Source organism: Phenylobacterium sp. 58.2.17 (assembly GCF_026411515.1).
In the GTDB taxonomy this organism is placed as follows: domain Bacteria; phylum Pseudomonadota; class Alphaproteobacteria; order Caulobacterales; family Caulobacteraceae; genus Phenylobacterium.
Map to the genome: position 1 here is coordinate 1 of NZ_JAPMTQ010000015.1, position 55,678 is coordinate 55,678.

Genomic DNA, 55,678 nt, shown 5'->3' on the forward strand with positions numbered 1-55,678 from the left:
TATAAGAGACAGGCCCTGGCCCACGCCAGCACCCTCGACGGCGGCGCGGCGCTGGCCGCCCGCGCCCAGCGCGAACGCGTCCGCCTGCGGCTGAACTGACAGCGCCGCCAGCGCTTCTGGCTGGCGCCGGCCGCGCGCGCGGCCTATCTCAGACACCTTCGCCGTTCAGGAGCTCGCCATGTCGTTGAAGGTCGCCGTCCAGATGGACCCGCTCGAGGCCATCAAGATCGAAGGCGATACGACCTTCCTGATGATGCTCACGGCCCAGGCCCGCGGTCACTCGTTGTTCGTCTACACCCCCGACCGGCTGGTGCTGGAGGAGGGCAAGGTGCTGGCCCGCGGCCGCGCGGTCACCGTCCAGGACGTCAAGGGCGACCACGCCAAGTTCGGCGACTGGGAGCTGGTCGACCTCTCCGAATTCGACGTCGTCCTGCTGCGCCAGGACCCGCCGTTCGACATGGCCTACATCACCTCGACCCACTTCCTCGACGTGATCCACCCCAAGACCCTGGTGGTGAACAACCCGGCCGAGGTCCGCAACGCCCCGGAGAAGCTGTTCGTCACCAGCTTCCCGGGCGTGCAGCCGCCGACCGTGATCACCTCCGACGTCGAGGCGATCTACGACTTCCGCGCCCGCCACGGCGATATCGTGCTCAAGCCGCTCTATGGCGGCGGCGGCTCTGGCGTGGCGCGGCTGCTGGCCGACGACCCCAACCTCGACGCCATGCTCGACCTGCACCGGATGATCGGCCGCGAGCCGGTGATCGCCCAGAAGTTCATTCCCGCGGTCAGCAAGGGCGACAAGCGCATCCTGCTGGTCGACGGCGCGCCGGTCGGGGCGATCAACCGCGTGCCGGACGCCGGCCAGATCCGCTCCAACCTCGCGGTCGGCGGCCGCGCCGAGGCGGTCGAGCTGACCGCCCGCGACCACGAGCTCTGCGAGATCATCGGCCCGGAGCTGAAGCGCCGCGGCCTGATGTTCGTCGGCATCGACGTGATCGGCGACTACCTGACCGAGATCAACGTGACCTCGCCGACCGGCGCGCGGGCGCTGGAGCGGTTCACCGGCGTCAATGCGGCGGCGATTCTCTGGAACGCTATTGAAGCCGCCCGCACAACGGCTTAGGTTGCAACTCAAAGAGACACGCATAAGTCGCGGAATCGTCTCGCCTTCCTGAAAAGTTCGACTTTTGTTCTTGATCCGGCCCGCGCGGCGTGCTGGGCTTGTGGATAAGTTGAGCCATTTCTAGGGGTTGGCATGGCTTCCCGCGTCGTCACCGTAGCCTTTCAGGGCGTCGAGGCCCGTCGCGTCGACGTCGAGGTCCAGCTGACCACCGGCGAGGTCAAGTTCATGCTGGTCGGCCTCGGCGACAAGGCCGTCGCCGAGAGCCGCGAGCGGGTCCGCGCCGCCTTCGCCGGTCTTGGCCTGGCCATGCCCAGCCGCCGGATCATCGTCAATCTGGCCCCCGCCGACCTGCCCAAGGAGGGCAGCCACTACGACCTGCCGATCGCGCTGGCGGTGATGGCCTCGATGGGAGTGCTGCCGCCCGACGCCCTGGCCGAATGGGCGGCGATCGGCGAGCTGTCGCTCGACGGCCGCATCGTCGCGGTCGCCGGCGCCCTGCCCGCGGCGGTGGCGGCCGGCGGCTTCGGGCTCGGCCTGATCTGCCCTGAGGCCTCGGGGCCGGAGGCGGCCTGGGCGGGTGAAACCCGCGTGCTGGCCGCGCCTTCGCTGGTTGCGGTCGTCAACCACTTCCGCGGGACCCAGGTGCTCGCCCCGCCCAGGCCCGGCGCCATGCTCGACGGCGAGCGGGTCCCCGACCTGCGCGACGTCAAGGGCCAGGAGAACGCCAAACGGGCCTTGGAGGTCGCCGCCGCCGGCGGTCATAACCTGCTGTTCTGCGGCCCGCCCGGCTCAGGCAAGTCGATGATGGCCGCGCGCCTGCCGGGCCTCTTGCCGCCGCTATCGCCGGCTGAGCTGCTGGAGACCTCGATGGTCCATTCGGTGGCCGGGCTGATCGCCAAGGGCGAGCTGACCCGCGCCCGCCCTTTCCGCACCCCGCACCACTCGGCCAGCATGGCCGCCCTGACCGGCGGGGGTGTGAAGGGGAGAAAGAAAATGTCTCTCGGAAGAAGTGGGCGTCCCCAAGAGGATCCGCGACCTCGGCCGGGCTGAGCAATCTCTAAGGCGACGCTGCCTTAGCCAAGAAGGTAGCCGATTCTGCCAAGCCGCGTGGGAAACGGGCGGAGATGGGCCCGCGTCAGACGATCAGGCACAAAAAAAGGCAATGTCGCCGTCGCCGGACACAAAGCCTCCGCCGTGAAAATGACTATCGCCAAGTACGGCGTCAACTGCTCGCGCTGGGTGAACTGTGAAGGCGAAGCCTGCTAGACGTACACTCCGCCCTGGATCTGCCTCAGTAGCTTGGCGACAAGGCCCTGACCTTCCATCGTGTCCAGGAGGTCGATAGGCAAGCCTCCACCGAGAGCAGGCAAGGGCTCCACCAGCCAACTCGACACCCAAGCGGAGGCGTCAAAGCCTGTCGGATTGCCTGACTCTTCGACCATTTGCTGCACCTGCCCAATCAGCTTGGCCACGCCCAACACCCGCTCCGCCTCAGGCAAAGCGAGCGCCACATTTTGTCGAGCCTTTCTCGTCAAGGAGGCGCGCGAGATGTTGATGGCCTTGCAGGCACGAGACGTGGGGATCGCGAGGTCGGCAACGATGCTCATTGCGTCCCGCGCGCTCAGGCCGGCCTTCAGCAATTCGACGCGCTGCATTGGGGTGGCGCGAAACACCTCCAATGGAGATGTTGCTCCAGGCACGTCGCTTTGCGTGCCTTGCGTGCCGCGGCTGTTCACTTGAGGACCCCCAGCAGATCGGCGACGAGGTTGCCCAGCGAGAGGGAGACATCAATGCGAGGGAAATTGATCGCCGTCCCGGCCCCGAGGATTTCGATCTCCTGAAGCTCATAGCGAGAGGCCGCGGAAAGATGGTGGCAGACCGCCGGGTCGAAGGCGATCGAACACTGGCGATCCAGCTCGATGACGATGCGCCCTGTTGTCGGATCGAAGTGCGCCGCCACAGCCAGCGGCCCAGTAGCGCGCTGTGCGCCGGCTTCTCGCGCCTGGGCGGCCTCCGCCGCCGTGGGAATCCGATACTGGCCCATGGCGCCAGCCTAGCACGGCGTCAGTCCTTGAGGGTTGGCTTGCGATAGAGGCGAGCCAGGAGATCGTGCAGCTGCACGAGTTGGTGGAGCACCAGATCGATCGTCTGCCCCGCGCTTTGCGCCGCCACCTCTCGCTCGCGCAGCGCCTCCAGACGGCGGGAAGGGGTGCCAGGTCCGGCCGCGTAGCGAAAGTACACCGTCCCAGTGCAGCTAGGTCGGCGGCAGGGGGCTTGCTTATCGACGAGAGAGAAATCTGCGCCGCGTCGCTTGACCACCTCCTCAAGGTCCACGTGGCCGGAGTGCCCTTGGCTGCAGTGCCAGGTGACGACGTAGCCGTCGGACAGCATCGCCCCCACCGAACGAACCGAGCGCGGCAGATATGCGGCGCGTTTTCCCATGCGCCTTTGTTCGGTTTTTGTTCTTTCCGGTCAAGTGGGCGCGAAGGGTTAGGAAAGCTTAGCCATATCGCGAGGGCTATCGGTTAAGCCTTTCCGCGAAGGGTCCTTGGCCATGTCAGTGCCTGCCGTCTCTCCCCTCGCCGTGTCCCCGCTAGAAGCTTCGCAGCTCGAGCTGCCTTGGATCCCAGCGGCCGAGAGGTTGGCGCTCTCGCACATCGGCGCGATCTGCCGCAGTCGGCACCGGACGGATGCGTATGAGGTCGAGTGCGCCTTCTTCCAAATTGATGATCCTGGACACTTTCCGCTGTTCGCCTTGGCGCCGCTGGAACAGCTCGGCCTGCTAAGGCCAGGCTCCATTTTTGAAAATCGGCGCTACAGCGGGCAGCTCGACGTCCTTAGGACCAGACAAGTCACCGGACTGACGTTGAAGGACATGAGTCAGTTCAATACGACCGGGCGGGGCGAATACATCCGTGAAAACCGCTTTACACCCGGCTCCCGGGTGATTGACCAAAGCATGCTTGCGCAAAGGTGGGTCAACAACTTCCGCCACCAGGGCCTGACCTACCATGTGCCGTCCGGCGAGATATTCCGCTTCTATTTCGGAGCCATCAGCCTCGGCGCAGCCTCCTTCATGTCGTTGGCAGTCAGCGATCAAGAAGGGGTTGGCCTAGTCGATCCCGAGCACACGCGCTTCCTGGAACCCGACGTGCTGCAGATCGCGCCGATCAGCGGCCTGGCTGACCGCTCAAGCGCCCTGCAACTGGCGATGCTGCTGCATTCACCGGAACTGATGGCGATGTGGCGAATGACGGTTGATCAGTTCATCGCCGACCAGGCGTGGGGCAGCCCCCAGTTCTACCCGCCGGTCGAGCTGCCGGCATCCCGGCATCCGTTCACCCTCCAAGGCCTAAGCACCGATGTGCGACAGACTCTCCTCGGCGGCTACGAGCGCGGCTTCATGACGTGGTCGATTGTTAGCGACTACCGGCCAGCGCCATTTCGCCGGCTCATCATCAAGTTGCCGTACGGGATGAGCGAGGTCGATCTCGACCAGCCGGACGAGGCCGACGACGAAGCCGTCGCCCGCTACACCAATGTGCTTCCCAACGAGCCGAAGTTGGAGAGCCGGCGGCGCCCTGGTGTCGCTGCTGGCCGCATGTCGCATCACATGGAGTCGCTTCAACGCGCCTTCCCGCGTCTCGCCGGCGTGCAGGTGGACTACGAAGCGCCGCCAGCGCTGAGATCGTCCAGGCGTGCGGCTCCAGCGGCGCCGCAGGAGCGGGTTGTAGAGGAACTCTCGGCGTTGCTCCCGGGACATGATCGAAAGGTCGGAGGGGTGGTTCTTCGGCCAGGCGCTATCTATCGGGCCGAGGCGCCGACGCAGACACCGACGCAGCGACTGTTCGATGCTGCGGAATTCGATCTCGGGGAGTTCGTGCCCGCCGTCGCCGAACAGACCCGCTATCCCTTCTCGACCTTCGTTAGCGCGTTCAATCTCCTGATGCGGCATCAGGCGGGCGGGCTTGTTGGGCAGAACCCCATCTCCGCATTTGGCGGCGATGTGATGGTGCTGAAACTTCCGGCCAGCTGGGGTTCCGCAGCGCGCGGCCGCGCGATCGCGGTTGGCCGCATCGATCTCGAAGCCGGCCATGTCTATGCGTTCGAAATCTCGCGGCGACGGGCGGATGAGCGGATCAGCCTGGGTTTGGTGGCGAAGACCGACGCCTCTGCCATGTCGTGGTCAGAGATTTCGGCGGTGGCCCGCCATGCAGTTGCGCAGCTCACACTCCGTGGTGCGGCTTCGACGGCCAAGAGCCGCGGCGTTTGGCCTAGCCCCTCTGAGTTTACCGACGTGCTCGGACGCAGTGTGAAGCACACTCGGCGGCGGCGGACGCCGGCCTGGCTTGCCGAGGATCTCGACGCCCTGAGTCGATCGCTATTTAGCTCTGCACGCGTCCGAGCAGCCGCCTAGACACGGCAAACGCGCCCCGCGGCTCCTAGAGGCGCTCACGGATCCAGGCCCACACCGACTTGCTGAGCCAACCCTGGTGGCCGCCTCGGTTCAAACGGGTGACGAACAGGCGATCATTGGAATCGAGCTTCTGGCGCAGGTAACCTTCAACTTGCGCTGCGGTGCTGGGCGTCGAAATAAAGCGCACAGAATCCAATCCGCCGTCGCGGATGTTTTCGAAGGCTTCCAGGTGCCGCAAGAAGGCGGCCCGAGCTTGGCGGTAGTTGGGCTTCTCGTGGTTGAGATCCCAAGTCACCACAAAAACAGACATTCCTCAGCGTCTCCTAGTTGAGCGTGTAGCGACGCCAGGGAATGGCCCCAAGCGGCGTATTGGCGAGAAATCGAGAGAGGTCCGGTCGGCCATAGTAGGTCGGCGTTCCGCGGCTATCTTGTGCCATCAGCACCACAGGCATCCCGGGGAACGCTCCGCTGAAGGTGCGGATCGCTCGATCAGCTTGTTGCCGAAAGTCGATGACGGCCTTTCGAACGATCACGACGGCGAACGTGATGCCTTGTTCGCGAATGACGGCGCCTTCGAATTGCATCGGATGGGTCTCCGCCTGAAATGAAGAAGGCCGCCCTTCGGCGGCCTCTGAGTCCTAACCCCGCGGCGGGAAGTCATCGTTCCCGTACGAGTCCTTGTCGCGGATCTGCCCGTTGGGGCGATGAATCACGACCTCACTGCGCTGATTGATGGCGATTTCTCGCGCGGCCGCCTGCGCTTGCGCCTGCGTCCCGTGCGTCGAGGTCACGCGGCTGTTGCCGGCGCCACGAACCGCCCAACCGTCACCGTGCGGCACCACGTGCTGGTTCTTACCCATGGATCGCTAGTCCCTCGGTCGCCAGCGGGACCATCCCCCGACGACTTCGTACAGATTAAGTCATACGTTTGCGAGTCGTGCAACTATTCTGGTACAAGTTCGTCGGGGGCCGCCGGCGGGGCTGCGGGCGGGGAAGTGAGGTGTGCGTGGCGCTAGCGGAGAAGCTGAAGCAACTGAGGACCGCGAGGCGGAAATCGCTGCAGGATGTCGCCAACGAGGTAGGAGCGTCGAAGGCTCACATCTGGGACTTGGAAACGGGTCGGGCGAAGAACCCTTCGATCGAACTGCTCACCGCGCTGTCCCGTTGCCTGGACGTCAGCGTCGCCGAACTGATCGGGGAGAACCCGGACGGGTCCTCAGATTCGCAGCTTGTGGCGATGTATCGCGATCTTCAGGAACTTTCGCCCGACGACCGCAAAGCGATCCAGTCCATGATGGATCACTTCCGAAAACGCGGATCCTGAAATGCTTACTGTGACCCGGATGGATCTTGATGGCGCCGGGTCACCAATGGCGCTCGCAACCAAAATCCTAAAGGCAGAGCCGTCTCTGCCCATCCCAGTTCCCATTGAGGACCTGGCTCAGCAGCTAGACATTGCCGACATCCGCTTGTTGTCGACGGATGGATTTGAAGGCGGCCTGATCACAGACGCGGGCCGCAGCGAAGGGTTCATCCTGGTCAACGCCAACGCTGCTCGGGAGCGCCAACGCTTCACAATCGGACATGAACTGGGTCACTTCTTGATGACCCATCATGCGCCAGCGGGTGCGACAGGCTTCAACTGCACACGCGGGGACATGGGCCGATCGCGAATGACCACAATGAGCCCCGCGGTGCGCATGGAAGTGGAAGCGAACGAGTTCTCCGCTCTCATGCTAATGCCACCGCCGCTCTGGCGAGGCGCGATGGCGGCCTATCGTGATCCTGACCTGAAGCAGGTGACGGCGCTTGCCAAGCAGTTCGGCGTAAGCAAGGAAGCGGCCGCTCGCTCATATGCACAGTATCACGAAGCGCCGGTAGCTATCGTGATCGTGAAGGACGGACGACTGCTAAGGGCGTATCGCAATATTTCCCATTTCCCGAAGCTCTGCGTCGGAAAGGGCGCGACGGTGCCGTCTGCTTCGCTGTTTCATCGACTGCCGCACTCTCCAGGTCGTGTCTCGGACATCGTTGAAGCGCGAGCGCAGTATTGGCTGGAGTCCGACTGGGGAAAGCCGCTGCCTGAGCTCTACGAGCAAGTCGCCTTCCAGCGCGAGGGGTTCGCCATGATCCTCCTATGGGCCGAAGTGGCAGAGGAGGAGGATGACGTTGAAGATCGGCTCACGTCGAAAGAGCGCTGGCAAAGGCGTCAGGGCGATTGGCGTGAGCGGCGGTAGACCTGCAAGATCGCGGCGGGGGCGGCGGTGACACGGGCACCGCCCAGATAGCGCTTGAACTCGGGTACGCGTCGTCCTCAGCCTTCACCGCCAATGGCCCATTGTGACCCTCGTGACGTCGGTTTGCGGAGAGGGCAAGTTGGTGTTGGAGGATGGCATCCCATGACAACCCAGCAACGCCGCCAAGCTTTTGAACGCGAGGCCGCAGCCGCGAGCCGCGCCTTGGCAAGCGGCGATCTCGACGAGGCGTTCCGGCTGCTTGAGAGGGCGCACATCCTGGGCCAGCCCTGGGCGGGACCGCACAGCTGGGCGCATTGGCAGATGCTCAAGATCGGCTGGCGGAGGAAGGACGGCCGCGAAGTGCGTGGCCAGCTCATCAGATTGGCCGCAGGGGGCCTGTTGTCCTGGATGGGGCGTCTGCCTTCCGGCAACACCGGAGGCGCCAATGTGCCGGCGGAACAGCCGATGCCGCTGCCCGACGATCTAGCGGATCTCTGTCGATGAGGGCGGCCGCGTAGCAGCACGCCGTCGAAGGGCTGATTGCTCGATTTCGGCCCTTGATCCTCGAGTGGCTGGAGGAAGTAGACTGCTTCGCGACATGGAGGATCTGCGTATGAGCGAAGCCCTGGAAGCCACCACCTTCACCGTGACGGGCATGACCTGCTCGGGATGCGCCCGCAAGATCGACACCGCGCTGCGCGGCCTTGAGGGCGTGAGCGACATCTCGCTTCACTATCCGGAGACGACGCTGGGCGTCCTGCATAGCGGCGCGGTCTCACCTGCCGCGATCCGCGAGACGGTGACGGCGCTCGGTTTCGAAATCGCGGCCGCCTAAGGCCGGCTTCGATGAGCGAAGGCGTGACTCAGGCGCGGTATCGCGTCACCGGGATGGATTGCGGCGCGTGCGCCTCGAAGATCGACACCGCGCTGCGGCGCGTGCCGGGCGTCTCCGAGGTGGCGGTCTCGTTTCAGTCCGGCGTCCTGTCGCTCGCCCATGACGAGCGGGTCGATGAAGCCGCCGTCACCAAGACGCTGAGCAAACTCGGCTTCGGCGCGACCCCGCTCGCGGCGGACAGCGTTGCTGAGCGACCCGCCGATACCGCGTGGTGGAAGTCAGCCAAGGCGAGGGCGACGCTCCTTTGCGGACTCGCAGTGGCCGTCGCCTACGGCGTCGGACAGCTGTTTCCGCCCATCGAGCGGTACGCTTTCATCGCCGCGCTGTTGGTCGGCCTGATCCCCGTCGCCCGTCGAGCATTCGCCGCGGCCCGCATGGGCAGTCCGTTTTCGATCGAGATGCTGATGACGGTCGCCGCCGTCGGGGCGGTGATCATTGGCGCGACCGAAGAGGCCGCCGCGGTCGTGCTGTTCTTCCTGGTCGGTGAAATGCTGGAGGGCCTGGCGGCCAGCCGAGCCAGACGAAGCATCTCGGACCTGGCGAACCTCGTACCCAAGACCGCGCTGGTCGAAGAGGCCGGAGAGATCCGCACCGTCCAAGCCGAAGTCCTGCAAGTCGGCGAGATCATCCTGGTGCGGCCCGGCGAGCGGATCGCCGCCGACGGCGAGATCATCGAAGGCGCGGGCGACATCGACGAGGCGCCGGTCACTGGCGAGAGCGTGCCCAAGGCCAAGGTCGCGGGCGACACGGTGTTTGCCGGAACCATCAACACGACCGGCGTCCTTCGCATCCGGGTCACGGCCGCAGCGGCCGACAACACCATCGCCCGGGTCGTGCGCCTCGTGGAGGAGGCCCAGGAGAGCAAGGCGCCGACCGAGCGCTTCATCGACCGCTTCTCGCGAGTCTACACGCCGTTCGTCGTGCTCTTTGCGGTGCTCGTCGCCGTGGTTCCGCCATTGGCGGTCGGCGCGCCCTGGCAGACTTGGATTTATCGCGGCCTGGCCGTGCTGCTGATCGGCTGTCCCTGCGCTCTGGTCATTTCGACGCCAGCGGCCATCGCCGCGAGCCTTTCTGCCGGCGCTCGACGTGGCCTGTTGCTGAAAGGCGGCGCGGTCCTCGAGGGCTTGCGCCACGTGACGGCCGTTGCCTTCGACAAGACCGGAACGCTGACCCAGGGCCGGCCGATCGTCACCGACATCGTGGCGTTCGAGCGCAGCGAAGACGTCGTCCTGGCCATGACCGCGGCTTTGGAGCGCGGCTCGACCCATCCGCTGGCGGTGGCCATCCTCGACAAGGCGAAGGCGCAGGGGGTTTCGATCCCTCCGGCTTTTATGGCGAAGGCCCTCGCCGGCGAGGGGATCTCGGGGAACGTCGCTGGCGAAACCACCTTCTTCGGATCGCCGAAAGCCGCGGTGGAGCGCGCGCCGATCAACCCGGCCAAAGCCGCCAGGATCGAGGCCCTCAACGCCGAAGGAAAGACGGTTTCGGTGTTGGTGGTGAACGGTCAGGCTGTCGGCCTCGTCGCGCTGCGCGATGAGCCGCGTCCTGACGCTCGCAAGGGACTGAGCGCCCTGACCGCGAGGGGTGTCCGCACTGTGATGCTGACCGGCGACAATGCGCGAACAGCTGCAGCGGTCGGCGACCGCCTCGGCGTCGAGGTGCGCGCTGAACTGATGCCGCAAGACAAGCTCGCCATCGTGCGCGCGCTTCAGGCCGAGGGGCTGACGGTCGCCAAAGTCGGGGATGGGATCAACGATGCGCCGGCGCTCGCCGCCGCCGACATCGGCATCGCCATGGGCGGCGGCACGGACGTTGCCCTGGAGACGGCGGACGCAGCGGCGTTGCACGGCCGGGTGTCGGACGTCGCTGACATGATCGCGCTTTCGAAAGCGACCATGCGCAACATCTATCAGAACATCACTGTCGCGCTGGGCCTGAAGGTCGTCTTCCTGGTGACGACGGTCATTGGCGTGACGGGCCTCTGGCCGGCCATCCTGGCCGACACCGGCGCCACGGTCCTGGTCACCCTGAACGCGATCCGGCTGCTGCGCTGGCGCCCTGTCTGACGTCGGGGTCTCAGCGACAGAGCGGGCAGAGGCCGCTGGCCTCCAGAACCACCTGTTCGATGAGGTAGTCTTGAGGTGCGCCCGCGATGGCGGCGGGGCGAGCATCTGGCAGGTGCTCCACCGCATGGCAGCAGCTGCAGACCAGTAGCCCGGCGGCGCAGTCTGTCGCCTTCGGGCACGCCACGTAGGCGCCCAGAGTGACGACCTTCCTCACCAGGCCGATCCCCATCAGCAGATCCAGGCTTCGGTAGACCGTCGGCGGCTTTGTTGCGCGCACGCCCGCGCCGAACTGCTGGATCAGGTCATAGGCCTTCACCGGCTTCCCCGCGCTGACCAGCAGCGCGTAGGTCCGGCGCCGAGGCTCCGTCCAGTTCTCGCCCGCCGCTTCGCACCGTGCGCGCGCGGCATCAAGCGCGTGTTGGACGTGCGCCGCGTCTTGGGGCTCAGGATGACTGTGAGGGCAGGGACCGCTCACGCGACCGTGGCGGCTTCAGGTTCGGCGTGATCGCCTTCGCAAAGCTCGTGGTTGCTGAGCACCTCGATCACCCGGCAATCGGAGACGTGCCCGTGGCAGGCGGCCGACACGACCCGCTTGAGCTCGCCGCGTAACGCCTCAAGGCGGGCGATCTTGCTCTCGACCGCGGCCAGTTGCTCGGCCGCCAGGGCGTTGGCCTGGTCGCAGGGTTGGTCAGGGTCGTCGGCGAGCTGCAACAGCGTACGAATGGCGTCGACCGCGAAACCAAGCTGTCGGGCGTGCTTGATGAAGGCCAGCCGCTTCAGGGTCCGCTCATCATAGACCCGCCGGTCGTTCGGCGCGCGAAGCGGCTCGGGAAGCAGGCCAATCTGCTCGTAGAAACGGATGGTGGTTACCTTGACGTCCGTGGCCTTGGCCAGCGCGCCGATGGACAGTTGGGACATGGAAGCCTCTCGCGATCTTCGGAGAAGATAGTGAGCTACACCTCCAGCGGCTAGAGCTGCGACAGCGTCGCGCGTATTCCCGCTGGCGCCCAAGTGGGACGCGGGCCACCCACATGTGATGGCTCACCAAGCATGCAGGCGGTCCATTCCCATGGCTTTGTCATCGACGACCTGCACCCGCCACGGGCCGCGATCTGCTGGAAAATAGGGCTTGATCCTCCAGGGTCTGGAGGATGTAGACCAAGCCCATGACGTCGCCCACGACCAGCAATCTGTCGGGACACGCCGGTCGCAAGACCGGGCACGCGCGTAACTTTGTAACGCGTTCCCCTGACACGAGAGTCTGGCTATAGGGTCGCGCATGTCGGGGCTTTTTGCATCATGGCGCAGCTTCGGAGCGGTCCTCGCCGCTCTGCTGATCGCCGTGCTGGCCCTGGCGCCCAGCCTCGACAAGTTGATCTGTCGCGACGAGGCGCCCGTCGCTGTCGCCGAAGTCTCACTGGATGGCAAGGCCTCCCACTTGGACGCCGCTGGCCAGGACCAGGACGGCCACGCCGATCCGGACATCTGCATCCACGGTCATTGCCATCATGGCGCGCCATACCTCTCCGCGCCGATCGGCGAGCTAGCGATGCTGGACGCCCTGCCTGACCATCACGAGCTGACGCTTGGCCGTGTTTCGGCCAGCGACCGACAGTTCGGCCTGGACCGGCCCCCTCGCGCCTGACGACCGCCGCGCCTTGCGCGCGCCCTGTCGTCATTTGCGAGAAGGTCAATGCTCCCCTCAGAATTTAGGCGGCCGCTTGTTGCGGCCACCCTTGGGCTGTCCGCCCTGGGCTTCATGGCGCAACCGGTTTCGGCTGCGCCGGCCCCCTCCTATCCCGATCTGCTGGCCCGCGCGCAAAGCGCCGCGCCGCGGCTGGCTGAAGCCCAAGCCGGCGTCGCACGCGCCGAAGGCCTGGCGCGTCAGGCCGCCGTCATCCCAAACCCCGCCTTGACGGTCGATCTGGAGAACTTCTCCGGGTCGGGCCCCTTCGAGGGCACGAGCCAAGCTGAAGCGACCTACTCGCTGCAGCAGACGCTTGAACTTGGCGGCAAGCGCGGGGCCCGTGTCGCCGCCGGCCGCGCCGAGGTCACCGCCGCCCAGGCGCGCGCCGGCCGAACTCGGGTCGATTTCGCGTTCGACCTGGCCATGGCCTACGCGGAGGCCGAGGCGGCTCAACGACGCTTCAAGCTCGCGAGCGACGTCCTCGGCCTCACCGAAGAAGACGCCCGGATCTCGACCGAGCTCGTCGAGGCCGGCCGCGAAGCCGACCTGCGACGGATCCAAGCCCAGGCCGCTGTCGAAGCGGCGCGGGCGTCGCTGGCGGAAGCGCGTGCGGCGCAGGAAACGGCGCTGGCCAACCTGACCAGCCTTTCCGGATCGTCGGAGCCGATCGACTCGATCGACGTCAGCTTGCTTGACGCCGGAAGCGTGGTTGCCAGCAGCTCTGAAGCGGCCGCCACGCTCGGCGTCGTCGCGGCTCAGGCCGAGAAGGCCGCCGCCGAGCGCCTGCTGGTTCTCGAGCGCCGCAAGGCCATTCCCGATGTCGACGTGTCCGTCGGCGTGCGGCAGTTCAACGGAGACGACGCCACCGCGCTGGTCGCAGGCCTCTCGGTGCCTCTCCCGCTGTTCAACCGCAATCAAGGCGCCGTCGCTGCAGCGCGGGCTGACGTCTCGGCCGCTGAGGCGCGAGCCAACGCAGCCCTGCTCGAGGCGCAGGGGGCGATCAGGTCCAGCACGGCCCGTGTCGCAGCTTCCGAGGCCCGGCTCTCGGCGGCGAACCAGGGCGAGGAAGCTGCGCAGGAAGCCTACCGCCTCGCCCGTATCGGCTACGAGGCCGGCAAGTTGCCGCTCGTCGAACTCGTCAATGCGCGCAGGGCTTTGGCCGAAGCGCGTTCTCAATCCATCGCCGCCGCCGTCGAGCGCGCTGGCGCACGCGCCGCCCAGGCGCGGCTTGGCGGCTTCGCCGCCCCGGGAGTCCAACCATGAATTCGAGCAAGGTCCGCCTCTACGGGGCGGTTGCGGCGGCGGTGCTGTTGGCGGCGGCGGGCGGCTATGGCCTGTCGACGCTGCAAAATAGGGGCGCCGGGGCCGAGGCCCCGGGCCACGCCGCCGAGGCCGAACACGCGGAAGAAGGCGGCGAGGAAGCGGGCGGAGACGTCGTCGAGCTGACCCAGGCGCAGATCACGGCCTCCGGGATCAAGCTCGCCAATGTCGCCCGCGGCGGCGGCGGCGAGGTGCAGTTGGCGGGGCGCGTCGAGCCGATGGTCGATGCCCGCGCCAGCGTCGGCGCCACGGTCGGCGGGCGCGTCGAGCGGGTCCTGGTGGCGCCGGGGCAGTCGGTCAGCGCCGGCCAGCCATTGGCGGTTCTGGTTAGCGGCGAAGCGGCCAGCTTCAGCGCCGACGTGGAAGCCGCCGCTGCGGCGGCCGATGCGGCTCGCAAGTCCTATCAGCGCGACCAGCGCCTGGGGGAACAGGGCGTCGTCGCACGTCAGGAGGTCGAGGCCTCGAGGGCGCAGGCGGTCGGCGCTGAAGCCGCGGCCCGCGCTGCGCGTGCCAAAGCTGCGGCGGCAGGCTCGCCCAACGCCTCTGGGCGTCTCAGCGTCACCAGTCCGATCGCCGGCGTCGTGACCGCGGTCGCCGTGGGACCAGGCGGCTTCGTCGCCCCAGGGACCATCGTGGCCGATGTCACCAACCCGTCCCGGGTGGAACTGGTGTTCAACGCGCCGCCGACCCTGGCGGCGGCGGTGAAGCCCGATGCCCGCATGCACGTGCGTGGCCCGACCGGCGAGTTCGAGGCGGTGATCCTCGGCGTCGCGGCCGGGGCTGGCGCGGAGCGTGGCGCCACCATCATTCGGGCCCGGGCCACCGGCGATCTGTTGCCGCCGGCTGGTACAGCGGTGTCGGGTTCGGTCGTCGCAGGCGAAGACGCCGGCGGCACGACCGTACCCAGCGAGGCCGTGCAGACGGTCGAGGGCGGCTCCGTCGTCTTCGTCGCAGTCCGCAACGGCTTCCGAGCGACCCCTGTGCTCGTCGGCCGTCAGGCGGGCGGGCGCACCGAGATCCTCCGCGGGTTGACCGGCGATGAGCGCATCGCCGCGGCCAACGCCTTCCTCCTCAAAGCCGAGCTCGCCAAGGGCCAGGCCGAGCACGGGCACTAGGGGGCGAGATGTTCAAAGCAATCATTGACGCGTCTGTCCGCTTCCGCTGGTTTGTGGTCCTTGCGGTCGCAATCGTCTGCGGCTGGGGCCTGCTCGAACTGACTCGTCTGCCGATCGACGCGGTTCCCGACATCACCAACCGCCAGGTCCAGATCACGACGGTCGCTCCAGCGCTGGCGCCAGAGCAGATTGAGCGGCAGGTCACCTATCCGCTTGAGACCGCGTTGGCGGGCATTCCGGGTCTGACCAGCACGCGCTCACTCTCGCGCAACGGCTTTAGCCAGATCACCGCGATCTTCACGGACCAGACCGACATCTACTTCGCTCGCCAGCAGGTGGCCGAACGGATGCGGGCGGCCCAGGAAGGTTTGCCTGAAGGCGTCGAACCGACCCTTGCGCCGGTGACGACCGGTCTTGGCGAAGTCCTGATGTGGACGGTCGACTACGAGCCGTTCAACGCAAAGAAGACGGCCAAGGCGGGCGAGCCGGGCTGGCAGCCCGATGGGTCCTATCTGACGCCGGAGGGGGATCGTCTCACCACGCCCCAGCAGCGCGCCACCTACCTGCGAACGGTGCAGGATTGGATCATCGCCCCGCAGATGCGTTCGACCCCCGGCCTGGCCGGCGTCGATACGGTCGGCGGCTACGTGAAGGAGTACGCCGTTCGGCCCGACGCGGCCAAACTCTCGGCCTACAAGCTCAGCCTGAACGACCTGGTGACCGCGCTGGAACGCGCCAACACCCAGGCCGGAGCCGGCTTCATCCAGCGAGCAGGGGAATCCCTGGTCGTGCGCGCCGATGCGCTCGCGGGCTCTGTCCAGGATTTGGCTCAAGCCCCCGTGGTCAACCGCGATGGGCTGGTGGTTCGGGTCGCAGACGTCGCGAACGTGGAGATCGGCCAGGCGCCGCGACTCGGCGCCGCCAGCCGTGACGGCCACGAAGCGGTCCTCGGCACGGCTCTGATGATCGCCGGCGGCAATAGCCGCACCGTCGCTCAGGCGGCGGCAGAACGCCTGTCGGTCGTTGATGACTCGCTTCCGCCGAATGTGGTCGCGATACCGGTGCTCGATCGCAGCGAGCTGGTGAACTCGACGATCAAGACGGTCGCCCGCAATCTGACCGAGGGCGCGCTGTTCGTGATCGTGATCCTCTTCCTGCTGCTCGGGAATATCCGCGCGGCGACGATCACCGCCCTGATGATCCCACTCTCGTTCCTGTTCGCGGTCATCGGCATGAACCGCTTCGGGATCAGCGGGAACCTGATGAGCCTCGGCGCACTCGACTTCGGTCTGCTGGTCGACGGCGGCGTCGTGGTGATCGAGAATACTCTGCTGATGATGACCCGTCGGCGCGCAGAGCTGGGCCGGATCCTGACCCGGCACGAGCGCCTGGAAGTCGCCATGCTTTCGGCCCGTCAGATGGTCAAGCCGGCGGCCTTCGGCCAGTTGATCATCCTCTTGGTGTTCGCACCGCTGCTGACGCTCGAAGGCGTGGAAGGCAAGACCTTCCATCCCATGGGCGCCACGGTGATGCTGGCCCTGGTCGGCGCGTTCATCTTCTCGTTCACCTTCGTGCCGGCGATGGCGGCGCTGCTGGTGCGCGATCCCAAGAGCGTCCACATCGGCCCGGACGGCGAGGTCGAGGAGCACGAGACCCGCATCATCCGTTTCGCGCGCCGCTACATCGGCCCGGCCATCGAGGCCGCGGTCGGTCGCCCCAAGTTGGTGGTCGCTGCTGCGCTCGGGGCCTTGGTGATCGGCGGGATCTCGTTCGCAACGCTCGGCCGGGAGTTCATCCCGACCCTGGACGAGGGCGACATCGCCATGCAGGCGCTGCGGGTGCCTTCGGCCTCGCTGGAGCAATCCGTCGCCATGCAAATGGCGCTGGAGAAGGCGATCAAGGCTCAACCTGAAGTCGAGACCATGTTCTCACGCACCGGCACCGCGGAAGCGGCGGTCGATCCGATGCCGCCGAACATTTCCGACAGCGTCATCATCTTGAAGGACCGCAAGGACTGGCCCAATCCGAGGCTCTCCAAGGAGGAGCTGATTGCGCGGATCGAAGCCAAGGCCGGCGAGCAGATCGGCAACAACTTCGAGTTCAGCCAGCCGATCGAGCTGCGGTTCAACGAACTGATCTCCGGGGTCCGGACCGATCTTGCCGTGATGGTCTACGGCGACGACTTCGCCGTCCTGCAGAAGACCGCCGATGAGGTGGCCGCCGCCCTGCGCAAGACTCCGGGCGCCGCGGACGTCCGCGTCGAACAGGCCTCTGGCCTGCCGACCCTGACCGTCAGCGTCGACCGCTTCGCCGCCGCGAGCTACGGGCTCTCCGCAGCCGACGTCAGCGAGGCGATCCAGGCCGGCGTCGGCGGCGCCGAGGCCGGACGCATCTTCGAAGGCGACCGCCGCTTCGACGTCGTCGTGCGCCTGCCCGATGAAGCGCGCAACGATCCGGCGGCGCTGGCCGCACTCCCGGTCGTCTCGGCCACCGGTAACGTCGTACCGCTATCCTCTGTGGCGCGGATCGAAACCGCTGAGGGGCCGAACCAGATCAGCCGGCAGAACGGCAGCCGGCGAATGGTGGTCCAGGCCAACGTCCGCGGGCGTGACCTCGGCGGCTTCGTCGCCGACGCCCAAGGCGCGGTCGCGCAGGTCAAGCTCCCGACCGGCGTCTACTTGGATTGGGGCGGCCAGTTCGAGAACCTGAAGCGCGCCGAGCAGCGACTCGCGGTCGTGATTCCCATCGTCTTCGTCCTGATCGGGATCCTGCTCTTCATGGCGCTGGGATCGTTCGCGGAGGCCGCACTGGTCTTCGCCTGCGTACCGCTGGCGCTGGTGGGCGGGGCGCTCGCGCTCCTGTTGCGCGGCATGCCGTTTTCGGTCTCGGCGGCCGTCGGCTTCATCGCCGTCTCCGGCGTGGCGACCCTGAACGGTCTGGTGCTTATGCAGGCGATCCGCGAGCGGTTGCAGGAGGGGTTGAGCGCCCATCGCGCGGCCATCGAGGGCGCGTCGAGCCGACTGCGGGCGGTGCTCACCACGGCTCTGGTGGCGATCGTCGGCTTCATTCCGATGGCGATCGCCAGCGGGGCGGGGGCTGAGGTGCAGAAGCCGCTGGCCACCGTGGTCATCGGCGGCCTGCTGACGGCGACGGCCCTGACCCTGCTGGTGTTGCCGACCTTCGCCGCCCAGGCGGTTCGGCATCGCAAGAGTGAGGGGATCGAGGACTAGTTCGATCCCAGCGTACCGTGGCAGGCGGCGGGAAGCCGTCGCCTGCTTCGTCCACCGCGTATCGTGGTCCGCGCGTTGCGGGCCTCATCAGGAGGTTCGGCATGATCAAGACGCTGCAACTCGACATCCCGCTGGTCCTGCCGGAGGTCCATGACGGCTCTGACGCCTGCGTCAAGCGGCTCACCGATGAGATCGGCGGTCGGCCCGGCGTGACCAAGGCCCATGTTGTGGAAAAGGCCGAGGGCGCGCACCTTTGTGTCCACTACGACCCCGACGTGATCTCGCTCTCCCGCTTGCGCGAGCTTGTGACCGCAGCCGGCGCGGCGATCACCGAACGCTTTGGCCATGCGGTCTGGCAGGTCCGCGGCATTCAGCACGAGCGGCGCGCCCGCACAGTCACCGAACGCCTGGCCGCCACCCCAGGCGTGCTGGAGGCTGACGCCACCGGCGCGGGCCTGGTCCGGGTCGAGTTCGACCGCACCGTGGTTTCGCAACAAGACGTCCTCAAGGTCCTGGCCGGACTTGGCGTGTCACCCTTGGGCAAGCCGCTGGAACCTCACGCTGAACACGGCCAACCAGGTCACGTTCACAAGGAGGGAGAAGGGCACGACCACGCGCACGGCGGACCGCTCGGCGCGAACAGCGAGCTGATCTTCTCGCTGCTGTGCGGGGGACTGCTGGCCGCGGGCTTCCTGATCGAGAACTTGGTTCCGGCCGCACCGTCCTGGCTGCCGACCGCACTCTATGTCGGCGCTTACGGCTTCGGCGGCTTCTTCACGGTTCGCGAAGCGTTCGACAACCTGCGCCTCAAGCGCTTTGAGATCGACACCCTGATGCTCGTGGCGGCCGCCGGCGCGGCAGCCCTGGGCGCCTGGGCGGAAGGCGCGCTGCTTCTCTTCCTGTTCAGCCTGGGCCACGCCTTGGAGCACTACGCCATGGGCCGCGCCAAGCGCGCCATCGAGGCGCTGGCCGAACTCGCGCCGCGCACCGCGACGGTCCGGCGCGATGGCGAAACGAAGGAACTGGCGGTCGAAGACCTCGTGGTCGGCGACGTTGTGATCGTCCGACCCAACGAGCGCCTTCCGGCCGACGGCTTCGTGGTGAAGGGCGCTTCCAGCGTCAACCAGGCCCCAGTGACGGGCGAGAGCATCCCGGTCGACAAGCGTACGGTGGACGATCGTGCTCGCGCCCGCGCCAAGCCCGACAGCGTCGACGCCGCCTCGCGGGTCTTCGCCGGCACCATCAACGGGGCCGGGGCCATTGAGGTGGAGGTGACGCGGCTGTCGACCGACTCAGCCCTGGCCAAGGTCGTGCGCCTGGTCAGCGAAGCCGAAACCCGCAAGTCCCCGACCCAGCGCTTCACCGACAAGTTCGAGCGCATCTTCGTGCCGGCGGTCCTGATCCTGGCGTTCGTGCTGCTGTTCGCCTGGGTGGTCATCGACGAGCCGTTCTCGGCCAGCTTCTACCGGGCGATGGCGGTCCTGGTCGCCGCCAGTCCGTGCGCGCTGGCGATCGCCACGCCGAGCGCCGTGCTCTCGGGCGTCGCCCGGGCGGCCAAAGGCGGCGTGCTGGTGAAAGGCGGCGCGCCGCTGGAGGATCTCGGCTCGCTGCGCTCCATCGCCTTCGACAAGACGGGCACGCTCACCGAAGGGCGCCCCCGTATTACGGATGTCCTCACCACGCCCGGCGTCGCTGAGAACGAGCTGCTGCGCGTTGCGGTGGCGGTCGAGATGCTGAGCGATCACCCGCTCGCCGAGGCGATCGCCCGGGACGGACGTGAGCGCCTTGGCCCTTCAGGCAATGCGATCGGCGCCGCCAGCGACTTGAAGAACCTCATCGGACGCGGCGTCGTCGCAGAGCTCGACGGCGAAACGGTGTGGATCGGCAAGGCGGAAATGTTCGGCGCCGACGGCGTGCCTGCGCTGGGCGCTGAGGCGGCCAAGGCGATCGCGGGCCTGCGGGATCAGGGCCGAACGACGATGGCGGTGCGCAAGGGCGAGCGCGACCTCGGCGTCATCGGACTGATGGACACTCCCCGCGAGGCCGCGCGCGAGGCTCTGGCCGCCCTTCGGAAGCTCGGCATCACCCGGATGCTGATGATCTCCGGCGACCACAGCAAAGTCGCCGAGGCGATCGCTAAGGACGTCGGCCTCGACGAAGCGTGGGGCGACCTCATGCCCGAGGACAAAGTCGAGGCCATCCGCAAGCTGCGCGCCCAAGACAAGGTGGCGATGGTCGGCGACGGCGTGAACGATGCCCCGGCCATGGCCAACGCGACCGTCGGGATCGCCATGGGCGCCGCCGGATCGGACGTCGCGCTGGAGACCGCCGACGTGGCCCTGATGGCCGACGATCTGCGCCATCTGCCGTTCGCCGTCGGCCTCAGCCGTCGAACGCGGTCGGTCATTCGTCAGAACGTCTTCATCAGCCTGGGGGTCGTCGCGATTCTTGTACCCGCGACGATCCTCGGGCTCGGCATCGGGCCCGCGGTTGCGATGCACGAGGGCTCTACCCTCGTGGTCGTCTTCAACGCCCTGCGGCTGCTCGGCTACCGCGATCGCAGCGCCTAGCGCGGCGTCTTAGAAACTCCCTCCTGCTGGCCACGCCCCGGCCAGCAGGCAGTGGAGGCGCCGGCGGCCTATCCCCCGTTGAGGCCGCCGGCGCACACCTTCGAGCCAGGCTCGGGCCAGCACCCAAAGCAGACATTCCAAACTTCGGCTAAGAGCTCAATGGGGTCGATCGCTAAGGTTTGGAAAGCGGACGGTGCGGAGCAACGGGCCCCTGCTTGAGGGCACTCTAGCCCCTTGACGGCGCAGGCACGCCTCCGCTTGGGCCGAGATACCCGCCTTGGACCTTGATGCGGGGAGCGACGCCTTTGGGGGTAGGCCGGACGTCGGCCGCAACTCTGGCCTTCGCGATGAGGCTGAGCCGGTATTTAGGTTCCGGCGCCGACTAAGCGGCAAACGCTGCCTTGGCCACCCCCAAGCTTTCTGGGAGGACCACGACACCATCCCGGAAGGCATACAGAGACTTCACCCTTTCTCCATCCCAAGCGAACCGGAAGTGATCGCCCTGGATCGCCCGCCCAAGCGCCTGGCCCCTTAGAATCGAGATCCCCGTGGCGCTGGGACGCTCTTCAGGTCGAAACAGAAGACCATCCACCTGCTTCTCAAGAAGCGCCCGGCCGGCCCTCCAGCGAACTTCACGGTCGGGCTCGACGCCCCTGCCGCGACAGTCGGCAAAACGCCCCGTCACGCGCCGAACGAGGACGCGCATGTCCAGGCCCATCGGCACTTCGTTGGTGCTGCTCAAAAACGCTTCGCGTTTGCGGACCGAGACCGCCAAGGCGGTCTGCAGTTCATCGAACAGCTCAAGGGCGGCCGTCGCCGGCCCAAAGAACCGCGTGCCGTCCGGGTTCGGATACGTGAACGGCGCGTGGTTCCAATTCTGCAGATGCGCGGGCTCTGTCTCGCCGGGACCAGAACCGCCGACCAGCCGAGCCTTCTCCCGCAGCCTGGGGTTGGTGAGCGCCTCAACCTCTTTGAACGCGGCATCGTGCTCAGGATCGTTGGCGATCCGCTCGTACAACTCGATCGGCGGAAAGCGCGAAGGGATCAGAACGTAATACTCCTGATCGACCTCCACGATCGGCAGATCATCCTCGCTGGGCGTCGAGGTACTGTCTGACTCGGTAGATATCGACAACGTCCCCTCCAAGCATAACGTCTAGCGCGGATCGTTCACCAAAGTACTTACTTGGCCTTTTAATCCACGTATCGGCACTTTCTTCGTTTGGAATAAGAATCTGAAGAGCCTTGTATATGCTCACCAAGTGAGAAACTCGCTCTACCGCATCCCTTGGGAGGGAGCCTCCATCCTTCTTCCATTTAAAAAAGGTTGATCTTCCGGGAGAGCCGAGAAGTTTTATCTGGTCATCTGTTCCTATACTCCAGGCCTCGGCGATTGCCGTGAATGTCTCCATTGCTGCGGGAATCGTTGAACGCCCGTCGCCCGCGGGGGCGACAGGCTGCGTGGCTGGCATGCTCCATCCTCCGTTTGGTCCAAAATGGGACTTGAACCGTCAATTAGTCCAATGATAGACGGTCTATATCCGGACTCCAGCGCGATTCTAGTCCAGTTCGGACGCCTCGGCAAATCGAGGTCGCATCGCAACGGAGACTGAAATGGCTGGTAAGCCGAAAACCGTTGAACTGGACGTCAACGGCGTCCGCTATGAAATCGACGACGACGACCCGAGCGGGCGCGACGTCCGGGCCGCCGCGGGCCTCAATCCTGCGAGCAGCTTCGTTCTGATCCACGTTCGTGACCGCGGATCGACGTCGGTTGGCCTGGACGACAAGCTCGACCTGAAGGCCGGGAAAGTTGAGATATTTCGCGCCTTCGAGAGCGACCGCATCTTCACGTTCACCCTAGACGAGCGCGCTTTCGAGTGGGGCGCCGACTCGATCTCGGAGACCGAACTCCGCGAACATGGCGACGTGTCCGAAGACAAGGACATCGTGCTCGACGGTGATCACGACGAGGTGGTCGTCCGCGGCGCTCCAATCCAACTGGGCGGTGGCGGCAGCGAGCAGCTCGTGACGCGCAAAGCGCCGCCCCGCGAGGTGGAGATTCGCGTGAACGGCCGGAAGAAGGTCGTTCCGGCGGGCGACATCACCTTCGAGGCCGTCGTTCAACTGGCCTTCCCCAACGGACCCGGCGGCCCGGACGTCGCCTACACCGTCAGCTATCGCCACGGTCCGCCTAATAAGCCGGAAGGCTCCCTGGTCGCCGGGCAGGCGGTCAAAGTCCGCGAAGGAATGGTGTTCAATGTCACCGCTACTAATCGCTCGTAGCCCCGACCTGGCCCGGCTGGCCAACGAAGGTTTCGACATCGAAATCCGCGCCAACCACCTGCTCGTTCACGACGTCCCCTACGTGAACGAGCAGAGGCAGGTCGCCCTGGGGATGCTGGTGTCGGATCTGAGTCTTGCCGGCGACATCACGACCAGGCCGCAGAACCACGTCGCGATGTTCGCCGGAGGCCATCCCTGTGACATCAACGGCGCTCGCATCAGTTCGATCGTCCACGTGAGTAATCGCCAGGACTTCGGCAGCGGGGTCGTGATCGACCACTCGTTCTCGAACAAGCCGCCGGAAGGCTATGCCGACTACTATGAGAAGATCACGACCTATGTCGCCATCATCTCGGGTCCGGCCGCCTGTATCTCGCCGGAGGCGACGGCCAGGACTTTCAAGGTCCGGTCAGGCGAGTTGGAGGAAGGACCGTTTGAGTATCTCGACACGGCCTCGAGCCGCGCCGGGATCGCGGAGGTGAGCGGCAAGCTCGAACAGGAGCGGGTGGTAATCATCGGACTGGGCGGCACAGGCGCCTACACGCTCGACCTGGTCGCTAAGACGCCGGTGCACCGCATCGACCTCTATGACGGCGACAGGCTGCTTCAGCACAACGCGTTTCGCGGCCCTGGAGCCCCGTCGGCTGCCGAACTCCAGCTGAAACCCTTCAAAGTCGACTACTGGAAGTCGGTTTACATGAAGATGAAGCGGGGCATCGTGGCTCACCCGCATCATGTCGATGGCAGCAACGTCGATGAGCTTGCCGGCACCAGCGTGGTGTTTCTCTGCATGGACGCTGCGCCGGCCAAGCGTGAGATCATCGAGGGCCTTGAACGGCTTGGGCTTGCCTTCATCGACGTGGGGATGGGGTTGGAACTCGTCGACGGCTCAATTCTCGGCCAGGTGAGAGTGACGACCAGCACCGTGAAGAAGCGTGACCACGTCTGGAACGGCCGCATCGCCATGGCCACGGATGACGAAGACGATCTCTACAGCCGGAACATCCAAGTCGCGGATCTCAACGCACTGAACGCCGCCCTCGCCGTAGGCCGCTGGAAGCGGATGTCGGGCTTCTATCTCGACCTGGAAAACGAGCATCACACCGTCTACGTCGTCGACGGCAATCAGCTGCTCAACGAGGAGACCGCGAAGTGAAGGTTGATCGCTTCCGCCCCGCGTTTGTCTCGGACATTCCTGACGACCTCGATGAAGGCGTTCTCTACCTAGCGCTCGACTACGATGCGATGGTCCACCTCTGCGCCTGTGGGTGCGGCAGCGAGATTTCGACGCCAATCAGTCCGACAGACTGGAAGATCGCTTGGGACGGCGTCGGCATTACCCTGCGGCCTTCAGTGGGTAACGGCTCGCTGCGATGCCGGTCTCACTACATCATCGATGCTGGCAAGGTGCGCTGGTACCCGCGGATGACCGAAATTGATGTGGCTGAAGAACGGCTTCGGACCGCTCGAGCCAAGGGAGTTGAAGGCTCCATGACCGTCAAGCCAATCGCGACCGTCCCCGCGCCAACCCCGTCGTGGCTCATTAGAGTTTGGAGGGCGATCAAAGGTCGTTGAGCGGGGCGCGGCGGCAGTTCAACGCCCTCACGCGGCAACACCAAGCTCTTCTAGAACTTCCTGTGCAAGCGCTTCGATGTCTTGGAATGCATTGGGCCAATCGGCATGCAGCGCGCCAGCGGCGACCTCCTCAGGCCGAATTCTTGAAGCCACAGGGTCCTGCTTAAGCGCGTCGATATGAGCCTGATCGATCCCGTATTCTTCGCGTTTCTCCTCCATGAATTTCACGATCCCCTCGAACCACTCCTTGTCTTCACTCCGGGTAGGCCAGGATTCCTCGGCAAGGATGGGCAGTTGAAGCGCGCGGAAGATAGCAGTGACAAATGTTGCACATGTAAGGCCTGTCCCGATCGGGCCTTCGATATAGTTTCCGACGGAGTCGAAACACTGTCCGTCTGATGTCACGCCGTACTTAATTTGCGGATCGCCCCGGACTACTTGGCTGGCGAATGCGGCGACGATTTCCTGATTCGAGTGACTAAGAGATGCGCGCGCGCAAGTCGCCGCACCAGCAATCTCTTCATCTCGAAGATCGAAGTGGAAGGCCAAGTGCACGACACGGAACACACCCTGCTCATCTCGATACAGGAGCCCCGTGTGACGTTGATGGGGCTGCGGCGCATATATCGACACGGCCACCGCCTCTTCCGGCGGGATTGTATCAACGGCGCACAGCCTCAACCGGGAAGCCCAGTCATCAACGTCTCAGTGTCTTCTCCTCGTCGACCCAGCTCCAGCCGAACCTTATCCACGAACGGTCGCCACTCTGAAAGCTTAGCCCTTGCAGGTGCGGAGTATCTAGCTATTGCCAGCAATGCTTGGCTCGTAGCATCCGAGACATTGATAGACGACAAGACCAGGTTCAGCTGATGGAAGCTCTCGGTCTGAATGAGGTCGTTAATCCCCCTAAGCAGGCCGACCAAGACGGTGCGCCCCACAGGCCGAAGCTCGGCTAACTTCAGCCAATTTAGATCTGTAGCCGGCGCGCTGAAATTACCGTCTGCGCTGACACACACCGATTGATGATGACGGCCAATTTCCTGCGCCAATGCCGCGACGACTATGGTCACTCGGTTCGACAACGCGCCGCCTATGCCGAGATCAATGGACGCGGCCTCACCCGACGCGCAAACCGCCCTCATACCTTCTTTGGTCAAGACCAAGCGCTCCCACCCAGCCACCTTCGAGCCGGTAGAATGGTCCACCAGATATATCGACGTAGGCGAGCGCGCCCCAGCGGCTTGGTCACCCATGATCACAAGACCGTGGCCGCCGACGTTACGCCTGGCGGTGTAGGCTTGCAAACCGGACGAATATGTCTGGTTCAAGCTTGTCATGACGTCCCTGGGTTCCGCTTCAGCATCTCGTTCAATTTGGGCCCTTGGGCCCAATTGAACGCATCCGTCACCAAGCCATTTAGTTCGTCGAACGTAACGACAAGCTTGGCTGTGTCAAATCGACCTGCAGATTCTTGAAAAATATCAAAGTCGAGCAGGTACTCCCTTGCTCCGTCGGGGCCAGCCAAGCTTGACACTAAATTCAACTGCCGGTCGTCACCAAGGAAGAAGGTAGAGGTCGAGTTGAAGGCGGCAACGCGGTCCCGCTGGTCAGTAGCCAACGGGCCAAGCAGGCAAGGATCAACGATCCCGTCCAACGAGGTGGAAAGCGGAATTGAGTTAATGTATCTCAACCCCAACCGACTATACATAGATATTCCATAGCACTCAGAAGCCGCCTGAAGGGCCTTTTGGAGCCAAGAACGGTGAGTGGCCCAGTCATTGTAGCTCGTCGTTATCACCGCGACAAATTCGCTACACACCGAGATGGTTGTATCGCGGGCCGAATTCTTGAATTCGTAGATAGTAGAGCGGCTGGGAGTCGCGAAGGGACCTTCCGGACCCGAACCGATCATCACTCCAAACTGCTCTCTCGCGTCCAGATACGGAAACTCTTCAAAGAGTAACTTCTGAAATCGAACAGGTACTTGGCTCTCAATCTCCAAGAGCCTGGGGAAGCGTACTTGGCAAATCGCTTCTTTGATGAAGTTCTGCGAATAGACCTCACGAGAGGTCGTCGGAAACGTCATCATGACCTCGAATTTGCGCACGCCATCGCGCAGCATTTGCGCGAGAATCAACACTATGCCCCACACCTCGGGCCGCACAAGGCCCACGGCCGCACACGCGCTCGCCCCTTGGAACTCCCCGTGGAGCGCTTCCTGGAGAACGGTCGATCGCCAGGGCCTGGAAAGTGGACGTTGCGGATTCCCCAGCCCGCGGCCCTAGTCATGCTCCGCCGTCTTGCTTGGTGGGCTCTGCAGAGTAACGGGACTCTGCCTGAAGCTACTCCTGCCCTTTAGCGGTGTTGGAGCACCAGGCAAGGGATGCCGCGCGCCGCACGCGGCCTAGTGTGCAACGGCCTGGGTCAACGGACGGCTTTGCACCATCAGGAGGTATCGGCCCCCTGCTTGGCGGCCTGTAAAGGCACCGCGCGTAGCAACCACAAACGGTGATTTTTCGGACATCTGAGGTTTCGAGTCTGGTCGCGGCGCTTCACCTGAACGTGAGCGATCCTAAAACCCTGTAGCGAATTCAACGGACGCAATTTTGCGGCCTGGGTGAGATTTGCGACAAGTCGCCATGCACATTGGCTACGCTCGCGTCTCCACAACAGACCAACGTCTCGACCTGCAGCTCGACGCCTTGCAGCGCGCCGGCTGCGAGCGGATCTTCACAGACCAGGTGAGCGGCGCAAGAAGCGACCGCCCCGGACTGGAAGGCGCGGCCTCCCACCTTCGCGCCGGCGATACTCTGGTGGTTTGGAAGCTCGATCGGCTTGGCCGCACGGTTCGGCAGTTGGTCGAGTTCGCTTCACAACTGGAGGGGCGCGGCGTCCACTTCGCCAGCTTGACCGACGGGATCGACACCGGCACGGCGGCGGGCCGCTTCTTCTTTCACGTGATGGCCGCGCTGGCGGAGATGGAGCGGGACCTCATCCGAGAGCGCACGAAAGCGGGACTGGAGGCTGCGCGCGCCCGAGGTCGACAAGGCGGCCGACCAAGGAAGCTGACCGCCAGGCAAGTGAGCCACGCCGCCAAGCTGCTCGCCGATCCCGAGACGACCGGCGCAGACGTCGCCCAAACCCTGGGGGTGGCTAGATCAACCCTCTATCGCGCGCTGCGAACTAAGAGCAGCCTGAGCAAGCCGTAGCGCCACGGGGAGTGTCAGCCCCTCGCAGAGGACTGTAACGGCGCCGACAGATACCGAACCACCACATCAGCATAGGCGAACGGCGAGCGATTATAGCGCTTGTCGGCAAAGGCCCAGGACTTCCAGACCCCAGCGTCCGCACAGTGGCCTACGAAGAGCCAAGGCCAACCGCGCATTGCGCGCGCAGCAAGGGCCGATATCCGATGGCGCGCCACCGGCGATGCTGCCTCAAGCTGGCGACCATCCGGCGGAGCGGAATCTCCGCCCCAACTCGCAGCGATGTCGTCGCGTAGCGCTTGGGAGCGTTCGCCCCAGCCGATGACAGTCATGACCTGCCGGAACAGGCCGAAGTAGGCGAGGGGATGCAGCTCCTCGAGCGGCGACAGCAAGGCTGGGTCGGCCTCAAGCATTTTGGCCATCCGCCACTCCAGCTGCAGCGCCTGGCTATCCGCGGAAAGAAACGGATGATCGCGGCGATCCGCCTTGCAGAGATGGCACATCGGGTCCTCGCCGCGATGGGGGACGGCGGGCGCTCCACAATCGTGGCAGGTGTCCGCAAGCACCAGGCCATGGCAAGGGCAGGTGCTAGCGATCGCCAAACGCCAGCGACGGCGATAGTACGGCTCCTGATCAGCGGCCAAGCACAGCGGGCACCATTGCTGGCCGCCGCGCCGCCGGGTCCGATGGAAGACCCCCAATGGCCGAACCCATTGAGTTGGACCGACGACCTGAAGGTCCTCGAACAGGACGCCCTCAAGCGATCGCAATGTCGTTTGATCAATGCGACTAGCATCGACTCCGGTGCGACGGCCGAGCTCGGCCAAGAGCAGCGCCGGAGCCACGGCGTCGATGTCGCGATTCCAAATCTGCAGTCCTGGCCACACCGCGTGGCAGAAGGTGTGAAGCTTTCCGGAGTTGCCGCGCGCGACCCGTGCTAGCCACGATGACAAGAGCTCGTCGGGCTCGGGGCGCGGCCGCCAGGGCAACAGTCGCGAGGTCATGTGATCAAAGGCCGAACCGGTCGGTGCCCTCGGCCTCTAGGACGCGTTCAATCTCGGCGCGTCGCACCGAGGCTGGGGTGTACTTCAGGCTCTTTAGGAGCGGCAGGTCGATGCGTTCCCGGCCCTTGCGGATTGCTTGGATCGCACCCCTTCGCACCAGATGCACGATCTCGCGCGTTAGCCCCTCGGATCGCTCGATGAGCCAGTCGGCGACTGGATCTTCAGAGAGGAACGAGGGCTTTTGCAGCGGCAAAGTCGTTTCCAGGCTGTTCAGGAAGCCGTAGGTCTCCGCATTGCGGCCCCAGCGCGGAATTCGGAGAGGCTCAAAGCGGCGTTCAATTTGTGGATCCCACTTCAGCGCTCGCAGAGCGTCGGGAGTGCCGAAGCCGACGACAGTGAACTTCAGGTCGTTGCCGAGACCCTTGATCACGCTCAGGACCTTTAGGCGCTCCAGACGGTTCCCGAAGGCGACGTTATGGATCTCGTCGATGATCAACATCTTCGTCCCGACCCGAGCCAGTAGGCTCACTACGGTGGGATAGAGCGACTCCGCGCTCGACCCTGCGCTATAGGGCGCGCCCAGTTTATGGAGGATGAGCATCAACAGGCCTCGCCCACTGGTGACCCCTGCCATGCTGACGTAAAGCACCGGCACCGCGGAGGCCGGGGCGTCGGGATCGTCCGGTTTACGATGTCGCTCGGCGAAGAGTTCGGCGGCTTTGGACTTGCCCATTCCTGAGAGGCCGTAGACCAGGATGTGGGTGTCCCCTTCGGTTGGGTAGTCGTCGAGCGCCTCCTCAAGGCGCTCAAAGATCGCACCGATCACCGCATGGCGAACAAACGGCTTACGCCGGATGACCTGCAATCGCTTTGCATCGTCCCCGGAATCGAGGGCCGCCCGAGCAGCGGGGCTAAGTCGACGCTCAGTCACTCATAGACCTCGTAGATCACATCCCGCCGCGGCGATCCGGCCGTCGGTGGCGAGGCGAGGTCCTGTTCATCCTCGCTAGATGAGTGAGGCGTTACCTCGTCGACGACCTCCGCCGCCTGGCGGCGGCGTTCTTGGTTCTTGCGCCGCTTATGTTGCTGCGTGCGATTGCGGGCCTGCTCTTCAATCTCCCGCTGGCGCTTGATGGAAGCCATGGTGGTCTCGGTGTCCGGCCGATCGCCGAACTCCTCCTTTTCCCGCTTGTGCGCCTGCTGATATTCCCAGACGGGCACGCTGGGCAGCGTGATGTCGCTGGACCGCAGCTCGTAGTACAGCCCGTCGTCCGGGTGGCGGAAGTAGATGCGCGAGGCGTCGTAGGGGTTGCGGCGAACGATGTGTCGGCGCTGGTCGCCGGCGTCGAGAAATGGCCGCAGGACCTCGCCCCAGTACAGGATGTTGTCCCAGCGGATGCCGTAGCGCTCGATGGTGCGGGTCTCGATGTCGGCGAAGTCCAAGTAGATCTTCTGCTTGTCCTTCGGGACCGCAGGCGCGCCGCGCCCCGCTCGACGCTCGGTGCCGTAGATGCCGCGCAGCCAGGCGAGCTGGGGGTTTTGACGAGTGCTGGAGTGCGGCCTGTTGTGGTACTTGCCGCAAATGAACTCGATCAGCCAAGCTTCGAGTTCTTCGCGGCTCATCTCCGCTTTCTCGTTCGGGCTGATAGTCTTGACCTTACTGAAGCCGCGCCGTTTGGCGGTCGCTGCGCTCAGCAAACGCATTTCGGTCATCACCGTCCCGACGACGCGCTCGATGATGCCGCCGAAATGGGGCAGGCCCTTGGGCCGGTGCTCGAGCCCGATATTATACTGATTGCAGCCAAATCGAAGCGCCCGGGACGAAAACTCGGATGCGTTGTCGAGGTAGACGCGGTCGGGCTTCCCAAACATCGGCCAGACGCGCTCCGTCCCGACGCGCTTCAGCCACTCGTCCTTCGGGATCATTACGCGATAGAGGCACTGCGCCACTGTAGAGGCGTTGGGATATTCCCAGCTTAGGACGAACGCCAATATCGCCCGGGTTGCCTCGTCAATGGCGAGGGTGATCCATAGTCGCCCTACGTGGCCACGATCATGCGTGCCGGTGCAAACCACATCGACGAGCGTGTGATCGATTTGTATGCGCTCCAGCGGAAAGTCCAACTTCGGCGTTTGGCCTTTGTGGTGCTCGTGCCGCTCGCTGGCGATCTTACGCCCGTAGCGTCGGGCAGTGCGCTCGCGGCTGGGTATCTTCCCGATCCTGGCGCGGAGGGTTCTTCTTGAGCAGCAATTGACAGCTGCTTCGTCACAGCGGCGCTCGATCTCGCCGATAATCTGAATGTCCAGCGCCTGGGGGAAGTTGCGATCATACTCCTCAAGAACCTGTTGGATGATCTCTTCAAGCTCATCAGGCAGGCGGCTTTTGCCGCGTCCGCCGTCGCGACCCTGGGAGAGAAGAGCAGTTAGCTGATCGCTATCTCTGTAGCGCTGCCGGTATCGGTTGAACTGCCGCTTCGAGCATCCGAACTCTTTGGCGGCGGCAGACACGGTTGCATCGTCGAAGCGATCACCCTGCTCGAGGGTCAGAACGATTTCGCGGCGACGCTCGCCTCCGCCATCAGCTCCGGATCAAGCAGCTGTATATCCAGCGGCGTCCCTGAACCGGACAACGCCAGCTTGGCCTCATAATCGCTTCTGCGCTCCAACGACGATCACCCAGGTCTGCGGTCCAATGGCGACGCCGCGATCGACGTAGAGCTCGCCGCGCACGACCATCCGGTGGAGCACGGCCAGTACCGCTTGGGGATTAAGAGCTCGTTGTTGCGCCCTCGCGAGAATCTCGCTGATCCGAAACTCGCCCCGCTGGCGTATGAACGACGCACACTCCTCCTCGAACTGCGCGTCGTAGGGCCTGTCGATTTGCCCCGACAGAAGCCGTGCATTGGCTAGCCAGTGGCCGCTTGCCATCGCTCTGTCGGTGACGACCGTGAAGATGATCCCCTGACGCTGCTCGGCCCAAAGGCGCGCTGCTGCGAGCGGAGCCTGGAGCTGTGCTCGGGCCCGCATCAGGTCGGTGCGCCGCTTGACCTCGACCACGGCGCTTCGCCAACCGACCCCAGCATCCTCCCCCATCTCGATCACGAAGTCCGGGGTGTAGCGGCGGCGAACACCTCGCCTCACATCGTAGAAGTGCAGCACAAGCTGCTGGGCCATGACACGACGTACGCGGTGATCCGTCCGGCAGAACGCCAGGAAATCCCGCTCGATGGACGACTCGAAGGCGACGTGCGGTCCGCCGGGCGGGACCGCTATTGCCCCTCGCGTGGCGCTGACTGCTCGCGGCGGAGGTGGTGTTTCAAGCCATTCGGCCGAGACATCGGAAACCAGAGACGCCCACTTGTTCCACTTGCTAAGTGGGGACGCGAACTTCGTACCTAGAGACATCTACTTTGGGCACTTTTCGTTGGGGCTGGAGCACTCGCAGGGCCATTATCTTGGTGGGGTTCACAGGGGGGCTGCGGGTGAAGCCGGGCGAGGTGTCGCTGGCCCACAACGGCGTCCTGTTCCTCGACGAACTGCCGGAGTTCTCCGCCCAGGCGCTCGACAGCCTGCGCCAGCCGCTGGAGACCGGCGAGGTGGTCGTCGCCCGCGCCAACGCCCACGTCCGCTACCCGGCCCGCTTCCAGCTGGTCGCCGCCCAGAACCCCTGCAAGTGCGGGCTGGGCGGGGCCGGACGCGGGGCCTGCGGGCGCGCGCCCCGCTGCCAGACCGACTACCAGATGAAGGTCTCCGGCCCGTTCATGGACCGCATCGACCTGCAGGTCGACGTGCCGCCGGTCACCGCCGCCGACCTCGCCCTGCCGCCGCCGGCCGAGGGCACCCGCGAGGCCGCCGCCCGGGTCGCCGAGGCCCGCGCCCTACAGGCCGACCGCGCTGGGGCCGAAGGCTCCCCGCTCAACGCCCGCGCCGAGGGCGACTTCCTGGAGAAGATCGCCGACCTCGACCCCGCCGCCCGCGCCCTGCTGGCGAGCGCCGCCGAGGCCGGCGGCCTGACCGCCCGCGGCTGGACCCGCACCCTGCGCCTGGCCCGCACCATCGCCGACCTCGAAGGCGGCGGCCCGGTGCGCCGGACCCATGTCGCCGAGGCCCTGGTCTATCGCCGCGCCACCGGACGCACTCCCGATGCAAGCCGGAGCGCGCTTCACGCGTCGTAGCCGCGCAGCAACGGGGAGAGGTGATGCCCGGCTAATCGCATGTCCTGGTCCCAGTCGGGAACCCGCTGGCCAGCGTCGATCACGGTCCGGATCGGCGCGGTGGTCGGAGCGGTCCAGACCGAGCTCCGCGCAATCGGGGCCGACCTGATCATCGTCGAGCGCTTGGGTCCGCGAGTCGCCGCTCAGCGTGCAGATCGCGCGCTGAGCCGCCAGCGCAAGTGCGCGCCCAGCGCCAGGGCGGTCAGCACCAGATAGCTCCAGAGGATCAGGGCGGTGATGTAGGCCCTCGCCCGCACGCCGCCGTCGACGATGATCGCCGCGTGGGTGATCACCAGCAGCAGCTGGAACGCCGCCGCCGGCAGGATCCAGGTGCGGTCCGAGCGCACCACCAGCGCCAGCAGCACGCCCAGGAACAGGACGTCGACCGCAAACACGCTCCACTGCGGGTCGACCCAGTTGGTGCGGTTCTGCAAGGCTGCGGTGGCGACCCAGGCCAGCACGTTGGCCACCGCCACCACCCGCTCGACCCAGCCGCCGCGCCACCAGGCGTAGGTCGAGACCGCCAGCATGGCGACGGCCCAAATCTGTTCGGGCGGGGAACTGAGCACGAAAAAGGGGCCCTCAAGGATGAGGGCCCCGATACTGAGGCTTACGCCGCAAAGTGCAACTTCGCGGCGCCCCGGATTGAGCGTCAGGCGGCCGGAGCGACCTGCAGGAGGTGGCGCGCCCGGGCCGAAGCCTCCGGAGGCTTCTCCATGCCGCCATACATCACCGCGCCCAGGCCGATCTGGGTCTTGGCGACGTCGAGCTCCTTGTGGGTCTCGCAGATGGCGCGGCGCGCCTGGGCCAGCAGGGCGATCGCCTCGCTGGCGCGTTCCACGGCGCCCTGGCCGACCAGGGCCGACAGGCCCGCATCGGCCCGCAGGCCCGGCATCACACCCGCCAAACCGGCCGTCTTCGCCAGGGCGGCGTCGATGGCGGCTTCGGCTTCGAACAAACTCGCCGCGACTTGATCGGCGATCATACGACGTTGCTTGAGCATGAGAGGTCTCCTGGCGCGCGGCCGACCGCCGGCGCCTTCTGTGCGTGTTCAGTTTTCGGGGAACAGGGCTAAGGCCCTGTTTGGAAATAGGATTAAATCAGGCTCTGGAGCGCGTGCAGGCCCGCCAGCAACGCCCCGAACGCCAAGGCCGAGACGATTGCGATCAGGCCCACCAGCCCCAGCCGCGCGAGCGGGCCTAGGCTTCGGGCGGATACTCCGAGGCCATATCCGGCTGGAAGCCCTCGTCCAGCAGCGCCCAGCTGGTGCAGAGGATTTCCCGCAACACCATTTCCGGCGGCTTGAACTGCGACATCTTCCGCAAACCGGAAATCAGGTCGCGGGCCATGGCCGCCTTCATCGGCGAATCCGCCAAATCCGCGAGCTGCCGTTCCAGCTGGCTCCAGGTAAAGCTCGGGACGCTGTCCTCGTGGCTCGGCGGCGCCGGCCAGCGGCGCTCGAACGCGGCTGCTTCCTCGCGCACCCGCATCGCGTGGCCCACCGCCGCCCGGCGGTTCATCGTCTCGCGGGTCGGGTGCAAATCCACCACTGTACCCCTGGCGTCCGCCAGTTCTCGCAACCAGTCGCCCATCGGCCTCGCCTCCTTGCTGGGCTTCATCAGCCCACGAGACGGCGGCGGCGTCTGTCCTGATCGCGTCGTGTCCCGATCCGATCGGGACAGCGATTTCGTGATCGGCCAAGGCCCGCGCGGCGGCATAGCGGTCGGCGACGCCCAGCTTGCGGCGCGCCCGATCGCAATAGGTGTCGACCGAAGCCTTCGACATGCCCAGCTCGCGGGCGATCTGTTTGGAGCTGAGGTGGCGGTCGACCAAGCGCAGGCAATCGCGCTCTCTCGGCGTGAGAAGCTCGACTGGGTCCGCGATGGTCTCAGACGGTGCGCGCATAGGACGAATACGTTAGCGACTCGCGTTACCGGCCGTCTACTTGTTATGCTGCGGCAGGCTTAACGCCACGATAGAATATCCCAAGCAGTGGGGAGGACAAAATGCCCCTCGACGACGCCATCGGTCCAGACCCCGTCGATATCGGCATCGGCGCCCGAATGCGCCTGCGCCGCAAGTCCCTCGGCATCAGCCAGGGGGTGCTCTCCGAGCGGGTCGGCGTCTCTTTCCAGCAGATCCAGAAGTACGAGCGCGGGGCCAATCGCGTCTCCGGCTCGATGCTGGTGGCCATCGCCGCTGCGCTCGACACCAGCGTCGGCTGGCTGGTCGGCGAGGAGGGCGGCCTGGCCGACGCCGCCGACGAGGTGATCTCGGCCCTGGCCCTGACCGGCGGGGTCGACCTGTTGGAGGCCTTCGCTTCCATCCCGCAGGCCTCGGCCCGCGCCGCCCTGGTGACCCTGGCCCAGGAAATGGCCGCACTCTAGGCGCGCTTGACCGCCCGTTAAGCCGCGCGCGGTAAACCTAGGGTCGATGACCTACGATCGCACCCGTGACGCCCGCGTCAGCGCCGAGCAGCTCGCCTCGCTCAGCCATGAGTTCCGCACGCCGCTGAACGGCGTACTCGGCATGGCCCGGCTGCTGGCGGGCACCGCCTTGACCGACGAACAGCGCGCCTATGTCTCAGCCCTGCGCGAATCCGGCGAACACCTGCTGGGCCTGGTCAACGACGTGCTCGACTTCGCGCGCCTGGGCGCCGACAAGATCGAACTGCATCCCGCCGACTTCGACGTCGAGAGCCTGCTGCGCTCGGTCTGCGAACTGCTCTCCCCGCGGGCCCAGGAAAAGGGCCTGGAGATCGCCTGGGCCGCGCCGCCCGGCATCGGCGCCGTCCACGCCGACGAAGGTCGCCTGCGCCAGATCCTGCTCAACTTCGCCGGCAACGCCGTCAAGTTCACCAGCCAGGGCGGCGTGCTGCTGAGCGTCGCCGAAACCGGCGCCGGCCTGCGCTTTACCGTCGAGGACTCCGGTCCCGGAGTCAGCCAGGCCGCGCGCGAGACGATCTTCGAGGCCTTCGAACAGGCCGACCCCCTGCGCGACGTCCAGCTCGGCGGTGCAGGGCTGGGCCTGGCCATCGCCCGCAAGCTGGCCGGCGCCATGGACGGCGCGGTCGGGGTCGAGACCGCCTCGCTCGGCGGCGCGGCCTTCTGGTTCGAGGCCCCGCTGCCCCGCCGCCCGGTCCGGGTTGAGCGGCCTCTGGCCCGCCGCACCGTCGCCATCGTCAGCGCCAACCCCATCGTCGCCGAGGCCGCCCGCCGCCAGATCGAGGCGTCCGGCGGCAAGGCCCTGGTCGCCGCCGACCTGCCGGCCGCCCTGGCCGCCAGCCGTCCGGCCGACGTCGTGCTGATCGACCGCGCCCTGGCTCCCGAACGTCCGCCCGCCAAGCGCTCGCTGCTGGTCATGCTCACCCCGGACGAGCGCGGCCGTATCGCCGAGCACCGCGCCGCCGGTTTCGCCGGCTACCTGATCAAGCCGCTGCGCCGCGCCTCGCTGGCCGAGCGGGTGCTCGCCGCCCGCCGCGACGACGATCCGGCCCGCGCGGTGGAAGACGACCGCATCGCCCCGGCCGCGGCCCCCGGCGCTCGCATCCTGCTGGTCGAGGACAACCCCATCAACGCGCTGCTGGCCCGCACCCTGCTGACCCGCGAAGGCTGCCGCGTCGACCAGGCCGGCGGCGGCGAGGAGGCGCTCGCCGCGCTCAAGGTCGGGGTCTACGACCTGATCCTGATGGACATGCGCATGCCCGGCATGTCGGGGCTGGAGGCCACTCGCAAGGTCCGCGGCATGGGCGTGCGCACGCCGGTCGTCGCCCTGACCGCCAACGCCTTCGAGGAAGACCGCCACGCCTGCCTCGCCGCCGGCATGGACGACTTCCTGGTCAAGCCGCTGACCCCCGACGCCCTGCGCGCGGCGCTTGGCCGCTGGACGCTCGCCGCCGACTGGACGCAAAAGCCGGACCACGCCAAGGTCGGCTGACGCCGCGGGCCGCCCCGGCGTCGTTCGGGGAAGCCTTAGATGACCACAGAGACTGAGGCCGGCGAGGCCGCCGCCGGCAAGAAGCCCGGCACGCTGGCGGCTCTGGCCGTCTATCTCGAGCGCCGCTCGCTGGTCATGCTCTCGCTCGGCTTCGCCTCGGGCCTGCCCAACCTGCTGATCTTCGACACGCTGTCGGCTTGGCTGCGCGACGCGGGCCTGTCGCTGGAGGTGATCGCCTTCTTCGGCCTGGCGACCCTGGCCTATTCACTGAAGTTCCTCTGGGCCCCGCTGGTCGACCGCGCCAAGGTGCCGGTGGTCACCAAGTGGCTCGGCCATCGCCGATCCTGGATGCTGCTCTGCCAAGGGCTGATCGTGCTCGGCCTGTGGCTCATCGCCGGGACCGACCCGGTCTCCAGCCTCGGCCTGATGGCGCTGTTCACGGTGCTGGTCGGCTTCGTCTCGGCCACACAGGACATCGTCATCGACGCCTGGCGGATCGAGGCTGCGGTCACCGAGAAGCAGGGGGCGATGGCGGCGGCCTACCAGTGGGGCTACCGCATCGCCATGATCGTCGCCGGCGTGCTGCCGCTGGCGCTGTCCGAATACGCCGGCTGGAACACCTCCTACGCCATCATGGCGCTGCTGATGCTGGTCGGGGTGCTCGGCGTGCTCGGCGCCCCGCGTGAGGCCCAGCACGAGATCCGCGCCATCGACACCGGCGACATTCCCGCCGCCCCGGCCCGCGACGTCGTCGAGTGGATCCTGCGCCTGACGATCTTCGTGCTCGGCGCGCTCGTCCTGGGCTCGGGCCTGTCGGGGAACTCGCTGCTCCTCGAAACCGTCTTCAACGGCCTGGGCGCGCCGGATGCCGCGCAGGGCGTGAAGGCCCTCTGGGAGACCAAGCCCTGGGGCGTGTTCGCGCAGGTGACCGGCGTCGTGCTCGGCATCGCGGTCATCGTGCTCGCGGCCTGTCCCGCGCCTGGCCTGAAGACCCGGCCGGGCCGCTACATGGGAACCGCGCTCGGCGCGCCGCTGAAGGACTTCTTCGGCCGCTACGGCCAGGTCGCAGGCCTGATCCTGGCGCTGATCTGCGTCTACCGGCTGAGCGACTTCGTGCTCAACATCATGAACCCGTTCTACCTCGACATGGGCTACTCGAAGATCCAGATCGCCGAGGTCCGCAAGGTGCTGGGCGTGGTGATGAGCGTGCTCGGCGTCGGCCTGGGCGGTTTCGCCATCGCCAGGCTCGGGCTCATGCGCGCGCTGGTCCTCGGCGCCTTCGCGGGCCCCCTGTCCAACCTGGTGTTCGCCTGGCTCGCCGCCCAGGGGCCGCAGCTCTGGGCGCTCAGCGTCGCCATCGGGGTCGACAACATCGCCTCGGGCTTCGCCGGCACCTGCCTGATCGCCTACATGTCCAGCCTGACCGGCCAGGGCTTCACCGCCACCCAGTACGCGCTGTTCTCCTCGCTCTACGCCCTGCTCGGAAAGCTGGTCGCCTCGCAGTCTGGCCGCGTCGTCGAGGGCGCCGCCGCCAGCGCCGACGCCGGCGGGATCTTCGCGGCCTTCAAGCCGCTGTTCGCCGGCCTGCCGCCGCAGACCTTCGCCAACGCCATGCAGAAGTCCGGCGTCACCCCCGAGGCGCTCGGCGCCGGCTACATGACCTTCTTCTTCTATTCGGCCCTGCTCGGCGTCGTCGGCATCATCCTGGCCTTCATGGTCGCCAGGCTCAGCCCTCAGCCGAAGGACGCCTAGGCTCAGTCCCTACGTCCCGCTCAGCAGGAAGTGCCCGCGCAGCGCCGCCGCCGGCTTGTCGCGCGCCTCCTGCCAGGCCTCGACGTGCACGTTGGCGATCTGGCGGCCGATCTTCCGCACGTCGGCGCGGGCGTACATGGTCATGGCCTTGCCCGGCCGCAGGTACTCGATGGTGATGTCGATGGTCTTGTGGACCTTGGCGCTGGGCGCGATCACCGACAGCTGCGCCAGGGCGGTCATTTCCATGAACGCCCCGATCACCCCGCCGTGCAGGGCCGGCAGCACCATGTTGCCGATCAGGTGCGGCGCGAACGGCAGGATCGCGGTCATCTCGTCACCGGCCAGTTCTGCACGCATGCCGAGGAACCGGACATACGGCACCCGGCCGAGAAACTCTTCGAGGCGTTGGCTTGCTGCCTGGGTCATGGGGCGGCCCGCTTCAGGATGAAGGCCGCCTGAGCCGTGGCGATCGGGTCTTCCGGATCGGCGTCGTAGGCGTGTGCCCGCACGAACGCGATGCTTCGCGTCAGCTTGTAGCAATGGGCGCTGGCGGTGATGTCGGCGCGCGGGGCTGCCGGGCGCATATAGTCGATGCGCAGGTCCAGGGTCGCGGTCGACAGGAACCCGCCTTCCAGCGAGCGCGAGGTCACGGCCAGGCCGCAGACGTGATCGAGAAGCGCGGTGATCACCCCGCCCGCGATGACGCCGGTGTCGGGGTCGCCGACCAGCTCTTCGCGCCAGGGAGTGAAGATGGAGCCTCGCGAAGGCTCGACGGACAGCAGCTTGAACCCGAGGGCGGAGGCCTGCGGCACGATCTCAACCATGTGCCGGGCCGCATCGCGAAGGGCCTCTGGGGTAATCGTCATCCCCCGTCTTTGAGGCGCCTCCGCCTATCGGTCAACGTGACGGTAGGTCAATTGCAGGCCGGTCACTTAGGCGACGCCGGCGGCCTTGGTGAGGATCGCGACCGCGACGGCCATCAGCGGGGTGGCGGCGAGAACGAGGTTGGCGAAGCCATTGAAAGCGAAGGTGTTACGCATGGTGTTGTCCCTCTGGCCTGGTGTGGTCCGCGATGTCCGCGTCCCGATGAGAGGGGTATACGAAATGACGTCGTCGAATACTCGTTAAGTCTTGGTCATGACCCCGATTTCACAATATGAATACTATGTAATGTTGCTTGACCGCCGAATGTCTTCCCGAAAAGCGCACAGCGCTTGTCCGGGCCCCATCGCCGCCTGAATTCACGGGGAGGAGCCCAACCCCTCGCAACATTCGGCACGATCGGGTGTTCATGGGTCCCGGCCTTCGACCTGCGGCCGAAACCGGGATGACACCTTGCGCGGCGCGTTCCCATATTCCCAGCCATGATCCGGCCCGAAAGCCTGCTCTGCCCAAAGCCCGAGGGGCTCTACTGCGCGCCCGGCGACTTCTTCGTCGATCCGGTGGCGCCGGTGGCGCGTGCGGTGATCACCCACGGCCACGCCGACCACGCCCGCGCCGGCCACGGCACAGTGATCGCCACCCCTGAAACCCTGGCGATCATGGCCGAGCGCTACGGCCAGGATTTCGCTGGCTCGGTGCAGCCGCTGGCCTATGGCGAGAGCGTCTCGCGCGACGGGGTCGACGTCACCCTGGTCCCGGCCGGGCATGTGCTGGGCTCGGCCCAGGCCGTCGTCGCCTGGAAGGGCCTGACCATGGTGGTCTCCGGCGACTATAAGCGCCGCCCCGACCCGACCTGCCTCCCTTTCGAACCCGTTCCCTGCGACGTCTTCATCTCCGAGGCCACCTTCGGCCTGCCGGTGTTCCGCCATCCCGACGCGGGCCACGAGATCGCCAGGCTGCTGCGATCGGTCCAGCAGTTCCCCGAGCGGGCCCACCTGGTCGGCGCCTATGCGCTCGGCAAGGCCCAGCGGATCATCCGCCTGCTGCGCGAGGCCGGCTGGGAGCAGACGATCTACGTGCACGGCGCGCTCGACCGGCTGAACGCGCTCTATGAGGCGCACGGCGTGCCGCTCGGCCCGCTGGCCCCGGCGACCTCCGACCAGAAGCAGGATTTCGCCGGCCAGATCATCATCGCCCCGCCCGGCGCCCTGGCCGACCGCTGGTCGCGCCGTTTCCCCGACCCGGTCACGGCCTTCGCCTCCGGCTGGATGCAGGTCCGCGCCCGGGCCCGCCAGCGCGGCGTCGAGCTGCCGCTGGTGGTCTCCGACCACGCCGACTGGGACGAGTTGACCGCCACAGTCGACGAACTGCGTCCCGGCGAGCTCTGGATCACCCACGGCCGCGAAGAGGCGCTGCTGCGCTGGGCGCTGCTGCACGACATCAAGGCCCGCGCCCTGGCCCTGGTCGGCTACGAGGACGAGACCGAAGACTGATGCGCGCCTTCGCCGAGCTCCTCGACCGCCTGTCGCTGACCGCCTCGCGGAACGCCAAGCTCGTCCTGCTGCGCGACCATTTCGCCAACGCGCCCGATCCCGACCGCGGCTGGGCGCTGGCGGCCCTGACCGGCGACCTTACCTTCGACGCCGCCAAACCGGCCTTCATCCGCAAGGCGGTCGAGGCGCGGATGGACCCGGTGCTGTTCGGCTGGTCCTACGACTATGTCGGAGACCTGGCCGAGACCGTCGCCCTGGTCTGGCCTGCCCGCCCCGGCGCCAATCGCGAGCCGGAACTGTCCGAGGTCGTCGACGCACTGCGCGGGGCCAGCCGCGCCGAGGTCCAGCGGCTGATCGAGGGCTGGCTCGACGCCCTCGACGCCACCGGCCGCTGGGCGCTGCTCAAGCTGATGACCGGGGGCCTACGGGTCGGCGTCTCGGCCCGGCTGGCCAAGACTGCGGTCGCCGCGCTCGGTCCGGTCGAGGTATCGGAGGTCGAGGAGGTCTGGCACGCCCTCGCCCCGCCCTATGACGACCTGTTCGCCTGGCTGGAGGGCCGCTCGGAGCGGCCGACCGCCGACGCCCCGGGCCGCTTCCGGCCGGTGATGCTGGCGCAAGGCCTCGATGAAGCGGTCGACTTCGCCAGGCTCGATCCGGACGACTACGCCGCCGAATGGAAGTGGGACGGCATCCGCGTTCAGGCGGTCAGCGGGGGCGGGGTGCGCCGGCTCTACACCCGCACCGGCGACGACATCTCGCGCACCTTTCCGGACGTGATCGAGGCGCTGGACTTCGAGGGCGCTCTCGACGGCGAGCTGCTGGTCGTGCGGCCGGACGGCATGGCCAGCTTCGCCGACCTGCAGCAGCGGCTGAACCGCAAGAGCGTCACCGACCGCCTGCTGGCCGACTTCCCGGCCGGGATCCGCGCCTACGACCTACTGTCCGACGGCGGCGAGGACACGCGCGCCCTGCCCTTCGCCTGGCGCCGCGCCCGGCTGGAGACTTTCGTCGGCGCATTGAAGACCAGCCGCATCGACCTCTCGCCGATCCAGCCGTTCGCGACCTGGGCGGAGCTCGCCGACCTGCGCCGCGCACCGCCGCCCGGCGACCCCACGCGCGCCGAGGGGCTGATGCTGAAGCGCTGGGACAGCGTCTATGAGGCCGGCCGCCCGAAAGGCCCGTGGTTCAAGTGGAAGCGCGACCCGTTCCTGATCGACGCCGTGCTGATGTACGCCCAGCGCGGCCACGGCAAGCGGTCCAGCTTCTATTCCGACTACACGTTCGGGGTCTGGGCCGAGGCGGTCGACGGCTCCCGCGTCCTGACCCCGGTCGGCAAGGCCTATTTCGGCTTCACCGACGAGGAGCTGAAGGAGATCGACAAGTACGTCCGCGACCACACCGTCGACCGCTACGGCCCGGTCCGCGCCGTCCGCGCCGACGTCCGCCAGGGCCTGGTGTTCGAGGTCGCCTTCGAGGGCCTGCAGCGCTCGACCCGCCACAAGTCGGGCGTCGCCATGCGCTTCCCGCGCATCAGCCGCATCCGCTGGGACAAGCCGGCCGGCGAGGCCGACGAACTGGCCACCCTGGAGCGCATGCTGGAACAGATGGAGGGGCGCTAGCTCCATCCCGGTTTCGGCGACACCCGAAGACCGGGATGACAGCTGCGGACTACCGCGCGAACCGCTTGAAGAAGCTGTCGTCCTTCCACCGCGGCGTCACCGGCGCGTTGGCGACGTCGGTGATCAACTGGCCGAGGAAAGCGTCGAACTTCACCGCCTCGGCCTTCTCGACCGGCTGGGAAAGGTCGTCGGCCAGGGCGTGGTAGCGCTCGGCCCGCCAGGTCTTCTCGATCGCCGCGCGGTCGCTGCCCGCCGTGAAGCCGAACTTGAACGACAGCGCCGGGATGCCGGCGCGGATGAAGCTGTACTGGTCCGAACGGATGAACGAGTTGCGGTCCGGATAGGGGTCGGCGACCACCTCCAGGTTCGCCGCCTTGGCCGCGGCCTTGGCGGTGTCGCCCATGGTGCTCTCGTCGATGCCGTAGATCAGCACCGAGTCGAATTTCCAGAGCGGCAGCGCCATGTCCATGTTGAGATTGGCGACGACCGAGGCTGGCGGCACGCTCGGCTTGCCGGCGAAATACTTCGAACCCAGCAGCCCTTTCTCCTCGCCGGTGACCAGCACGAACAGCACCGAGCGCTTGGGCGCGGCCTTCGCCGCGGCCATCTCGCGGGCGATCTCCAGCACCGAGGCCACGCCCGCGGCGTTGTCCATCGCGCCGGCATAGTAGGGGGCGCCGACGCCGGTCGTGTTGACGCCCAGGTGGTCGAGGTGGGCGGTGACCACCACGTGCTCGGCCTTCAGCTTCGGGTCGGACCCCGGCAGCTTGGCCACCACGTTGGCCGAGGCGACCTGCCCGACCTCGGTGGCGACCTGCGCCTTCAGCCCGAGGTTCAGCGGGAAGCCCTTGATCGGTTTGGCGGCGTCAGCCAGGGCCAACACCTCGGCGAAGGTATGCCCCGACTTGGCGAACAGCTTTTCGGCCTCGGCCGGATTGAAGCTCGCGGAAAACGCCTCGCCGGTCAGCTCGCGCAGGTCCTCGTCGGCTGGGTACATGCCCGGCTGCCCGGCGCTCTGCATCTGCCGCGACCACGGCACGTCCATCGACTTCGGGGTCGGCAGGGCGATCAGGCCGACCGCGCCGGCCGCCCGGGCCGCGCGCCAGGTCTCCGAGCCGCGCGAATGGGCCTTCAGCGCCGCCGAGATGTCGCCCGGCCCGCCGTTCACATAGACCGCGATCTTGCCCTTCAGGTCCTGGCCGGCGAAGTCGTCATAGCCTACCTCCGGCAGGTGCAGGCCGTAGCCGATGAACACCAGCGGCGCCTCGATCGCCTTGGGCTGCGGGATGCGCGCGCCCAGCAGCAGGTCCGGGCCGACCCGCAGCGGCTGCTCGCTTCCATCGACGACCAGCGCCGCGCTGGAGCCCTCGGCCAGCACCCTCTGCACCGTGAATTTCATCGGCTGCAGATAGCCCTCGGTCCCGGCCGGCTTCAGCCCGAACGCCTTGAACTGCCCTGCGGCATAGGCGGCGGCCTTGTCGTAGCCCGGCGTCCCGGTCAGCCGGCCCTCGAACTGCGGCCCGGCCAGGGTTTCGACATGCGACCACCAGCGGGCGCCGTCGGCGTCGGCCGCCGCGGCGGGAAGGGCGCCGAGCGCGGCGATCACGAGGGCGAGGGGAAGGCGCATCGGTCTTGGGCCGCTCCGGTTGTTTGGGGGAAACCTCGACCATTCGCCGATCCGCCCCCCTGCGGCAACCCGCGGCAAGGCCGCAGGGTCATAAACGTCGCCCTGCACCCGCTGGGCGGTTGCGCCCGCCGCCGCAGTCCGCATAACTCCCGCCAAAGCGTGAAACAGGGAGTGCGCGGCGTGAGCGAAGGCGAAGTCTTTCCGGTTCCGAAGGCCTGGGCCGAGCGGACGCACATGGATGCGGCCGCCTACGAGGCCGCCGTGGCGCAGGTCGAGGCCGATCCGATCGGCTACTGGACAAAGGTCGCCGGCCGCCTCGACTGGAGCAAGCCGTTCACGCAGGTGAAGGACGTCTCGTTCACCAAGGACGACTTCCGCATCCGCTGGTACGCCGATGGCGAGCTGAACGTCTCGGTCAACTGCCTGGACCGCCATATCGCGACCCGTGGCGATCAGGTCGCGATCATCTGGGAAGGCGACGGGGGCGAGACCACCACCCTCACCTATCGCGAGCTGCTGGCCGAAACCTGCCGCATGGCCAACGTGCTCAAGGCCAAGGGCGTCCAGAAGGGCGATCGCGTCACCATCTACCTGCCGATGATCCCGCAGGCGGCCGTGGCCATGCTGGCTTGCGCCCGCATCGGCGCCATCCACTCGGTGATCTTCGGCGGCTTCTCGCCGGACTCCATCGCCGGCCGCATCCAGGACTGCGACTCCAAGATCGTCATCACCGCCGACGAGGGCCTGCGCGGCGGCAAGGTCGTGCCGCTGAAGCGCAATGTCGATGAAGCCCTCAAGTCCTGCCCGCAGGTCAAGGACGTCATCGTCGTGCGCCGCACCGGCGGCGAGGTGCCGATGACGGACGGCCGCGACGCCTATTTCGGCGACTTGAAGCAGAGCGTCGCCGACACCTGCGCGCCCGAGCCGATGAACGCCGAGGACCCGCTGTTCATCCTCTACACCTCCGGCTCGACGGGTAAGCCCAAGGGCGTGCTGCACACCACCGGCGGCTACCTGACCTGGGCGGCCCACACCCACGAGCTGGTCTTCGACTATCGCCCCGGCGAGGTCTTCTGGTGCACCGCCGACGTGGGCTGGGTCACCGGCCACAGCTACGTCGTCTACGGCCCGCTGGCCAACGGCGCGACCTCGCTGGTGTTCGAGGGCGTGCCGAACTACCCGACCAACTCGCGCTTCTGGGAAGTGATCGACAAGCACAAGGTCGAAATCTTCTACACCGCCCCCACCGCCATCCGCGCCCTCATGCGCGACGGCGACGAGCCGGTGACCAAGACCTCGCGCAAGTCGCTGCGCCTGCTCGGCACGGTCGGCGAGCCGATCAATCCGGAAGCCTGGCTCTGGTATCACCGCGTGGTCGGCGAGGGCCGCTGCCCGATCGTCGACACCTATTGGCAGACCGAGACCGGCGCGTGCCTGGCCTCGCCGCTGCCCGGCGCCCACGCCGCCAAGCCGGGCTCCTGCGCCAAGCCGCTGCCGGGGGTGAAGTTCCAGCTGGTCGACGCCGAGGGCGCGGTGCTCGACGGCGCGACCTCCGGCAACCTCTGCATCACCGATAGCTGGCCGGGCCAGATGCGTACGGTCTACGGCGACGATCAGCGCTACTTCGACACCTACTTCTCGACCTATCCGGGCAAGTACTTCACCGGCGACGGCTGCCGCCGCGACGAGGACGGCTACTACTGGATCACCGGCCGGGTCGACGACGTGATCAACGTCTCGGGCCACCGCCTGGGCACCGCCGAGATCGAGAGCGCCCTGGTCGGCAACGAGCACGTGGCCGAGGCCGCGGTCGTCGGCTACCCGCACGACGTCAAGGGCCAGGGTGTCTACTGCTTCGTGACCCTGAAGGCCGACGTCGCGCCCACCGACATCCTGCAGGCCGAGCTCAAGGGCTGGGTCCGCCGCGAGATCGGCCCGTTCGCCGCCCCTGACGTCGTCCAGTTCGCGCCGGGCCTGCCCAAGACCCGCTCGGGCAAGATCATGCGCCGCATCCTGCGCAAGATCGCCGAGAACGACCTCGGCAACCTCGGCGACACCACCACCCTCGCCGATCCCGCCGTCGTCGACGACCTGGTCAAGAACCGCCACGGCTCCTGAGGCGTTACCCCCTCACGGGGAGAAGCTGCGCCGTGAGGGAACGCCATGCGGGCGCTTGCCGCCCTTGCCGCGACCCTGGTCCTCTGCGGACCGGAGCCGGCCTGGGCTGACGCCGGCCCGAGACACGAGGGCATCGGCGTCGAGGTGGTCGCCGATCCCGGCGGGGCCTCGGGACTGATCCGCGGCAGCGTCGATATCGACGCCCCGCCCGAGGCGGTCTGGAAGGTCGTGGTCGACTGCGACCTCGCCCCGCGCATGGTCCGCCGCCTGAAGAGCTGCCGCGTCCTGGATCGCGACCCCGCCGGCCGCTGGGACGTGCGCGAACACGTCAGCCGCGCGGGCCTGCTGCCGCCGGTGCGCAGCGTCTTCCGCTCGGAATACGACCCGCCGCGCCGCATCCGCTTCTACCGCGAAGGCGGCCAGTTGCAGGTGCTGAACGGCGAGTGGCGGCTGATCCCGCTCGACGGCGGCGCCCGCACCCGAGTGCTCTACGAGAGCCGCGCCTCCACCCCCTTCGCCATTCCCGCCCCCATCGCCCGCATGGCCCTGCGCCGCGATATCCCCGACGCCCTGGCCGCCTTGCGCCGCGAGGTGATGGCGCGCGCGAAATAACTCCTTCTCCCCTTGCGGGAGAAGGCCCGCCGCGTGACGCCGCCCTGCTCACCCGCTAAATCCCCTCCCATGTCCTTCGACCTGCCGCCCCAGCTCCGCCTCGCCGCCGACCGCCTGATGGAAGGCGTCTCGCGCAAGGACATGGCCGAGCGCGCCGGCGCGATCTCGGCCCGCTACCGCGCCGGCGGCGGCTCGGCCGCCGTGGTCGCCAGCCAGGCCGACGCTACGGCCTATGTCCTCACCCGGCTGCCGGCCACCTTCGCCGCCTGCGGTCGGGTGTTCGACGAGCTGAGCCAGCGCGCGCCCGACTTCTCGCCGACCTCCTTGCTGGACGCCGGCGCCGGTCCCGGCGGCGCCGGGTGGGCGGCGCTGGAGACCTGGCCGCAGATCGCCTCCGCCAGCTTGCTCGACTCCAACCGCGCCTTTCTCGACATCGCCGCCACCCTGGCCGCCGACGCGCCTGCGCCGCTGCAGAGCGCCGAGCGGATCCGCGCCGACCTCACCGCCCCGGGCGACTGGCCCAGCGCCGACCTTGTCGTCGCCAGCTACGCCCTGGCCGAGATCCCACAGGCCAAGCAGGCCGGGACCATCGCCGCGCTCTGGGCCTCGACCCTCGGGGTCCTGGCCGTGGTCGAACCGGGCACGCCGGCCGGCTACGCGCGGATCCTCGCCGCCCGCCAGGCCCTGATCGAGGCCGGCGCGAACATCCTCGCCCCCTGCCCGCACCAGGCGCCCTGCCCGCTCGCTGCTCCCGACTGGTGCCACTTCAGCCAGCGTCTGGCCCGCTCGCGCGACCATCGCCTGGCCAAGGGCGCCGAGACCCCGTTCGAGGACGAGAAGTTCATCTACCTGCTGGCCGCCCGCCCCGGCGTCGCCGCCGAGGCTCCAAGCGCCCGCGTGCTGGCCCCGCCCCGCGCCGGCAAGCCGGGGATCGAGCTCAAGCTCTGCACGCCGCAGGGCGCCGCGGAGCTGGCCTTCGCCGCCAAGCGCGACAAGCCCGCCTACGCCATCGCCCGCCGCCTCGACTGGGGCGACGCGCTGCCCGAGGGCTGATCTCGAACATTTGTTTGAAAGCCCTGGCCTTACGGCGTTCGGCAGGCGACAACTTCCCTTCGGCCCATCCGCATTTCGGGCCGGCGCATTTCAAAGACAAAGGGAGGCCATATGCCCAAGAGCCGTGAAATCCATCTCGTCGCCCGTCCGAACGGCATGCCCGCCCAGGGTGACTTCGCCATGATCGAGACGCAGGTTCCCGACGCCGCCGACGGCGAAGTCCTGGTCGAGAACCTCTACATGTCGGTCGATCCGGCCATGCGCCCGCGGCTGACCGCCGGCCAGGACCTGAACGTCGCCATGATGGGCGGGGCGCTGGGCCGCGTCGTGCAATCGAAGTCCCCCGACTTCGCGGTCGGCGACCTGGTCTCCAACCGCAACGGCTTCCGCGAGTTCTTCACCTCCGACGGCAAGAGCCTGACCAAGCTGGCCGCCGATCCCGACCTGCCGGTCACCGTCCATATGCACGCGCTAGGCATGACCGGCTTCACCGCCTATGGCGGCCTGCTGCACATCGGCCAGCTGAAGGACGGCGAGCAGGTGTTCGTCTCCACCGCCGCCGGGGCGGTGGGTTCGGTCGCCGCCCAGATCGCCAAGATCAAGGGCTGCTACGTGGTCGGCTCCACCGGCGCCGCCGACAAGGCCGCCTGGCTGAAGGACGAGGTCGGGCTCGACGCGGTGATCAACTACAAGGAAACCCCGATCAGAAAGGCGCTCGAAGAGGCCACCCCCAAGGGCATCGACGTCTATTTCGACAATGTCGGCGGAGACCACCTGGAGGCCGCCCTGCGCCGCATCAACACCCTGGGCCGGATCCCGGTCTGCGGCTTCATCTCCGGCTACAATTCCGGCCACTCCAGCGTCTCGAACCTCTCGAACATCATCTATGCGCGGGTGATGCTGCGCGGTTTCGTCGGCACCGACTTCCTGCACCTGCACGGCCAGTTCCTCAGCGACATGTCCGGCTGGCTGAAGGAGGGCAAGGTCAAGTACCAGGAGACCATCCTCGACGGCATCGACAACGCCCCCAGCGCCCTCATCGGCCTGATGGAAGGCAAGAACTCCGGCAAGATGCTGGTCAAGCTGGCGGAGTAGCCGCCGCTCAAAATTCCGCTCATCCCGGCGAAAGCCGGGACCCAAGCGGCCTCGCCGCCTCGCAAGCTGAAATCCAGCTTGGGCCCCGGCTCTCGCCGGGGTGAGCGGTGGGATGCGCGGCGCCAAGTTCCTCCCCCGCTGGGGGAGGTGGATCGGCGCAAAGCGCCGAGACGGAGGGGGACCGCTGACTCAGAAAGCCCCCTCAGTCAGCCCCTCGGCTGACAGCTCCCCCAACGGGGGAGCAACTGGGTCCCACATGACAATCCCGTAAGCTTCCCATGGCCAGGGCGGGTGCTAGGGTCGGCGCTCGCCAACCGGGAAGTCCGTATGCTTCGTCACGCCGCCCTCGCGCTCACCCTCTGCCTGGGCCTCGCCCTTCCCGCCGCCGCGGCCGACAGCGTCCCGCCCATCGACTACCAGGAACGCACGCTCGCCAACGGGCTGAAGGTCTATTCCTCGGTCGACCGGACCACGCCGAACGTGACGGTCCAGGTCTGGTACGGCGTCGGGTCGAAGGATGATCCGGTCGGCCGCTCGGGATTCGCGCACCTCTTCGAGCACATGATGTTCAAGGCCACGCGCGACATGCCGTCGGAGACCATCGACCGCATGACCGAGGACGTCGGCGGCTTCAACAACGCCTCCACCTACGACGACTTCACCAACTACTACGAGGTCGTGCCGGCCAATCATCTGGAGCGGCTGCTGTGGGTCGAGGCCCAGCGCCTCGGCTCGCTGGTCGTCGACGAGGCGACCTTCAAGTCCGAGCGCGACGTGGTGAAGGAGGAGCTGCGCCAGTCGGTGCTGAGCCAGCCCTATGGTCGCCTGTTCTATCTCTACATGCCCCAGGCCAGCTACCAGGTTCACCCCTACAAGCGCCCCGGCATCGGCTCGATCGAGGAGCTGGACGCCGCCACCATCGACGATGTGCGCGCCTTCCACGCCGCCTATTACCGGCCCGACAACGCCGCCCTGATCGTGGTCGGCAACTTCGACCAGGGTCAGCTCGACGCCTGGGTCGACAAGTACTTCGGGGGCCTTAAGACCCCGGCCGCCCCGATCAAGCGCGTGACCGCGGTCGAACCGCCGCGCACCGCGCCGGCCGTCTTCAAGGGCTACGGCCCCAACGTACCGCTGCCGGCGATCCTGATGACCTGGCACGCTCCGGACGCGGCCAGTCCCGACGCCCCGGCCCTCAGCGTGCTCGACGCCATCCTCTCCAGCGGCAAGTCCTCGCGGCTCTACAACAGCCTTGTCTACGACCAGCAGGTCGCCACCGAGGTGTTCTCCGACGCCTCCCTGCCCCAGCAGCCGGGCCTGGTGATGCTCGGCGCCATCCTTTCGGGCGGCAAGTCGATCGACGACGGCCAGGCCGCGCTGCTCGCCGAAGTCGCCAAGCTGCGCGAGGCTCCGGTCACCGAGGCCGAGCTGACCGAGGCCAAGAACGAGCTGATCGCCGGCAAGCTGCGCGAGCGCGAGACCATCGACGGCCGCGCCTTCGCGCTCGGCTACGCCCTGCGCACGGCCGGCGACGCGGCCCTGGCCAACCGCGAACTGGCGCAGCTGCAGGCGGTCACCGCCGCCGACGTGCAGCGCGTGGCGCAGAAGTATCTGACCGACGCCGGTCGCATGACCATCCTCTACCAGCCCGAAAGCGCCCGCCCGGCCGGCGAGAAGGACGCCGTGGAAAAGCCCCCGGTCGTCGCCTCGGCCAAGTACTCGGGACCCATCGTCACCCTCGCCCCGGAGGGCCAGCGCCAGGCCCCGCCGCCGCTCGCCGCCCCGGTCGAGCCGGTGCTGCCCAAGCCGGCCGAGAAGACCCTGGCCAACGGCCTGCGGGTCATCGTCGCCAAGTCCTCCGACCTGCCGCTGGTCTCCGCCGCCCTGACCGTCCGGGCTGGCGCCTGGGCCGATCCGCAGGGGCTGGCCGGCGCCATGGGCATGACCGCCGGCATGCTGACCGAGGGCACCAGGACCCGCGGCGCGCAACAGATCGCCAGCGAGACGGAGGCGCTGGGCGCCGTGCTCTCGTCCGGCGGCGGCCAGGAGTCGTCCGCCGTCACCCTCAACGTCATGCCCGAGAAGCTGCCGGCGGCCATGGCCATCATGGCCGACGTGGTGAAGAATCCGGCCTTCGCGGCCGAGGAGCTGGAGCGCCAGCGCGTCCAGGCGCTCGACGGCCTATCGGTGGCCTATCAGTCGCCGGGTCAGCTGGCCGGCTTCGCCGCCTCGCCGGTGATCTTCTCCGGCACCAGCTTCGGCCATGTCGCCTCCGGTACGCCGACCTCGCTGGTCCGGCTCAAGACCGAGGACCTCGCCAAGCTGCACGGCCAGTACTTCCGGCCCGACAACGCCATCCTGGTGATGACCGGCGACATCACCCCCGAGCAGGGCTTCAAGCTTGCCGAGGGCGCGTTCGGCGACTGGAAGGCCCCGGCCGGCCCCGCCCCGGCCCGCGCCGACGTGGCGCCCAAGGCCGCGCCGCGCGCCGTCGCCATCGACCTGCCGGGCACGGGCCAGGCGGCTGTCACCGTCGCCAAGGCCGCGGTCTCGCGCGGCGACCCGGCCTACTACCCAGGCGTCGTCGCCAACTCGGTGCTCGGCGGCGGCTACTCAGCCCGTCTCAACCAGGAGATCCGCATCAAGCGCGGCCTCTCCTACGGCGCCAATTCCCGGCTCTCGGCCATGCGCACCACCGGCCTGTTCCGCGCCGTCGCCCAGACCAAGAACGAGTCAGCCCCGCAGGTCCTCGACCTGATGCTCGGCGAGCTCAAGCGCCTGGCCGACGCACCCACCAGCGCCGACGAGCTGAAGGCCCGCAAGTCGGTGCTGGTCGGCGGCTTCGGCCGCGAGCTGGCCACCACCGACGGCCTGGCCGGCATTCTCGGCAATCTCGCCCTCTACGACCTGCCGGTCAGCGAAGTCGCCGCCTACACCGGCAAGGTCGAGGCGGTCACCGCCGGCGAGGTCCAGGACTTCGCGGCCAGGAACCTCGCCCCGGGCAGCGTCAGCGTCATCGTCGCCGGCGACGCCAAGGCCTTCGAAGCCGGCCTCAAGCAGCGCCGCCCGAACCTGGAACTGGTCCCGGCCAGGGACATCGACCTCGACGCGGTGAACTTGAAGAAGGCCGCGCCATAGCTGTCATCCCGGTTTTGGCGGCAGGCCGAAGACCGCGCCTGGGTCGGCAGAATGGGACGGAGGCGGCGCACGCCTGGCGCCATCTAGTGATCATGGGTCCCGGTCTTGCTTCGCAGACCGGGATGACACGCTGGCTTCTAAGCCCCCCGCGCCCACTTCGTCAGGTCGCGCTCGCGGCCCATCAGCGCCAGGCCCGACGCGATCGACTCAAGCTCAGACCCGCTCTCGATCTTCGAAGCGTCGAACCGCCGGTAGAAGATCTCGCGCACCGCCGGCACCAGCGACGAGCCGCCGGTCAGGAACACCCGGTCGACGCCGCCGGCGTTGAGCCCCGCGTCGCTCATCGCCCGGTCGACCGCGTCTTCGATCAGGTGCAGTTCCGGCGCGATCCAGTCCTCGAACTCGCCCCGCGCGACCTCGCGGCCGATGTCGATGCTGCCGGCCGCGAACTTGAACTGCGCCTTTTCCTGCGATGACAGCGCCTCCTTCAGCGCCGACACCGAGCGGTAGAGCCGGTAGCCGTAGTTCTCGTCCAGCACCTCGACCAGCCGCTCGATCTTCTCCGGCTCGACCGCCTCGCGGACCAGCTTGCGGATCTCGCGCATATCGCGGCTGGCGCGCATCAGCGCCAGCTGGTCCCAGCGCGCGAAGGTCGAATAGTAGCGGTTCGGCACCGGCAGGATCTTGCCGAACGACTTGTAGCTCGAGCCCTTTCCCAGCTCCGGGGAAACCAGGTTGTCGATGATCCGGTAGTCGAAGGCGTCGCCCGCCACGCCGACCCCTGCCCGGCCCAGCGGGGTCGAGCGGATCTCGCCGTTCTCGCGGGTGAAGCGGATGATCGAGAAGTCGCTGGTGCCGCCGCCGAAGTCGCCGACCAGCACGGTGGCGTCCTCCTGCAGCTCGCGGGCGAAGAAGAACGCCGCCCCGACCGGCTCGTAGGAATAGAGGATCTCCTCGAAGCCCAGCCGCCGGAACCCGGTCTCGTAGCGGGCCAGGGCGAGGTCCTCGTTCGGCGCCCCGCCGGCGAAGGTCACCGGCCGCCCGACGATCACCCGCTTGGGCAGCTGGGCCAGGTCGTCGCCGGCGTGCTCGCGCAGCTTCAGCAGGAAGGCCGAGAGCAGATCCTCGAACTGGTAGCGGCGGCCAATGATCTGCGTCTCGGTGAAGCTCTCCGAGGCCGCGAAGCTCTTGAACGACTGGATGAACCGCGTCTCCAGCGGGTCCTCGACATAGGCCTCGATGGCCCACGGCCCGGCCTCGACCTCGCGCTCGTTGGGGAGGTCCGGCGGGGCGTAGAACGACAGCGCCGAGCGGAAGGCGAACACCTCCCGTTCCGGAGCCGGGAACTTGATCAGATGCGCCGGCCCGTCCGCCCCTGCGAGCGCGACGACCGTGTTGGTCGTGCCGAAATCGATGCCGATGCTGAGACCGGTCATGGGCCTGCGCTCCTCATGGTTCGGGGTGGGACGGCCAAGCCGCCCGCACCCCGAGGAGCAGGCGGCTCGTTAGTTCAAGCTGTTGAGCGCGAGGCTCATCCTTGCGCCTCGATGGCGTCCTGCTCGTAGGCGGCCAGGGTCGCCATCTGCAGAACGCGGGAGACCGAGGCCGAGAGCGGGGCGATCTGCACCGACTTCGATAGGCCCAGCAGCAGCGGCCCGATCACCGTAGCCCCGCCGAGCGACTGCACCAGCTGGGTCGAGATCGCCGCCGAGTGGATGGCCGGCATGATCAGCACGTTGGCCGGGCCGGTCAGGCGCATGAACGGATAGTTGACCCGCTTGCTGGGGTCGAGCGCCAGCTCCGGCGGCATTTCGCCTTCGTACTCGAAGTCGACGTCCATCATGTCGAGCATGGCCACCGCGTCGCGCACCTTCTCGGAGCGCACGCCCATCGGATTGCCGAAGGTCGAGTAGGACATGAACGCCACGCGCGGCACATAGCCCAGCGACTTGACCGTGCGGGCCGCCTCGCAGGCGATCTCGACCAGTTCCTCGGCCTCGGGCATCTCGGTGACGTTGGTGTCGGCGATGAACAGGGTATGGCCCTTGGCCAGCACGACGCTCATGCCCATCACCCGGCCGTCCGGCGCCGGATCGATCACCCGCAGCACCTCTTCCAGCACCTGGTCGTAGGAGCGGGTCACGCCGGTGACCATGCCGTCGGCGTAGCCCAGCGCCACCATCGAGGCGGCGAACGAGTTGCGGTCCTGGTTGATCAGCCGCTGGACGTCGCGCTTCAGGTAGCCCTGGCGCGACAGCCGCTCGTAGAGGAAGTCCACGAACTCGGGATTATGCCGCGAGACGCGGGCGTTGATGATCTCGAGCTTGGTCTCGGCCGGGTCCAGCCCGACCTCGATCATGTTCTGCTTCACCAGCTCGTCGCGGCCGACCAGGATGGCGTGGCCCAGGCCCGCGGCCTCGAAGGCGTGGGCGGCGCGGATCACCGTCGGCTCCTCGCCCTCGGCGAAGACGATGCGCTTGTTCGGCGCCTTCAGCACCGCGCCCTGCAGCTTCTGCAGGAAGGCCGCCGTCGGGTCGAGGCGCTGGGCCAGCGAGGCGCGATAGGCGTCCATGTCCTCGATCGGCTTGCGCGCCACGCCGGTGTCCATCGCCGCCTGGGCGACGAACGGCGGGATGTAGGCCAGCAGCCGCGGGTCGAACGGGGTCGGGATGATGTACTGTGGCCCGAACTTCAGCTGGGTGCCGTGATAGGCGGCCGCCACCTCATCCGGCACGTCTTCCCGGGCCAGTTCGGCCAGGGCGCGGGCGCAGGCGATCTTCATCTCCATGTTCACGCGGCGGGCGCGCACGTCCATCGCGCCGCGGAAGATGTAGGGGAAGCCCAGGACGTTGTTGACCTGGTTGGGATAGTCGCTGCGGCCGGTGGCGACGATGGCGTCCGCGCGGACGGTATAGACCTCTTCCGGGGTGATCTCCGGATCGGGGTTGGCCATGGCGAAGATGATCGGCCTCTGGGCCATCACCTTGATCATGTCCGGGGTCAGGGCGCCCTTGACCGACAGGCCGATGAACACGTCCGCGCCGTTCAGCGCCTCGGAGAGCGTGCGCGCATCGGTCTCGACCGCGTGGGCGCTCTTCCACTGGTTCATGTCGTTGGGGCGGCCGCGATAGATCACGCCCTTGGAATCGCAGGCGATGACGTTCTCGGGCGAGACGCCCATGGCCTTGATCAGCTCGATGGTGGCGATGCCGGCCGCGCCGGCGCCGTTCAGCACCACCTTGATCTTGGAGATGTCGCGGCCGGTGATGGCGCAGGCGTTGATCAGGCCGGCGGCCGAAATGATCGCGGTGCCGTGCTGGTCGTCGTGGAACACCGGGATGTCGAGCAGCTCCTGCAGCTCGGTCTCGATGCGGAAGCACTCCGGCGCCTTGATGTCCTCAAGGT

General features: G+C 67.1%; 53 protein-coding genes and 2 pseudogenes (1 of these 55 cut by a window edge). 28 read left to right on the forward strand and 27 right to left on the reverse strand.

Annotated features, from left to right (window positions below; translation table 11 throughout):
• Positions 1 to 178 precede the first annotated feature (178 nt).
• Together gshB and OUA97_RS11885 are read left to right on the forward strand one after the other, a co-directional pair.
• Positions 179 to 1,126 (forward strand): glutathione synthase, encoded by a 948-nt coding sequence (gene gshB, locus OUA97_RS11880; RefSeq protein WP_267232105.1) that lies wholly within the window; start codon positions 179 to 181, stop codon positions 1,124 to 1,126.
• Positions 1,127 to 1,258: 132 nt separating this feature from the next.
• A pseudogene (locus OUA97_RS11885) lies at positions 1,259 to 2,140 on the forward strand (ATP-binding protein); the annotation flags it as partial.
• 248 nt (positions 2,141 to 2,388) lie between these two features.
• On the opposite strand, the gene OUA97_RS11890 reads toward OUA97_RS11885, so the two are convergent.
• From OUA97_RS11890 to OUA97_RS11900, 3 genes are read right to left on the reverse strand one after another with little or no spacing between them, the layout of a single operon-like run.
• Positions 2,389 to 2,862, reverse strand: a complete 474-nt coding sequence (locus OUA97_RS11890) for an antitoxin Xre/MbcA/ParS toxin-binding domain-containing protein (protein WP_267232106.1) — start codon at positions 2,860 to 2,862, stop codon at positions 2,389 to 2,391.
• Positions 2,859 to 3,170: a hypothetical protein gene (locus tag OUA97_RS11895; protein ID WP_267232107.1), complete on the reverse strand. Its 312-nt coding sequence runs from the start codon at positions 3,168 to 3,170 to the stop codon at positions 2,859 to 2,861. The genes OUA97_RS11890 and OUA97_RS11895 overlap by 4 nt, the downstream gene beginning before the upstream one ends.
• A 20-nt stretch (positions 3,171 to 3,190) precedes the next feature.
• Positions 3,191 to 3,568 carry a hypothetical protein gene (locus tag OUA97_RS11900; RefSeq protein ID WP_267232108.1) on the reverse strand — a complete coding sequence of 126 codons (378 nt, stop codon included), beginning with the start codon at positions 3,566 to 3,568 and terminating at the stop codon, positions 3,191 to 3,193.
• 199 nt (positions 3,569 to 3,767) lie between these two features.
• On the opposite strand from OUA97_RS11900, the gene OUA97_RS11905 reads away from it, so the two are divergent.
• Positions 3,768 to 5,543 carry a hypothetical protein gene (locus tag OUA97_RS11905; protein WP_267232109.1) on the forward strand — a complete coding sequence of 592 codons (1,776 nt, stop codon included), beginning with the start codon at positions 3,768 to 3,770 and terminating at the stop codon, positions 5,541 to 5,543.
• A 25-nt stretch (positions 5,544 to 5,568) separates the two neighbouring features.
• Here the strand turns inward: OUA97_RS11905 and OUA97_RS11910 are convergent, their stop codons facing one another.
• Genes OUA97_RS11910 through OUA97_RS11920 form a run of 3 tightly spaced genes read right to left on the reverse strand, consistent with a single transcriptional unit; the run spans position 5,569 to position 6,403 of the window.
• Complete coding sequence (locus OUA97_RS11910; RefSeq protein WP_267232110.1) at positions 5,569 to 5,853, reverse strand: hypothetical protein; 285 nt, start codon at positions 5,851 to 5,853, stop codon at positions 5,569 to 5,571.
• 13 nt (positions 5,854 to 5,866) lie between these two features.
• Positions 5,867 to 6,127, reverse strand: coding sequence for a hypothetical protein (locus OUA97_RS11915; protein ID WP_267232111.1), 261 nt, complete (start codon positions 6,125 to 6,127; stop codon positions 5,867 to 5,869).
• A 54-nt stretch (positions 6,128 to 6,181) separates the two neighbouring features.
• Positions 6,182 to 6,403 carry a DUF2188 domain-containing protein gene (locus tag OUA97_RS11920; protein WP_267232112.1) on the reverse strand — a complete coding sequence of 74 codons (222 nt, stop codon included), beginning with the start codon at positions 6,401 to 6,403 and terminating at the stop codon, positions 6,182 to 6,184.
• A 146-nt stretch (positions 6,404 to 6,549) separates the two neighbouring features.
• On the opposite strand from OUA97_RS11920, the gene OUA97_RS11925 reads away from it, so the two are divergent.
• The 5 genes from OUA97_RS11925 to OUA97_RS11945 all read left to right on the forward strand — a co-directional run bounded on the left by OUA97_RS11925 (position 6,550) and on the right by OUA97_RS11945 (position 10,741).
• Entirely contained in the window at positions 6,550 to 6,867 is a 318-nt protein-coding gene (locus OUA97_RS11925) for a helix-turn-helix domain-containing protein (protein WP_267232113.1), read from the forward strand.
• 1 nt (position 6,868) lies between these two features.
• The gene (locus OUA97_RS11930; protein ID WP_267232114.1) at positions 6,869 to 7,780 is read left to right on the forward strand and encodes an ImmA/IrrE family metallo-endopeptidase; all 912 of its coding nucleotides are present in this window, start codon (positions 6,869 to 6,871) and stop codon (positions 7,778 to 7,780) included.
• 162 nt (positions 7,781 to 7,942) lie between these two features.
• Positions 7,943 to 8,284 (forward strand): DUF3703 domain-containing protein, encoded by a 342-nt coding sequence (locus OUA97_RS11935; protein ID WP_267232115.1) that lies wholly within the window; start codon positions 7,943 to 7,945, stop codon positions 8,282 to 8,284.
• A gap of 109 nt (positions 8,285 to 8,393) precedes the next feature.
• Positions 8,394 to 8,615 carry a heavy-metal-associated domain-containing protein gene (locus OUA97_RS11940; RefSeq protein WP_267232116.1) on the forward strand — a complete coding sequence of 74 codons (222 nt, stop codon included), beginning with the start codon at positions 8,394 to 8,396 and terminating at the stop codon, positions 8,613 to 8,615.
• A gap of 23 nt (positions 8,616 to 8,638) precedes the next feature.
• Entirely contained in the window at positions 8,639 to 10,741 is a 2,103-nt protein-coding gene (locus tag OUA97_RS11945; RefSeq protein WP_267232117.1) for a heavy metal translocating P-type ATPase, read from the forward strand.
• Positions 10,742 to 10,751: 10 nt separating this feature from the next.
• Here OUA97_RS11945 and OUA97_RS11950 read toward each other — a convergent pair whose 3' ends face one another.
• Both OUA97_RS11950 and OUA97_RS11955 read right to left on the reverse strand, forming a co-directional pair.
• Complete coding sequence (locus tag OUA97_RS11950; protein WP_267232118.1) at positions 10,752 to 11,057, reverse strand: Fur family transcriptional regulator; 306 nt, start codon at positions 11,055 to 11,057, stop codon at positions 10,752 to 10,754.
• A gap of 155 nt (positions 11,058 to 11,212) precedes the next feature.
• The gene (locus OUA97_RS11955) at positions 11,213 to 11,659 is read right to left on the reverse strand and encodes a MerR family transcriptional regulator (protein ID WP_267232119.1); all 447 of its coding nucleotides are present in this window, start codon (positions 11,657 to 11,659) and stop codon (positions 11,213 to 11,215) included.
• Positions 11,660 to 12,020: 361 nt separating this feature from the next.
• Between OUA97_RS11955 and OUA97_RS11960 the strand changes: the two genes are divergently transcribed.
• The 5 genes from OUA97_RS11960 (at position 12,021) to OUA97_RS11980 (ending at position 20,663) form a co-directional block, all read left to right on the forward strand.
• Entirely contained in the window at positions 12,021 to 12,386 is a 366-nt protein-coding gene (locus OUA97_RS11960) for a hypothetical protein (protein WP_267232120.1), read from the forward strand.
• Positions 12,387 to 12,434: 48 nt separating this feature from the next.
• Positions 12,435 to 13,691 carry a TolC family protein gene (locus OUA97_RS11965; RefSeq protein WP_267232121.1) on the forward strand — a complete coding sequence of 419 codons (1,257 nt, stop codon included), beginning with the start codon at positions 12,435 to 12,437 and terminating at the stop codon, positions 13,689 to 13,691.
• Entirely contained in the window at positions 13,688 to 14,863 is a 1,176-nt protein-coding gene (locus OUA97_RS11970; RefSeq protein WP_267232122.1) for an efflux RND transporter periplasmic adaptor subunit, read from the forward strand. Before OUA97_RS11965 ends, OUA97_RS11970 begins: the two co-directional genes overlap by 4 nt.
• Positions 14,864 to 14,871: 8 nt before the next feature.
• Complete coding sequence (locus tag OUA97_RS11975) at positions 14,872 to 18,093, forward strand: efflux RND transporter permease subunit (protein ID WP_267232123.1); 3,222 nt, start codon at positions 14,872 to 14,874, stop codon at positions 18,091 to 18,093.
• 101 nt (positions 18,094 to 18,194) lie between these two features.
• Complete coding sequence (locus tag OUA97_RS11980) at positions 18,195 to 20,663, forward strand: heavy metal translocating P-type ATPase (RefSeq protein ID WP_267232124.1); 2,469 nt, start codon at positions 18,195 to 18,197, stop codon at positions 20,661 to 20,663.
• A gap of 382 nt (positions 20,664 to 21,045) precedes the next feature.
• Here the strand turns inward: OUA97_RS11980 and OUA97_RS11985 are convergent, their stop codons facing one another.
• Positions 21,046 to 21,798, reverse strand: a complete 753-nt coding sequence (locus OUA97_RS11985) for an RES family NAD+ phosphorylase (RefSeq protein ID WP_267232125.1) — start codon at positions 21,796 to 21,798, stop codon at positions 21,046 to 21,048.
• Positions 21,749 to 22,135: an antitoxin Xre/MbcA/ParS toxin-binding domain-containing protein gene (locus tag OUA97_RS11990; protein WP_267232126.1), complete on the reverse strand. Its 387-nt coding sequence runs from the start codon at positions 22,133 to 22,135 to the stop codon at positions 21,749 to 21,751. The genes OUA97_RS11985 and OUA97_RS11990 overlap by 50 nt, the downstream gene beginning before the upstream one ends.
• A 142-nt stretch (positions 22,136 to 22,277) precedes the next feature.
• Here OUA97_RS11990 and OUA97_RS11995 point away from each other — a divergent pair, with 142 nt between their 5' ends.
• From OUA97_RS11995 to OUA97_RS12005, 3 genes are read left to right on the forward strand one after another with little or no spacing between them, the layout of a single operon-like run.
• Positions 22,278 to 22,949, forward strand: coding sequence for a multiubiquitin domain-containing protein (locus OUA97_RS11995; protein WP_267232127.1), 672 nt, complete (start codon positions 22,278 to 22,280; stop codon positions 22,947 to 22,949).
• Positions 22,924 to 24,105, forward strand: coding sequence for a ThiF family adenylyltransferase (locus OUA97_RS12000; protein ID WP_267232128.1), 1,182 nt, complete (start codon positions 22,924 to 22,926; stop codon positions 24,103 to 24,105). Before OUA97_RS11995 ends, OUA97_RS12000 begins: the two co-directional genes overlap by 26 nt.
• Complete coding sequence (locus tag OUA97_RS12005) at positions 24,102 to 24,524, forward strand: DUF6527 family protein (RefSeq protein ID WP_267232129.1); 423 nt, start codon at positions 24,102 to 24,104, stop codon at positions 24,522 to 24,524. The genes OUA97_RS12000 and OUA97_RS12005 overlap by 4 nt, the downstream gene beginning before the upstream one ends.
• Positions 24,525 to 24,551: 27 nt before the next feature.
• On the opposite strand, the gene OUA97_RS12010 is transcribed toward OUA97_RS12005, so the two are convergent.
• The 3 genes from OUA97_RS12010 to OUA97_RS12020 form a co-directional block, all read right to left on the reverse strand.
• A complete protein-coding gene (locus OUA97_RS12010) occupies positions 24,552 to 25,091 on the reverse strand; it encodes a hypothetical protein (RefSeq protein ID WP_267232130.1) in 540 nt (179 codons plus the stop codon).
• A 110-nt stretch (positions 25,092 to 25,201) separates the two neighbouring features.
• Positions 25,202 to 25,681 carry a hypothetical protein gene (locus tag OUA97_RS12015; protein ID WP_267232131.1) on the reverse strand — a complete coding sequence of 160 codons (480 nt, stop codon included), beginning with the start codon at positions 25,679 to 25,681 and terminating at the stop codon, positions 25,202 to 25,204.
• A 176-nt stretch (positions 25,682 to 25,857) separates the two neighbouring features.
• On the reverse strand, positions 25,858 to 26,661 hold the full coding sequence (locus tag OUA97_RS12020) for a TIGR04255 family protein (RefSeq protein ID WP_267232132.1): 804 nt from the start codon (positions 26,659 to 26,661) through the stop codon (positions 25,858 to 25,860).
• 502 nt (positions 26,662 to 27,163) lie between these two features.
• Between OUA97_RS12020 and OUA97_RS12025 the strand changes: the two genes are divergently transcribed.
• The gene (locus OUA97_RS12025; protein WP_267232133.1) at positions 27,164 to 27,733 is read left to right on the forward strand and encodes a recombinase family protein; all 570 of its coding nucleotides are present in this window, start codon (positions 27,164 to 27,166) and stop codon (positions 27,731 to 27,733) included.
• A gap of 14 nt (positions 27,734 to 27,747) precedes the next feature.
• Here OUA97_RS12025 and OUA97_RS12030 read toward each other — a convergent pair whose 3' ends face one another.
• The 4 genes from OUA97_RS12030 to OUA97_RS12045 all read right to left on the reverse strand — a co-directional run bounded on the left by OUA97_RS12030 (position 27,748) and on the right by OUA97_RS12045 (position 32,139).
• Positions 27,748 to 28,734, reverse strand: coding sequence for a TniQ family protein (locus OUA97_RS12030; protein WP_267232134.1), 987 nt, complete (start codon positions 28,732 to 28,734; stop codon positions 27,748 to 27,750).
• Positions 28,735 to 28,738: 4 nt separating this feature from the next.
• Positions 28,739 to 29,599, reverse strand: a complete 861-nt coding sequence (locus OUA97_RS12035) for a TniB family NTP-binding protein (protein WP_267232135.1) — start codon at positions 29,597 to 29,599, stop codon at positions 28,739 to 28,741.
• Between the two features lie 62 nt (positions 29,600 to 29,661).
• Complete coding sequence (locus tag OUA97_RS12040) at positions 29,662 to 31,287, reverse strand: Mu transposase C-terminal domain-containing protein (RefSeq protein WP_267232176.1); 1,626 nt, start codon at positions 31,285 to 31,287, stop codon at positions 29,662 to 29,664.
• Between the two features lie 90 nt (positions 31,288 to 31,377).
• Positions 31,378 to 32,139, reverse strand: a complete 762-nt coding sequence (locus OUA97_RS12045) for a TnsA endonuclease N-terminal domain-containing protein (protein WP_323690757.1) — start codon at positions 32,137 to 32,139, stop codon at positions 31,378 to 31,380.
• On the opposite strand from OUA97_RS12045, the gene OUA97_RS12050 reads away from it, so the two are divergent.
• A complete protein-coding gene (locus OUA97_RS12050; protein ID WP_267232137.1) occupies positions 32,109 to 32,909 on the forward strand; it encodes an ATP-binding protein in 801 nt (266 codons plus the stop codon). The two genes, OUA97_RS12045 and OUA97_RS12050, sit on opposite strands and share 31 nt — an antisense overlap.
• On the opposite strand, the gene OUA97_RS12055 is transcribed toward OUA97_RS12050, so the two are convergent.
• From OUA97_RS12055 to OUA97_RS23445, 5 genes and pseudogenes are all read right to left on the reverse strand, one after another.
• Positions 32,897 to 33,061, reverse strand: coding sequence for a hypothetical protein (locus OUA97_RS12055; protein ID WP_267232138.1), 165 nt, complete (start codon positions 33,059 to 33,061; stop codon positions 32,897 to 32,899). The two genes, OUA97_RS12050 and OUA97_RS12055, sit on opposite strands and share 13 nt — an antisense overlap.
• 30 nt (positions 33,062 to 33,091) lie before the next feature.
• The gene (locus tag OUA97_RS12060) at positions 33,092 to 33,517 is read right to left on the reverse strand and encodes a hypothetical protein (RefSeq protein ID WP_267232139.1); all 426 of its coding nucleotides are present in this window, start codon (positions 33,515 to 33,517) and stop codon (positions 33,092 to 33,094) included.
• Between the two features lie 83 nt (positions 33,518 to 33,600).
• Entirely contained in the window at positions 33,601 to 33,951 is a 351-nt protein-coding gene (locus OUA97_RS12065; RefSeq protein ID WP_267232140.1) for a hypothetical protein, read from the reverse strand.
• Positions 33,952 to 34,147: 196 nt separating this feature from the next.
• A complete protein-coding gene (locus OUA97_RS12070) occupies positions 34,148 to 34,540 on the reverse strand; it encodes a hypothetical protein (protein ID WP_267232141.1) in 393 nt (130 codons plus the stop codon).
• A gap of 124 nt (positions 34,541 to 34,664) precedes the next feature.
• Positions 34,665 to 34,853: pseudogene (locus OUA97_RS23445) on the reverse strand (response regulator transcription factor); the annotation flags it as partial.
• 101 nt (positions 34,854 to 34,954) lie between these two features.
• On the opposite strand from OUA97_RS23445, the gene OUA97_RS12075 reads away from it, so the two are divergent.
• From OUA97_RS12075 to OUA97_RS12085, 3 genes are read left to right on the forward strand one after another with little or no spacing between them, the layout of a single operon-like run.
• Complete coding sequence (locus OUA97_RS12075; protein WP_267232142.1) at positions 34,955 to 35,335, forward strand: helix-turn-helix domain-containing protein; 381 nt, start codon at positions 34,955 to 34,957, stop codon at positions 35,333 to 35,335.
• Between the two features lie 46 nt (positions 35,336 to 35,381).
• Positions 35,382 to 36,884 carry a response regulator gene (locus OUA97_RS12080; protein ID WP_267232143.1) on the forward strand — a complete coding sequence of 501 codons (1,503 nt, stop codon included), beginning with the start codon at positions 35,382 to 35,384 and terminating at the stop codon, positions 36,882 to 36,884.
• A 39-nt stretch (positions 36,885 to 36,923) separates the two neighbouring features.
• Positions 36,924 to 38,636, forward strand: a complete 1,713-nt coding sequence (locus OUA97_RS12085) for an AmpG family muropeptide MFS transporter (protein WP_267232144.1) — start codon at positions 36,924 to 36,926, stop codon at positions 38,634 to 38,636.
• 9 nt (positions 38,637 to 38,645) lie between these two features.
• On the opposite strand, the gene OUA97_RS12090 is transcribed toward OUA97_RS12085, so the two are convergent.
• Both OUA97_RS12090 and OUA97_RS12095 read right to left on the reverse strand, forming a co-directional pair.
• The gene (locus tag OUA97_RS12090; protein WP_267232145.1) at positions 38,646 to 39,062 is read right to left on the reverse strand and encodes a PaaI family thioesterase; all 417 of its coding nucleotides are present in this window, start codon (positions 39,060 to 39,062) and stop codon (positions 38,646 to 38,648) included.
• Positions 39,059 to 39,502 (reverse strand): PaaI family thioesterase, encoded by a 444-nt coding sequence (locus tag OUA97_RS12095; RefSeq protein WP_267232146.1) that lies wholly within the window; start codon positions 39,500 to 39,502, stop codon positions 39,059 to 39,061. Before OUA97_RS12095 ends, OUA97_RS12090 begins: the two co-directional genes overlap by 4 nt.
• 498 nt (positions 39,503 to 40,000) lie before the next feature.
• Here OUA97_RS12095 and OUA97_RS12100 point away from each other — a divergent pair, with 498 nt between their 5' ends.
• Together OUA97_RS12100 and OUA97_RS12105 are read left to right on the forward strand one after the other, a co-directional pair.
• On the forward strand, positions 40,001 to 41,011 hold the full coding sequence (locus tag OUA97_RS12100) for a ligase-associated DNA damage response exonuclease (RefSeq protein WP_267232147.1): 1,011 nt from the start codon (positions 40,001 to 40,003) through the stop codon (positions 41,009 to 41,011).
• Positions 41,011 to 42,630, forward strand: coding sequence for a cisplatin damage response ATP-dependent DNA ligase (locus OUA97_RS12105; RefSeq protein WP_267232148.1), 1,620 nt, complete (start codon positions 41,011 to 41,013; stop codon positions 42,628 to 42,630). The genes OUA97_RS12100 and OUA97_RS12105 overlap by 1 nt, the downstream gene beginning before the upstream one ends.
• 49 nt (positions 42,631 to 42,679) lie before the next feature.
• Here OUA97_RS12105 and OUA97_RS12110 read toward each other — a convergent pair whose 3' ends face one another.
• Entirely contained in the window at positions 42,680 to 44,257 is a 1,578-nt protein-coding gene (locus OUA97_RS12110; RefSeq protein WP_267232149.1) for a M20/M25/M40 family metallo-hydrolase, read from the reverse strand.
• A 180-nt stretch (positions 44,258 to 44,437) separates the two neighbouring features.
• On the opposite strand from OUA97_RS12110, the gene acs reads away from it, so the two are divergent.
• From acs to OUA97_RS12135, 5 genes are all read left to right on the forward strand, one after another.
• Positions 44,438 to 46,375 (forward strand): acetate--CoA ligase, encoded by a 1,938-nt coding sequence (acs, locus tag OUA97_RS12115; RefSeq protein WP_267232150.1) that lies wholly within the window; start codon positions 44,438 to 44,440, stop codon positions 46,373 to 46,375.
• Between the two features lie 45 nt (positions 46,376 to 46,420).
• Positions 46,421 to 46,987: an SRPBCC family protein gene (locus OUA97_RS12120; RefSeq protein ID WP_267232151.1), complete on the forward strand. Its 567-nt coding sequence runs from the start codon at positions 46,421 to 46,423 to the stop codon at positions 46,985 to 46,987.
• A 69-nt stretch (positions 46,988 to 47,056) separates the two neighbouring features.
• Positions 47,057 to 48,040: a small ribosomal subunit Rsm22 family protein gene (locus OUA97_RS12125; protein ID WP_267232152.1), complete on the forward strand. Its 984-nt coding sequence runs from the start codon at positions 47,057 to 47,059 to the stop codon at positions 48,038 to 48,040.
• A 111-nt stretch (positions 48,041 to 48,151) separates the two neighbouring features.
• Complete coding sequence (locus tag OUA97_RS12130; RefSeq protein WP_267232153.1) at positions 48,152 to 49,135, forward strand: NADP-dependent oxidoreductase; 984 nt, start codon at positions 48,152 to 48,154, stop codon at positions 49,133 to 49,135.
• A 327-nt stretch (positions 49,136 to 49,462) separates the two neighbouring features.
• Complete coding sequence (locus OUA97_RS12135; RefSeq protein ID WP_267232154.1) at positions 49,463 to 52,273, forward strand: M16 family metallopeptidase; 2,811 nt, start codon at positions 49,463 to 49,465, stop codon at positions 52,271 to 52,273.
• 137 nt (positions 52,274 to 52,410) lie between these two features.
• Here OUA97_RS12135 and OUA97_RS12140 read toward each other — a convergent pair whose 3' ends face one another.
• Together OUA97_RS12140 and OUA97_RS12145 are read right to left on the reverse strand one after the other, a co-directional pair.
• Entirely contained in the window at positions 52,411 to 53,709 is a 1,299-nt protein-coding gene (locus tag OUA97_RS12140; protein ID WP_267232155.1) for an Hsp70 family protein, read from the reverse strand.
• Positions 53,710 to 53,804: 95 nt separating this feature from the next.
• Positions 53,805 to 55,678 carry the 3' portion of an NADP-dependent malic enzyme gene (locus tag OUA97_RS12145; protein WP_267232156.1) on the reverse strand. The gene runs 415 nt beyond the window's last position, so only the last 1,874 of its 2,289 coding nucleotides appear in the window; its start codon lies beyond the right edge, outside the window; its stop codon occupies positions 53,805 to 53,807.

Bases quoted from the DNA above. Each gene is read 5' to 3' on its own strand.
- gshB (WP_267232105.1), top strand. From the start codon at position 179: ATGTCGTTGAAGGTCGCCGTCCAGATGGACCCGCTCGAGGCCATCAAG.
- OUA97_RS11895 (WP_267232107.1), bottom strand. From the start codon at position 3,170: ATGGGCCAGTATCGGATTCCCACGGCGGCGGAGGCCGCCCAGGCGCGA.
- OUA97_RS11900 (WP_267232108.1), bottom strand. From the start codon at position 3,568: ATGGGAAAACGCGCCGCATATCTGCCGCGCTCGGTTCGTTCGGTGGGG.
- OUA97_RS11910 (WP_267232110.1), bottom strand. From the start codon at position 5,853: ATGTCTGTTTTTGTGGTGACTTGGGATCTCAACCACGAGAAGCCCAAC.
- OUA97_RS11915 (WP_267232111.1), bottom strand. From the start codon at position 6,127: ATGCAATTCGAAGGCGCCGTCATTCGCGAACAAGGCATCACGTTCGCC.
- OUA97_RS11920 (WP_267232112.1), bottom strand. From the start codon at position 6,403: ATGGGTAAGAACCAGCACGTGGTGCCGCACGGTGACGGTTGGGCGGTT.
- OUA97_RS11930 (WP_267232114.1), top strand. From the start codon at position 6,869: ATGCTTACTGTGACCCGGATGGATCTTGATGGCGCCGGGTCACCAATG.
- OUA97_RS11935 (WP_267232115.1), top strand. From the start codon at position 7,943: ATGACAACCCAGCAACGCCGCCAAGCTTTTGAACGCGAGGCCGCAGCC.
- OUA97_RS11940 (WP_267232116.1), top strand. From the start codon at position 8,394: ATGAGCGAAGCCCTGGAAGCCACCACCTTCACCGTGACGGGCATGACC.
- OUA97_RS11955 (WP_267232119.1), bottom strand. From the start codon at position 11,659: ATGTCCCAACTGTCCATCGGCGCGCTGGCCAAGGCCACGGACGTCAAG.
- OUA97_RS11960 (WP_267232120.1), top strand. From the start codon at position 12,021: ATGTCGGGGCTTTTTGCATCATGGCGCAGCTTCGGAGCGGTCCTCGCC.
- OUA97_RS11965 (WP_267232121.1), top strand. From the start codon at position 12,435: ATGCTCCCCTCAGAATTTAGGCGGCCGCTTGTTGCGGCCACCCTTGGG.
- OUA97_RS11970 (WP_267232122.1), top strand. From the start codon at position 13,688: ATGAATTCGAGCAAGGTCCGCCTCTACGGGGCGGTTGCGGCGGCGGTG.
- OUA97_RS11975 (WP_267232123.1), top strand. From the start codon at position 14,872: ATGTTCAAAGCAATCATTGACGCGTCTGTCCGCTTCCGCTGGTTTGTG.
- OUA97_RS11980 (WP_267232124.1), top strand. From the start codon at position 18,195: ATGATCAAGACGCTGCAACTCGACATCCCGCTGGTCCTGCCGGAGGTC.
- OUA97_RS11990 (WP_267232126.1), bottom strand. From the start codon at position 22,135: ATGCCAGCCACGCAGCCTGTCGCCCCCGCGGGCGACGGGCGTTCAACG.
- OUA97_RS11995 (WP_267232127.1), top strand. From the start codon at position 22,278: ATGGCTGGTAAGCCGAAAACCGTTGAACTGGACGTCAACGGCGTCCGC.
- OUA97_RS12000 (WP_267232128.1), top strand. From the start codon at position 22,924: ATGTCACCGCTACTAATCGCTCGTAGCCCCGACCTGGCCCGGCTGGCC.
- OUA97_RS12025 (WP_267232133.1), top strand. From the start codon at position 27,164: ATGCACATTGGCTACGCTCGCGTCTCCACAACAGACCAACGTCTCGAC.
- OUA97_RS12030 (WP_267232134.1), bottom strand. From the start codon at position 28,734: ATGACCTCGCGACTGTTGCCCTGGCGGCCGCGCCCCGAGCCCGACGAG.
- OUA97_RS12045 (WP_323690757.1), bottom strand. From the start codon at position 32,139: ATGTCTCTAGGTACGAAGTTCGCGTCCCCACTTAGCAAGTGGAACAAG.
- OUA97_RS12055 (WP_267232138.1), bottom strand. From the start codon at position 33,061: ATGATCAGGTCGGCCCCGATTGCGCGGAGCTCGGTCTGGACCGCTCCG.
- OUA97_RS12065 (WP_267232140.1), bottom strand. From the start codon at position 33,951: ATGCTCAAGCAACGTCGTATGATCGCCGATCAAGTCGCGGCGAGTTTG.
- OUA97_RS12070 (WP_267232141.1), bottom strand. From the start codon at position 34,540: ATGGGCGACTGGTTGCGAGAACTGGCGGACGCCAGGGGTACAGTGGTG.
- OUA97_RS12075 (WP_267232142.1), top strand. From the start codon at position 34,955: ATGCCCCTCGACGACGCCATCGGTCCAGACCCCGTCGATATCGGCATC.
- OUA97_RS12080 (WP_267232143.1), top strand. From the start codon at position 35,382: ATGACCTACGATCGCACCCGTGACGCCCGCGTCAGCGCCGAGCAGCTC.
- OUA97_RS12085 (WP_267232144.1), top strand. From the start codon at position 36,924: ATGACCACAGAGACTGAGGCCGGCGAGGCCGCCGCCGGCAAGAAGCCC.
- OUA97_RS12090 (WP_267232145.1), bottom strand. From the start codon at position 39,062: ATGACCCAGGCAGCAAGCCAACGCCTCGAAGAGTTTCTCGGCCGGGTG.
- OUA97_RS12095 (WP_267232146.1), bottom strand. From the start codon at position 39,502: ATGACGATTACCCCAGAGGCCCTTCGCGATGCGGCCCGGCACATGGTT.
- OUA97_RS12100 (WP_267232147.1), top strand. From the start codon at position 40,001: ATGATCCGGCCCGAAAGCCTGCTCTGCCCAAAGCCCGAGGGGCTCTAC.
- OUA97_RS12105 (WP_267232148.1), top strand. From the start codon at position 41,011: ATGCGCGCCTTCGCCGAGCTCCTCGACCGCCTGTCGCTGACCGCCTCG.
- OUA97_RS12110 (WP_267232149.1), bottom strand. From the start codon at position 44,257: ATGCGCCTTCCCCTCGCCCTCGTGATCGCCGCGCTCGGCGCCCTTCCC.
- OUA97_RS12120 (WP_267232151.1), top strand. From the start codon at position 46,421: ATGCGGGCGCTTGCCGCCCTTGCCGCGACCCTGGTCCTCTGCGGACCG.
- OUA97_RS12125 (WP_267232152.1), top strand. From the start codon at position 47,057: ATGTCCTTCGACCTGCCGCCCCAGCTCCGCCTCGCCGCCGACCGCCTG.
- OUA97_RS12130 (WP_267232153.1), top strand. From the start codon at position 48,152: ATGCCCAAGAGCCGTGAAATCCATCTCGTCGCCCGTCCGAACGGCATG.
- OUA97_RS12135 (WP_267232154.1), top strand. From the start codon at position 49,463: ATGCTTCGTCACGCCGCCCTCGCGCTCACCCTCTGCCTGGGCCTCGCC.
- OUA97_RS12140 (WP_267232155.1), bottom strand. From the start codon at position 53,709: ATGACCGGTCTCAGCATCGGCATCGATTTCGGCACGACCAACACGGTC.